The 57671-nt window shown below is 64.5% G+C and carries 35 protein-coding genes, 3 tRNA genes and 1 pseudogene (1 of these 39 running past the window's edge); 20 read left to right on the top strand and 19 right to left on the bottom strand.

Going from position 1 to position 57671, the window contains the following annotated elements:
• The 4 genes from ACUN9Y_RS04665 to guaA all read left to right on the top strand — a co-directional run.
• A protein-coding gene (locus ACUN9Y_RS04665; protein ID WP_445459523.1) for an ABC transporter substrate-binding protein crosses the window boundary here: on the top strand, positions 1-1103 show its 3' portion. The gene continues 31 nt to the left of window position 1, outside the view; the window shows 1103 of its 1134 coding nt (coding positions 32-1134); its start codon lies off the left edge, out of view; its stop codon occupies positions 1101-1103.
• A 314-nt stretch (positions 1104-1417) separates the two neighbouring features.
• On the top strand, positions 1418-2428 hold the full coding sequence (locus tag ACUN9Y_RS04660; RefSeq protein WP_445459522.1) for a fimbrial protein: 1011 nt from the start codon (positions 1418-1420) through the stop codon (positions 2426-2428).
• A gap of 245 nt (positions 2429-2673) precedes the next feature.
• Complete coding sequence (gene guaB, locus ACUN9Y_RS04655) at positions 2674-4143, top strand: IMP dehydrogenase (RefSeq protein ID WP_445459521.1); 1470 nt, start codon at positions 2674-2676, stop codon at positions 4141-4143.
• A 144-nt stretch (positions 4144-4287) separates the two neighbouring features.
• Complete coding sequence (gene guaA / locus ACUN9Y_RS04650; protein ID WP_445459520.1) at positions 4288-5865, top strand: glutamine-hydrolyzing GMP synthase; 1578 nt, start codon at positions 4288-4290, stop codon at positions 5863-5865.
• Positions 5866-6103: 238 nt separating this feature from the next.
• On the opposite strand, the gene ACUN9Y_RS04645 is transcribed toward guaA, so the two are convergent.
• Entirely contained in the window at positions 6104-6409 is a 306-nt protein-coding gene (locus tag ACUN9Y_RS04645) for a hypothetical protein (protein ID WP_445459519.1), read from the bottom strand.
• 342 nt (positions 6410-6751) lie between these two features.
• Between ACUN9Y_RS04645 and ACUN9Y_RS04640 the strand changes: the two genes are divergently transcribed.
• Positions 6752-8449 carry a sensor domain-containing diguanylate cyclase gene (locus ACUN9Y_RS04640; RefSeq protein WP_445459518.1) on the top strand — a complete coding sequence of 566 codons (1698 nt, stop codon included), beginning with the start codon at positions 6752-6754 and terminating at the stop codon, positions 8447-8449.
• 99 nt (positions 8450-8548) lie between these two features.
• Positions 8549-9316: an META domain-containing protein gene (locus tag ACUN9Y_RS04635; protein ID WP_445459517.1), complete on the top strand. Its 768-nt coding sequence runs from the start codon at positions 8549-8551 to the stop codon at positions 9314-9316.
• A 151-nt stretch (positions 9317-9467) separates the two neighbouring features.
• Here the strand turns inward: ACUN9Y_RS04635 and ACUN9Y_RS04630 are convergent, their stop codons facing one another.
• The 3 genes from ACUN9Y_RS04630 to ACUN9Y_RS04620 all read right to left on the bottom strand — a co-directional run bounded on the left by ACUN9Y_RS04630 (position 9468) and on the right by ACUN9Y_RS04620 (position 13126).
• The gene (locus ACUN9Y_RS04630) at positions 9468-10595 is read right to left on the bottom strand and encodes a GGDEF domain-containing protein (RefSeq protein WP_445459516.1); all 1128 of its coding nucleotides are present in this window, start codon (positions 10593-10595) and stop codon (positions 9468-9470) included.
• 488 nt (positions 10596-11083) lie between these two features.
• Complete coding sequence (locus tag ACUN9Y_RS04625; RefSeq protein ID WP_445459515.1) at positions 11084-12187, bottom strand: GGDEF domain-containing protein; 1104 nt, start codon at positions 12185-12187, stop codon at positions 11084-11086.
• 219 nt (positions 12188-12406) lie between these two features.
• A complete protein-coding gene (locus tag ACUN9Y_RS04620) occupies positions 12407-13126 on the bottom strand; it encodes a YebC/PmpR family DNA-binding transcriptional regulator (RefSeq protein ID WP_445459514.1) in 720 nt (239 codons plus the stop codon).
• Between the two features lie 214 nt (positions 13127-13340).
• Here ACUN9Y_RS04620 and ACUN9Y_RS04615 point away from each other — a divergent pair, with 214 nt between their 5' ends.
• The 4 genes from ACUN9Y_RS04615 to ACUN9Y_RS04600 all read left to right on the top strand — a co-directional run bounded on the left by ACUN9Y_RS04615 (position 13341) and on the right by ACUN9Y_RS04600 (position 20333).
• Positions 13341-14552 (top strand): M24 family metallopeptidase, encoded by a 1212-nt coding sequence (locus ACUN9Y_RS04615; protein ID WP_445459513.1) that lies wholly within the window; start codon positions 13341-13343, stop codon positions 14550-14552.
• Positions 14553-15569: 1017 nt separating this feature from the next.
• Positions 15570-18653: a bifunctional diguanylate cyclase/phosphodiesterase gene (locus ACUN9Y_RS04610; protein WP_445459512.1), complete on the top strand. Its 3084-nt coding sequence runs from the start codon at positions 15570-15572 to the stop codon at positions 18651-18653.
• Positions 18654-18822: 169 nt separating this feature from the next.
• Positions 18823-19761, top strand: coding sequence for a zinc transporter ZntB (locus ACUN9Y_RS04605; RefSeq protein WP_445459511.1), 939 nt, complete (start codon positions 18823-18825; stop codon positions 19759-19761).
• A gap of 191 nt (positions 19762-19952) precedes the next feature.
• Positions 19953-20333 (top strand): antibiotic biosynthesis monooxygenase family protein, encoded by a 381-nt coding sequence (locus ACUN9Y_RS04600; RefSeq protein ID WP_445459510.1) that lies wholly within the window; start codon positions 19953-19955, stop codon positions 20331-20333.
• On the opposite strand, the gene ACUN9Y_RS04595 is transcribed toward ACUN9Y_RS04600, so the two are convergent.
• The 9 genes from ACUN9Y_RS04595 to ACUN9Y_RS04555 all read right to left on the bottom strand — a co-directional run bounded on the left by ACUN9Y_RS04595 (position 20330) and on the right by ACUN9Y_RS04555 (position 29517).
• Positions 20330-21565 (bottom strand): MFS transporter, encoded by a 1236-nt coding sequence (locus tag ACUN9Y_RS04595; RefSeq protein ID WP_445459509.1) that lies wholly within the window; start codon positions 21563-21565, stop codon positions 20330-20332. The genes ACUN9Y_RS04600 and ACUN9Y_RS04595 overlap by 4 nt on opposite strands.
• Complete coding sequence (locus tag ACUN9Y_RS04590) at positions 21562-22545, bottom strand: hydroxymethylglutaryl-CoA lyase (RefSeq protein WP_445459508.1); 984 nt, start codon at positions 22543-22545, stop codon at positions 21562-21564. Before ACUN9Y_RS04590 ends, ACUN9Y_RS04595 begins: the two co-directional genes overlap by 4 nt.
• Positions 22546-22808: 263 nt before the next feature.
• Positions 22809-23360, bottom strand: a complete 552-nt coding sequence (locus tag ACUN9Y_RS04585) for a TRAP transporter small permease (RefSeq protein ID WP_445459507.1) — start codon at positions 23358-23360, stop codon at positions 22809-22811.
• Positions 23361-23368: 8 nt separating this feature from the next.
• Positions 23369-24415 carry a TRAP transporter substrate-binding protein gene (locus ACUN9Y_RS04580; protein ID WP_445459506.1) on the bottom strand — a complete coding sequence of 349 codons (1047 nt, stop codon included), beginning with the start codon at positions 24413-24415 and terminating at the stop codon, positions 23369-23371.
• Positions 24416-24568: 153 nt separating this feature from the next.
• Entirely contained in the window at positions 24569-25861 is a 1293-nt protein-coding gene (locus tag ACUN9Y_RS04575; RefSeq protein WP_445459505.1) for a TRAP transporter large permease, read from the bottom strand.
• A 23-nt stretch (positions 25862-25884) separates the two neighbouring features.
• Positions 25885-27093, bottom strand: coding sequence for a CaiB/BaiF CoA transferase family protein (locus ACUN9Y_RS04570; protein ID WP_445459504.1), 1209 nt, complete (start codon positions 27091-27093; stop codon positions 25885-25887).
• Between the two features lie 162 nt (positions 27094-27255).
• On the bottom strand, positions 27256-27957 hold the full coding sequence (locus ACUN9Y_RS04565; protein WP_445459503.1) for a GntR family transcriptional regulator: 702 nt from the start codon (positions 27955-27957) through the stop codon (positions 27256-27258).
• Between the two features lie 520 nt (positions 27958-28477).
• Positions 28478-28553: transfer RNA gene (locus ACUN9Y_RS04560), tRNA-Thr, on the bottom strand.
• Between the two features lie 142 nt (positions 28554-28695).
• Positions 28696-29517, bottom strand: a complete 822-nt coding sequence (locus ACUN9Y_RS04555) for an acyl-CoA thioesterase (protein ID WP_445459502.1) — start codon at positions 29515-29517, stop codon at positions 28696-28698.
• 97 nt (positions 29518-29614) lie between these two features.
• Between ACUN9Y_RS04555 and tadA the strand changes: the two genes are divergently transcribed.
• Positions 29615-30088: a tRNA adenosine(34) deaminase TadA gene (tadA, locus tag ACUN9Y_RS04550; protein ID WP_445459501.1), complete on the top strand. Its 474-nt coding sequence runs from the start codon at positions 29615-29617 to the stop codon at positions 30086-30088.
• Here the strand turns inward: tadA and ACUN9Y_RS04545 are convergent.
• The 3 genes from ACUN9Y_RS04545 to mltF form a co-directional block, all read right to left on the bottom strand.
• On the bottom strand, positions 30065-32119 hold the full coding sequence (locus ACUN9Y_RS04545; protein ID WP_445459500.1) for a diguanylate cyclase: 2055 nt from the start codon (positions 32117-32119) through the stop codon (positions 30065-30067). The genes tadA and ACUN9Y_RS04545 overlap by 24 nt on opposite strands.
• Positions 32120-32403: 284 nt before the next feature.
• A complete protein-coding gene (locus ACUN9Y_RS04540; RefSeq protein ID WP_445459499.1) occupies positions 32404-34368 on the bottom strand; it encodes a diguanylate cyclase in 1965 nt (654 codons plus the stop codon).
• A 13-nt stretch (positions 34369-34381) separates the two neighbouring features.
• Entirely contained in the window at positions 34382-35839 is a 1458-nt protein-coding gene (gene mltF / locus ACUN9Y_RS04535) for a membrane-bound lytic murein transglycosylase MltF (RefSeq protein ID WP_445459498.1), read from the bottom strand.
• 158 nt (positions 35840-35997) lie between these two features.
• Between mltF and purL the strand changes: the two genes are divergently transcribed.
• Together purL and ACUN9Y_RS04525 are read left to right on the top strand one after the other, a co-directional pair.
• Positions 35998-39915 (top strand): phosphoribosylformylglycinamidine synthase, encoded by a 3918-nt coding sequence (gene purL, locus ACUN9Y_RS04530; RefSeq protein WP_445459497.1) that lies wholly within the window; start codon positions 35998-36000, stop codon positions 39913-39915.
• 366 nt (positions 39916-40281) lie between these two features.
• The gene (locus ACUN9Y_RS04525) at positions 40282-41091 is read left to right on the top strand and encodes a crotonase/enoyl-CoA hydratase family protein (protein WP_445459496.1); all 810 of its coding nucleotides are present in this window, start codon (positions 40282-40284) and stop codon (positions 41089-41091) included.
• A 247-nt stretch (positions 41092-41338) separates the two neighbouring features.
• Here ACUN9Y_RS04525 and ACUN9Y_RS04520 read toward each other — a convergent pair whose 3' ends face one another.
• Both ACUN9Y_RS04520 and ACUN9Y_RS04515 read right to left on the bottom strand, forming a co-directional pair.
• The gene (locus tag ACUN9Y_RS04520; protein ID WP_445459495.1) at positions 41339-44413 is read right to left on the bottom strand and encodes an efflux RND transporter permease subunit; all 3075 of its coding nucleotides are present in this window, start codon (positions 44411-44413) and stop codon (positions 41339-41341) included.
• Positions 44414-44416: 3 nt separating this feature from the next.
• A complete protein-coding gene (locus tag ACUN9Y_RS04515) occupies positions 44417-45538 on the bottom strand; it encodes an efflux RND transporter periplasmic adaptor subunit (protein WP_445459494.1) in 1122 nt (373 codons plus the stop codon).
• Positions 45539-45810: 272 nt separating this feature from the next.
• On the opposite strand from ACUN9Y_RS04515, the gene ACUN9Y_RS04510 reads away from it, so the two are divergent.
• From ACUN9Y_RS04510 to nadA, 7 genes and pseudogenes are all read left to right on the top strand, one after another.
• Positions 45811-47661, top strand: coding sequence for a DEAD/DEAH box helicase (locus tag ACUN9Y_RS04510; RefSeq protein ID WP_445459493.1), 1851 nt, complete (start codon positions 45811-45813; stop codon positions 47659-47661).
• Positions 47662-48261: 600 nt separating this feature from the next.
• Positions 48262-49119 (top strand): annotated as a pseudogene (locus ACUN9Y_RS04505) (segregation and condensation protein A); the annotation flags it as partial.
• 293 nt (positions 49120-49412) lie between these two features.
• Complete coding sequence (gene scpB, locus ACUN9Y_RS04500; protein ID WP_445459492.1) at positions 49413-50414, top strand: SMC-Scp complex subunit ScpB; 1002 nt, start codon at positions 49413-49415, stop codon at positions 50412-50414.
• Positions 50411-51265: a 23S rRNA pseudouridine(2605) synthase RluB gene (rluB, locus tag ACUN9Y_RS04495; RefSeq protein WP_445459491.1), complete on the top strand. Its 855-nt coding sequence runs from the start codon at positions 50411-50413 to the stop codon at positions 51263-51265. The genes scpB and rluB overlap by 4 nt, the downstream gene beginning before the upstream one ends.
• Positions 51266-51506: 241 nt before the next feature.
• Positions 51507-51582, top strand: a tRNA-Lys gene (locus ACUN9Y_RS04490).
• A 48-nt stretch (positions 51583-51630) separates the two neighbouring features.
• Positions 51631-51706, top strand: a tRNA-Lys gene (locus ACUN9Y_RS04485).
• Positions 51707-52351: 645 nt separating this feature from the next.
• A complete protein-coding gene (gene nadA / locus ACUN9Y_RS04480) occupies positions 52352-53380 on the top strand; it encodes a quinolinate synthase NadA (RefSeq protein WP_445459490.1) in 1029 nt (342 codons plus the stop codon).
• Positions 53381-53778: 398 nt separating this feature from the next.
• On the opposite strand, the gene ACUN9Y_RS04475 is transcribed toward nadA, so the two are convergent.
• Positions 53779-57671 (bottom strand): Ig-like domain-containing protein (locus tag ACUN9Y_RS04475; RefSeq protein WP_445459489.1); only part of this gene is annotated, 3893 nt, incomplete at its 5' end.

Here is a 57671-nt window from a genome sequence, read left to right as displayed (position 1 = left end):
GCTTTGGCGTCGCCCTAGCCCTGGAGCTGGCCCTGGCCGCCTGCCTGATCGTGGCGACGATGGGGGCGGGCGTCATGGCCCTCCTGGGCAGCGCCGCCTGGGCAGGCGCAGCGTCCAACGCGCCGGAGGCGGCCGGCGAGAACCACGTGGTGGTGTCGGCGGCGCTGGATGAGGAGGTCGTAGCCCCGCTATTGGCGGCCTTTCGTGCGGCCTACCCGGAGATCGCGCTGGACTTCGAGGATCGCTCGACCCTGGACGTCGATCGCAGCGTCGTGGCGGACGACCCGCCGCCGGATGTCGTCATCAGTTCGGCGATGCCCTGGCAGATGGCGCGGGTCAATCAGGGCCTGGCGCGGCGGCTCGACAGCCCCGAGGCAAGAACCTGGCCCGAGTGGGCCAAGTGGCGCGATGAGGTCTTCGGCTTCACCTTCGAGCCGATCGTCATGGCCTACCGGCTCGACCTGTCGCGCTACATGCTGCCGCCTCAGACCCACGCCGACCTGCACCAGTTGCTGGCCACGCAAGGTGAACGCCTCAACGGGCGAGTGACCACCTACTCGCCGCTGACCAGTGGTATCGGCTATACCCTGCTGCAGCAGGATGCGCGGTATTCGTCGCGCTTCTGGGAGCTGGTCGCGGCCATGGGCGCCGTCGGGACTCACCTGGAGGGCAGCACCAGGGCGATGCTGGAAGGGCTGAGCGCAGGACGCTACTGGCTCGGCTACAACCTGCTGGGGTCCTACGCCATGGTCTATGCACAAGACCACCCGGAAGTGATCGTCCAGGTGCCCACCGACTATTCACTGGTGATGATGCGCATGGCCTTCATCCACCGCGATGCCCCGCATCCACGGGCCGCCGCAACCTTCGTCAACTTTCTGCTGAGCCACGCAGGACAGCGCGTGCTGGCCGGACAGACGCCCCTATTCAGCGTGCGACCCGGGGTGGTCGGCCCCTACACCGCGGCGCGCCTGCGCGATCAGGTCGGCGAGCGCCTGTATCCGATTCCCCTGAATGCCTCGCTGCTGGCGTTCGTCGATTCGGCGCGTCGGGCGGCCTTTATGGCGCGGTGGCGTGATCAGTTTGCCAAGGCGGCTCGCTGAGCGCATCGATGCCAGTCCCTGCCCGGGCTCACCCCATCGCCAGGTTGCTTGATACGGGTCAGGCGACTTGTGTGGCGATTGCGAGATGCTTGGCGGTTGCCGTGAATGATGAACCAGACCAGCGCCTGAGCGCTTCTGCTGCTTGGGCCTGTCACGACGTGCGGGTGCCGTCGGCGGCGCCTTATTGTCGTTCGTCTGCGGAGGGCGCTCACATTCAAGCCGCGTTCGAGGCCACACCCTTGGTTGGTAGATCGATGCGCCGAGACCGGCCCCGCGTCGGGGTCGCCTGCCCCATAGCATAAGGATATCCCGATATGGCAGCCAGGCGTCGAAGCGCCGCGATCGTCTGCGCCGTCATGGTGATGGCTCTCGGCTTCGCGTCGAGCGCAAGAGTCATGGGCGCTGGCAGCCATTGCACATCGTCGCCGGGGGCGGTTCAGGTGACCCTGAGCAGCGCCAATATCGGGGCCGATGCCGTGGGCACCGAGTTTGGCGGCCATTACGGCGCGTCGCACGCCTTCGATTGTTACGTTCCGGCCAATCGCGCGGGGCAGGTGGTGATCAAAGTCGGGACAGCGTTGAGCGGGGCGACCCACTCGGGGACCCATTACGACTTTGCCACCAACCTTGCCGGCATCAGCCTGCGCCTCAGGATCACCAGCATCGGGGCCAACACGGGCTTCTACAGCAATGGGTTTGAAGTCCGTCCCAAGGCGGGTAACACCAAGGTGGTCTGGAGCTACGACTGGACACTGGTGAAGAGCGCCGAGACGGCCCAGGGCGGAAGGCTCGATGCACGCACGCTCATCGCGAGTATCGGCTGGGTGGACCTTGGCGCCACCGGCTTCAGTGTGTTCCACAACGCCTCGCTCAGCTATGGCGGCGGTGACCGGGTTACCCTGAATAGCTGCAGCCTCGAAACGCCGGCCCTGGCGGTGGACATGGGGGAAATATCGATCGGTGATCTCTCGGGCGTCGGTTCGACGGGGCAGGGCAGCCTGACGACGATCACCATGAACTGCCCATCGGGCACCGCGATGCCCATCGGCTTTTCCATCGACGCCGCCAATAGTGCCGAGGCGATCGATCGGTCTCAGGGTATCGTCGGCCTCAGTCAGGGGGCCACGGCGTCGGGCATCGGCTACCAGGTCAGCGATCCGCTCACCGATCAGCCGATCGTCTTTGGCCACGAGGTGGTGCGCACCAAGGCCAGCGCGGCAATGTCCTTCGGCATTCCCCTGCGCATCAGACCCTATCAGACCCAGGCCGCCATCACGGCGGGCAGCGCCGATGCCTCGCTGGTATTCACGATCAGCTATCGATGAACGGTGATCACAGACTGTCGATGCCTCCCGGAGCGGGGACCAGCCGATTGGCGATAGGGCTACCCAGCTATTTCGACTCTCCAGCTATTTCAACTATTCAGCGGGTCGAGCCCCGGGATACTCCGACGGTTCGCGGTGGCGATCCTCGTCGGGAGGCTCGGTAGCATTGCCCGAAGGTGTGCCGGGTCGTTATAATGGGCGATTAACTTCTTCCCTCCCTCACCAGCCAGTGGGTGTTGTCGCTTATGCTACGTATGGCCCAAGAAGCACTTACGTTCGATGACGTATTGCTTGTTCCCGGGTACTCCGAGGTCCTGCCCAAGGACGTCAGCCTCCGGACGCGCCTGACCCGCGATCTGTTTCTGAACATCCCGCTCGCCTCTGCTGCCATGGATACCGTCACCGAAGCCCGCCTGGCCATCGCCATGGCGCAGGAAGGGGGGATCGGCGTCATCCACAAGAGCATGGGCATTGCTCAGCAGGCCGCCGAGGTCCGCAAGGTCAAGAAACACGAGAGCGTCATCGTCAAGGACCCGGTCACGGTGAGCCCGAAGGCGAAGCTGGCCGACCTTTTGGCGATGGCCGAAGAGAACGGTTTCTCCGGCTTCCCGGTGGTGGAAGGCGAGGCGCTGGTTGGCCTGGTCACCGAGCGTGACATGCGCTTCCAGCCCAATCATGGCGATAGCGTGGCCGATATCATGACGCCCCGCGAGCGCCTGGTCACCGTGGCCGAGGGAACGCCGCTGGACGTGATCAAGGGCAAGATGCAGGAGCATCGCGTCGAGAAGATGCTGGTGGTCAACGACGCCTTTCACCTGCGCGGCCTGGTCACCTTCAAGGACATCGAAAAGGCGCGCACCTTCCCCAGTGCCGCCAAGGATGCCGATGGCCGGTTGCTCGTCGCCGCCGCCGTGGGCACCGGCCCTGAGACGCCCGATCGGGTGGCCGCCCTTGCCGAAGCGGGCGTCGATGCCATCATCGTCGATACCGCCCACGGCCACTCCCGCGGTGTGATCGACCGTGTGCGCTGGGTCAAGGAACACTACCCGCAGATCCAGGTGGTGGGCGGTAACATCGCCACCGCGGAAGCCGCCAAGGCGCTGGCCGAGGCCGGTGCGGATGCGGTCAAGGTCGGCATCGGCCCCGGCTCCATTTGCACCACCCGCATCGTCGCCGGCGTCGGCGTGCCGCAGATCACCGCGGTGTCCAACGTCGCCGAGGCGCTCAAGCCCTACGATATTCCGCTGATCGCCGATGGTGGCGTGCGCTTCTCCGGTGATCTGTCCAAGGCCATCGCGGCTGGTGCCAGCTGCATCATGGTCGGTGGCCTGCTGGCCGGCACCGAGGAAGCACCGGGCGAAGTCGAACTGTTCCAGGGTCGCACCTACAAGGCCTATCGCGGCATGGGGTCGATGGGGGCCATGTCCCAGACCCAGGGCTCCAGCGATCGCTACTTCCAGAACAAGGACGATGGCGTCGAGAAGCTCGTGCCGGAAGGCATCGAAGGCCGTGTTCCTTACAAGGGCGTGATGAGCGCCATCGTCCATCAGATGATGGGCGGGCTGCGTGCCTCGATGGGCTACACCGGCTGCGCCAACATCGACGAGATGCGCACCAAGCCGGAGTTCGTCAAGATCACCGGTGCCGGCTTCAACGAGTCCCACGTTCACGACGTTCAGATCACCAAGGAAGCGCCGAACTATCGCGTCGGCTGATCCGGCCGCGGTGTTTCGATGTAAGGCCGGCCTGATCCCCGCGCCGACATGACGCAAGGCGAGCTGGAAGTGGCCATGGGCCGCTTCCAGCTTTTCGCTTCCGACCTTCTATTGCTGGTAAGCGCCTCTCAAAGGTAATGCCCGATGACAGATATTCACGCCCACAAGATCCTGATCCTCGATTTCGGTTCGCAGTACACCCAGTTGATCGCCCGCCGGGTGCGCGAGATCGGGGTTTACTCCGAGGTACGCGCCTTCGATATCAGCGAAGACGAGATTCGCGAGTATCGTCCCAACGGCATCATTCTCGCCGGTGGTCCGGAATCGGTGACGGAGCTCGGCTCTCCCAGGGCTCCGGCGTGCGTGTTCGAGATGGGGCTTCCGGTGTTCGGCATCTGTTATGGCATGCAGACCATGGCCGAACAGCTCGGGGGCAAGGTCGAAGGCTCCAACAAGCGTGAGTTCGGCTACGCTCAGATTCGCATCGACGCCGAGACGGCGCTGTTCAAGGACATCAAGGATCACGTCGACGCCGACAGCGGTCGCGGCCTTCTGGACGTGTGGATGAGCCACGGCGACAAGGTCGCCAAGGCGCCCGAGACCTTTCGCGTGACGGCCTCCACGCCGAGCTGCCCGGTCGCCGCCATGGCCTGGGAGGAGAAGCGTTTCTACGGCGTGCAGTTCCACCCGGAAGTGACCCACACACAGCAGGGCCAGCGGATTCTCGAGCACTTCGTGCTCGATATCTGCGCCTCCGAGCGTAACTGGACGCCGGCCAAGATCATCGAAGACCAGATCGCTCGCGTACGCGAGCAGGTCGGCGATCGGCATGTCCTGCTGGGGTTGTCTGGTGGCGTTGATTCCTCGGTGGTCGCGGCGCTGCTGCACAAGGCCATCGGCGATCAGCTGACCTGCGTCTTCGTCGACAACGGCCTGCTGCGCAAGAACGAGGGCGACCAGGTCATGGAGACCTTCGGTCAGCACATGGGCGTGCGGGTGATTCGTGTCGACGCCGAGGACCTGTTTCTCGGCAAGCTCGCCGGCGAAGCCGATCCCGAGGCCAAGCGCAAGATCATCGGCAACACCTTCATCGAGGTATTCGACGAAGAGGCGACCAAGATCGAGGGCGTCGACTTTCTGGCCCAGGGCACCATCTACCCGGATGTCATCGAGTCGGCGGCGGCGAAGACCGGCAAGGCCCACGTGATCAAGTCCCACCACAACGTTGGCGGCCTGCCCGAGACCATGAAGCTGAAGCTGGTCGAGCCGCTGCGCGAGCTGTTCAAGGACGAGGTGCGCAAGCTCGGCCTGGAGCTCGGTCTGCCCTATGACATGGTCTACCGCCACCCCTTCCCGGGGCCGGGGCTCGGCGTGCGCATCCTCGGCGAGGTCAAGAAGGACTACGCCGACATCCTGCGCGAGGCCGATGCGGTCTTTATCGAGGAGCTGCACGCCAGTGGCTGGTACCACAAGACCAGTCAGGCCTTCGCCGTGTTTCTGCCGGTCAAGTCCGTGGGCGTGGTCGGCGACGGTCGCCGCTACGAGTGGGTGATCGCCCTGCGCGCCGTGGAAACCATCGACTTCATGACCGCACGCTGGGCGCACCTGCCTTACGAGCTGCTGGAGAAGGTCTCCAACCGCATCATCAATGAGCTCGAGGGCGTGTCGCGGGTGACCTACGACGTCTCGTCCAAGCCGCCGGCGACCATCGAGTGGGAGTGAGTCCTCGCTAGCACCAGGGCCCGCGCCGTTTTCAGCGTGCGATCATGACAACGACGACACCCGCCACAAGGCGGGTGTCGTCGTTTCGGTCATGGGCTCGTGTGTCGTGCTGCGGCGCATCGTTCAAGGCACGTTGCTGGCCGGCGCCAGGTGATCGCCGGTGTGAGCCTATCCCGCCCCTGACATCGCCCGTGGGCCCAGGTCGGCTGTCGCGCAACGCAACCCGGATCGTCCTTCTTCAACCACTCTCGTCGTAGAGGTCTGCCTTGGCATCTCGCATGACATCTTCGCAGGCGGCCTGCTGAGCGAGCTGTGTCATCAGGCTTTGCGACACGGCGAAGCCTTTGCCGAGGCAGGTGTTGACGTCCTCGTGGCCAATGGCTGGGGTGACACTAAGGTCCAGCGTTAGGGTTCTACTGCTCCCGTCGAGGCGGCCGGCCAAGTCACGCAACTGCCAGGCCAATCGCTCTTTCCAGCTAGCGGATCGTTCTGCTCCTTCGGTCACGCTGAGGGTGCACTGCCATTCCGGTTTATAGACCTTCATGCGAACCTCCTTGCTGGCTTAGCGGGTGAGGTTGTCGTCGAGCACGGACTCCTGTCGTTTCATGGTACTTGCTCCAGCATACTCGCCTGAGCCGAGGTTGCTAGTCCCCCGGCGGAGGGACGAGTGACCCGCGGGGCGTTACCGGGCAATGGCTTACGGCATACCTCGGTTCACCGGTGAGTGAGCACTTGCCGGGGCGCCTTGCCGCAGGAGTCGTCGTTGGCGACACGAGATTCCTGACAGCGTTGTCGCAGCGTCGCCTTGCGGGCGTCCTTCGATGGCGTGAGGCGGTCTACACTTGCTGAGGTCGACAGGGGAGACGGCAATGGCGAGAAAACGCTCATGACCCGTCATGGAGCGGGGGTAGCAGCAGTCTGGGGCCTGCTGGCGTTGGTGCTGGCCATCGGGCTTGGCCCGGTGGCGGAGTCTCTCGACCGGCGAGGCGACCGCTTCGCCCTTCTCGATTATCAGGGCGATGCGGTGCCAACACGAAAGCCGGCTAGTAAGCGCCTACTCTCCGAACAGGGCGAGGTGAGCCTGGGATTGTCTTCCCGGCCGGTGTGGATCGCCATTGAGCTGGCCAGGCGCGGCGAGCCTCATCTGATGTACCTGTCCAATCCGCTGTTACGCAGCGCCAGCCTGTATCGCCGCGACACAGAAGACGGTCAGTCATGGCGCCTTGAGGCGCCTGTCCAGGAGGCCGTTTACCGAGGTGACATGGCGACGGCGCGGCCGCTATTCGAGGTCGAAACGCCGGGGCGCTATCTGCTGAAGCTGAACACTGCCCAGGCATTGCGCTTCACCATCCGCGTCGTCACAGAGGAGGAAATGCACCGCAACTGGCGCGATTTTTTGCTGGGCCAGGGGCTGTACTTTGGCCTGGTCATGGGGCTGGCGTTGTACAACGGACTCCTACTGCTCGGGCTGCGTGATACCAGCTACCTGTGGTATGTGTGCTTTCTGATCGGGTCCGCCGGTTATTTTTTATGCCAGAATGGCCTTCTCTACCGTGCCTTCCCGGAGATGTCCACGGCCACCAATGAAGCCCTGCTATTGACCTCATTGGCCTGGATCTCGGTCAGCGGGCTGCAGTTCTGTCGCCGTTTTCTGCTGCTCGGTCATGAGGACCCGGTCGTGGACCGTGGCATGCTGGCGATGTGGCCATTGGCAGGCGTGGGGGCAGGCTTGGCCTGGTGGTTCCCCGGGTATGTCACGGTGATGTACTTCTCGTTGATCGGTCTGTTGGTCCTGTGCGGCATTCTCGGATCTTCGGTGCGGGCCCTGCTGCGCGGCTTTCGTTCGGCGCGCTGGTTGCTGTTGGCCTGGTCTGCACTGGTGGCCGGCGCCGCCAGTCTGTTGCTCTCCACCTACGGGCTGCTGCCCCACGGATTCTGGAGTTACCATGGCTTCCAGGTGGGATCGGCGCTGGAGTCGGTCCTGCTGTCCCTGGCCTTGGCGGACCGGATCAGCCTGTTGCAGCGCGAACGCCAGGCGCTGCTATCAGAGCAGGCTCGGCTGCATGGCATGAGCTATATCGATGGGCTCACCGGGGTTCATAATCGGCGCTACCTGGATGAGGCCTTGCCGGTGGCGGTGCAGGCTGCCGAGTCCAGCGGTCGGCCGCTGTCGCTGATCATGCTCGACCTGGATAACTTCAAGCGATTCAATGATGGCTGGGGACACGCCGAGGGAGACCGTGCCTTGCAGCATCTGACGGCGGTCATCGATGAAGTGATTCGCGACGTCGACCCGGTGTGTCGTTATGGGGGCGAGGAGTTCGTCATTCCCCTCAAGGAGCGCGATGCGCGCCAAGCCATGGAGATCGCCGAGCGCATTCGCAAGGAGTTGGCGGCATCACCACTGTCACTGCAAGAGGGCGGCGCTGCCTTGTTGACCTGTACCTTGGGCGTCGCCACCAGGCAGCCGGGAGAAACGGCAGCGGCACTGCTGCGGCGCGCAGATCAGGCGCTGTATCGCGGTAAATATGCCGGCCGTGATCGTGCCGTATTGCATTCCCCCGTAGGCTCTGAAGCGCCTTGAGGGGGCCAGCGGTCGCGCTCGCAGTCCGGTTGGGGACCCCAGGTGGTCCGCGCCGTCCAATCTCTTCGACCTTTCTTTGTTATTGCCTAAGGATGGACCATGAAAACGATGCTTCGACTCGCGGTATTGACCACGCTTGCCATGCTGATCGCCGGCTGTGCGCGGCAGTCAGGGGCTCAGGGCGCGGCAGCGCTAGGGGACTTGCCGGCGAGTTACCGCGGGCAATTGGCCTGCGCCGATTGCAAGGGCATTCGCCATGAACTCGCGCTCTTCGATGACGGCGTCTATACCCTGAAACGCGTCTACCTAGGACCCGGGGAAGGGCGGCGCTTTCATGAGCGAGGACACTGGCGCCTCGATGGCGGTAGCACCCTGGTCCTCGACGGTGGTGAGCGCGAACCGAGCCGTTGGCAGGTGAGGCACGCTGCGCTCGTTCGCCTGGATCGCCGTGGTGAGCCCGTCGAAGCGGCGGCTGGGGCAGAGCTTGAGCGCTTGCCCGAGTATCTCGGCGAGCGCCTCGAAGGCACCTATTGGAAGCTGATCGGGCTGAACGGTGAGGATGTGCCGGTCACGTCCGGCGCGGGCAGGGAAGCGCACCTCGTGCTGCACGCGCCTGAAGGGCGCATCGCGGGCGCCACCGGGTGCAATCGTCTGATGGGGAGCTATCGTCTCGATACCGACCGGGTGGCCTTTTCGGGGCTGGCCACGACGCGAATGGCCTGCGCCGGTGCGGCGGCTGATCTCGAGCGACGCTTCGTGGCGGCTCTCGCATCCGCCACCGAGTTCCGCGTGCTGGCCGATCGGCTCGAGTTGTACGATACCGAGGGCGCCGTCGTGGCACGTTTCGAGGTGGTTCACCTGACCTGACGAGGTGGTTCACCTGACCTGGCCTGACCGCCACGCTTTTGGGGCACGCCAGGCACCTGTCTGGTGGCCCAGGGTGGGCACCGGGTCATGAACGGCCACCGGGTCATGAACGGCGCAGCGGCGTCAACGGAGACGGGCGCGCGGTCGACGCTCATGCGCCGGCGTGGCGGCGTGGTATTCGCTCCTCGCCTACAGCGAGGCCGCAGTCGTCACAGGCCGGCTCGCTGAAGACGCGATCGCGGCCGGCGGCCTTGGCGCGGTAGAGCAGGTGGTCGGCCCGATTGATGGCCGTATCGAAGTCTTCGCCAGGAACGAGGGCGGTGACACCGGCACTCAAGGTAACGGGGATACGCAGGGTGCCGTGCACAACCGGATGCTGGTGCAGCCGCTGTCGATAGACATTGATTGCCGGCACAATTTGTTGCACCGAAGCATCGGGGAAGACCAGCACGAACTCTTCTCCTCCCCAGCGACAGACGATATCCGAGGTGCGGAAGTGACCGGTAAGCGTTCGCGCCAGTTCGACGAGGCAGGTATCCCCCGCATCGTGGCCATAGTGGTCATTGATGGTCTTGAAGTGATCGATATCGATGATAGCCAGGCAGCAGGAAAACGACGAGCGTTTCTGGCGTTCGGCCAGCTGCTGCAGGTAGTCGCTGGTAAAGCGGCGGTTGTACAAGCCGGTCAGGGTATCCCGCGTGGCCATCCAGGTGAGGTCTCTCTCCTGTGCTTCGTACATCGATCGAATGATGATGGCGAAGCCAGCCATGGTAGCGACGGAGATGCCCATGTTGACGATCGCTACCGCTTCGGGAATTCGAGACGTCGTAGCGAACCACCCATGAGACGGCGGAGCACTGAGGGAAAGAAAGAGTGCCATGCCGATGAACCCCAGCAAGCCGGCTTTCCAGCGATCGATGTCCGGACAGATGAGGACCAGACAAGAAAGTGGAATCAGGTAGAACTGGAAGGCGCTTTCTTGCCCGGTGATTATCGTCGCCAGTGTGGCATGCAGTGACGCTTCGATAGCGATAAGGTTGACGGCGAAGTTGCGTCTTTTCTGGTGGCTAAGCTTCCAGGAAACGATCCAGGCGGTGGCGCTTGCGATGTTTAGGATGGCCAGAATAGGATATCCGTACCACCAGAAAAGGGGGATGAATGCGGTATGGGCGAAGGCGCCCATCAAGCCCCCCCAATACAACACAAAGTCTTTTCGAAGGCCTTCGGATGGCGTCGCTTTTAGGCGGTATATTAGGCTTTCTTTTTCAGATTCTGACATGAAAAATATCGCTCCCAGTCAGGAGATTGCTTTTCTTCGAAATGCGGATTGCCTTCTGGATTGCAAGTGTGGTTAGCCGGGGGCGCAATGGGAGTATAAGCGCTGGGTTGGGGGATTGCCTATCTGGCGAGGGGGCGATGAGAGTGTGGTCGGGAGCAATAATCGTGTAGCAAGCCGCGTGAGCTGGGCATCTTGTGGGTGACACGAAGAATTCTCTCGAACAAGAGGTGCTCGACGCGGATTAGATTCGACGACAAGTATTCGCCGCGGATGCGGCGAGGTTCCGCCATTGTTCTGCGTGTAAAGTTAAAAGAACGTCGAGGTGAACGTATCGTACGCTCGCAGATCCGTCGTTATCGGTGGGTGGGGAAAGCTACTATGACGGCGGGATAGGAAGGTGGTGTGATCGAGGAAGGCTCGAGGCTAAAGCCCAGGGGCGCTCTTGGTACGGGATTCGTGGTTGAGGAGTCGAGGTCGCGCCTGGGGCATCACTGCTCAATATTGGATGATTCGTGCGGTGAACTTGCGTCGGTCACGATGCGATCACGCCCCTCTGCTTTGGCCCGATAAAGGAGGCGGTCGGCGCGGTTTATCGGCACGTCTACGGTTTCATGAGGAGCAATTTCGGTCACGCCGATACTTAGTGTCAGTTGGAACTCTCCCTTGTCATGCTCGATGCAAAGGTGGGTCAGTTGGCTGCGAAGTTGTTCGATGACCGGGTGAATATCTTCCAGCGAAGTGTTTGGAAAAATGACCAGAAACTCTTCACCGCCCCAGCGGCAGAGAATATCCGAGCGCCGAAAATGTGCCTGCAGCAGGCTGGAAATGCTGACCAGAGACAGGTCCCCCACATCATGTCCATAGCTGTCATTGATGCGTTTGAAATGGTCGATGTCCAACAGCGCTATGCAGCAGGGCGCTGGCTCGCGCTGGCGCTGAGCCGCGAGCTGATGCAGATAGTCGCTAGCGAAGCGCCGGTTGAAAAGGCCTGTCAGGGCGTCGCGGGTGGCCATATGGGTCAGACGGCTTTCCTGCATCTCGAAGACGAGCCGAACACTGATGGCGAAGCCGACCAGGATGAACAGCGCCGAGGCCACCAGAACGTGGTAGAGCGGGCCGGGCAACGTCGGCAACGGGCCGGCGATGTCGCCCATCAGGTCCTCGTCGAGCAGGATGAACAGTGTCATCAGGCACAGTCCCAGTATGGCGGACTTCCACCGCGCCAGATTGGGGCTGATGGTCACCAGGCAGGCGATGGGCACAAGGAAGAAGTGAAAGCCCGAGGCGGCGCCGAGCAAGAGGGTGGCGAGGGTGGCATGCAGGGCCGTTTCACCGGCGATCAGATAGATGGCGCGGTTATAGTGCGCCGCGCGATTGGCCAGCCACGCGGCCAGCCAGATCGCTACGCTGACGACGTTGAACACCGCCAGCAGGCTCTGGTCCAGGCGCAGGAATACGAGGATGAAACCGACGTGTGTCAGTGCACCGAGCAGGCTCGCCAGGTGGATCAGAATGTACTTGCGGAAGTCTCGCCCGTGTACCAGCGCTGGCTTGCTGCTCGGGAGATGAGCGGTGAAAGACGACTGGGGCATGGGGAGGCACTCCTTGGGGGATCTTGGCACCGCGCTCCATCGCGATGACCGTGAGTCGCGTCACGGTCATCGCGATGGAGAGGGGAATGCCCGGAGCGTTGTGGCGGGTCTGACACCTGGAAGGCGTCCCCTGAATAGACATTAGCAGATTTGCAGGATAGGACAGGCAGGGCACCGACGCCGGACGGGCGCCGGTAAACGCAGCGTGAACGCTGTCGGTCAGGCGAGCTCGGCGCTGTGGTAGACGTTCTGCACGTCGTCAAGCTCGTTGAGCATGTCCAGCAGTTTCTCGAATAGCGCCAGGTCATCGCCTTCGAGTGCGGTGGTCGCCTGGGGCAGAAACTGAATTTCGTCGAGATCGAACTCGACTTCGCCGAACGCCTGCTGGAGCGCCTGGCGTGTCTTGGCGTAGTCCGTTGGCGGTGCGTAGACGGTGATCTGGCCGTTTTCGCTCTCGATGTCGGTGACATCGACGTCGGCTTCCATCAGCGCTTCGAGGGCCGCTTCTTCGTCCTCGCCTGGGTAGGCGAAGATGGCCAGATGATCGAACATGTGGCTGACGCTGCCCGGCGTGCCGATCTTGCTCTTGGTCTTGGTGAAGCAGGCACGGACGTCGCCGAAGGTGCGGTTGGGGTTGTCGGTCAGACACTCGACGATGACCATCGCATTGCCCGGCCCGAAGCCCTCATAGCGGGCTGGGGAATAGTCTTCGCCGCCGACACCGGAGGCCTTGTCCAGGGCCTTGTCGATCACGTGTCCGGGCACCTGATCCTTCTTGGCGCGATCGATAAGGCCGCGCAGGGCGAGGTTGCCGTTGGGGTCGACTCCGCCTGACTTGGCGCAGACGTAGATCTCGCGTCCGTACTTGCTGTAGACCTTGGTCTTGGCGGCGGCCGTCTTGGCCATGGATTCCTTGCGGTTCTGGAAGGCCCTACCCATTGCGTTGTCCTGTTGCTTGATGTCGTTGCGAAACGGCAGTGAGGTGAAAAGATGAATGACCAGATGTGGCTCGATTCTACGAAACCGTGGGCGCAGCGAACAGTTTTTCTTCGGCTGACGCTGACCCAATGCCGAACTTCCTGAGGCGGTGCAAGGCTCGGTGATCCGCCATCACGTCTACACTGTGGGAATTCTCGGGTCGGAGACATGGCGAATGGATCATCAGGCGTATTATCAGGCGCTCGCGGCGTCGTTACAGGGCAGCGAGTTGGCATTCCCCGTTGACGAGTTCGAAGGGCGTCTCGTCCGCGCTCGAGATGCGATGCACAGAGAGGGGGTCGATGCGTTGCTGCTGACGTCGCCGGCGGACATCTTCTACCTGTGCGGCTATCACACCTTCGAAGTGTCGGTCCATGCCGCTCTGGTCGTGACTGCCCATCGTACCTTGCTGCAGGTGGCGTCCATCGAGACGGGGCCCGCGGTGGTCACGGCAAGGGTGGACGAGGTCGTCGGCTATCGCTGGGAAATGCTCGACGAGGTCATCGCGCCCCTGGCCGATGCTCTGAGCGACTGTCGCTCGGTCGCCATCGATGGGGTCTCGTCGGGGTTGCGACACGGTGTGATGCGTCCTCTGCAGTCGCGACTCGGAGGGGAGCGCTTCCACGATCGAGCGTCGGCGTTAATGGCGGGCCTGCGCCTGGTCAAGAGCGACCGGGAACTCGACTGCCTGGCCCATAGCGCCCGACTCTCCGCGCTTGGCCTTGCCGCAGCCATCGACGTGATTCGTCCGGGGATCAGTGACAACGAAGTGGCGGCGGAGGGCGCCAGGGCCATGCTGGCGGCCGGCAGTGAATTCTTCAGTCTGGCGCCGATCGTGACGGCCGGCGCTCGTAGCGGCGTGATCCATGTCAATCACAAGCGTCACGAGATCAAGCAGGGAGAATCCGTGTTTCTCGAATTTGGTGCGGTGTGGCAGCGCTATACGGCACCTATCATGCGCACCGTCTCCCTTGGCCCCCCGAGTCGAGAGATGCAAGCGGCCGCTGATCTTTGTCAGCGTCTGGAGCAGACATTGTGTGATGCGATGCGCCCCGGTGTGGCGTTCGAAGAGGTCGCTGAGCTAGCGCAGCGGGAGTTCGACGCCCAAGGCAATGAGCTGTTTCACTCCGGCGTCTTCGGTTACTCGGTCGGTGCGCAGTTTCCACCGAGTTGGGTAGAGGGCACCGGCTACATCGCCCGCGGGCAGAAGCGCCGGTTGGCCGACAACATGGTCTTTCACCTGCCGCTGTGCCTTCGCTTGCCGGGACGTTGGGGGGTTGGCTTGAGCAATACCGTCAAAATCACCGCGCGCGGCGCCGTGCCGATCACTGAACATGACGGGCGCCTGCTGGTGTTGCGGCAAGAGGCGGGCCCGAGTGTCGAGTGAGCGTCGAGTGAGCGTCGAGTGAGTGTCGAGCTGAGGCGGCGCGAGGGGGAAGCTGAGTGTCGAGCTGAGGCGGCGCGAGGGGGAAGCTGAGTGTCGAGTGAGTGTCGAGCTGAGGCGGCGTGAGGGGGGAGGCTGAGTGTCGAGTGAGCGTCGAGTGAGTGTCGAGCTGAGGCGGCGCGAGGGGGAAGCTGAGTGTCGAGTGAGTGTCGAGTGAGTGTCGAGCTGAGGCGGCGCGAGGGGGGAAGCTGAGTGTCGAGTGAGTGTCGAGTGAGCGTCGAGCTGAGGCGGCGTGAGGGGGGAGGCTGAGCGTCGAGTGAGCCGGGACCCCATGCGGCCGTGCATGGGTCTGTGTGGCCGCTCTGCCACCGACAACGTTGCCCGCCGGGTCGTATTCTCCATCATAGTCGTCGAGTGGGCTGGGCGGGCGTGGCCGTGCGGTACCCTGCCCGTGAGGTGGTACTTATCGCGTCCCATCGCGGTGGGGCTAGCAGGACCATGGCCATCCTCCGGGCTTCCCGGAGAACGCTATCATCGTTCTCGCAGCGGCCGTCATGCCTCGTTATTGCGTGGTGTCGTACATCGTTTTTTTGCGCGGGGGTAGCCTTCGAAACGCGTCGTTGGTAACCCTGTATTGATACATGATGTCTGCGCTTTTATCGCAGAGATTCATCACTATTTCATGTCTGGTATGCGCCTTTCTCTGGCGATGTTTATGTGTTGTACTTGGGATGATTTGGCGCTAAATATGGACCCCGTGTACTTGGGCTTAAGATCCGTTCACGTGGTTGGATGGCCGATGATTCTGAACGGAAATTCACTAGTTTGACGGTTCGAACGTTCGACGGGCCATCGGTGGCATATAACATAGTGGCAAGCAGAGCAGGGGCAATGGTCCAGGCTGTGGTGCTACGCGGTCGTGGGAGCGGACGCGGCGCGGCGCGGGGCGAGGTGCCGGTGTCAGCGAAGGCGTTGACGATTGCTGACGTTCGAGTGAAGGCGTCGGAACCAGGAGAGGTCATGACAGCGCGGCAGGCACACGGACGCGATCCTTCGACACGAGCTCGGCGTGGCGCCTGGCTCCCGGTTGTGCTGTACCTGGTGGCGCTGGTGGCACTCGTGGCGGGCATCATCTGGGTGGCCATGACGCAGTATCACAGCGACCTCGCCAGGTCCGAGGAGCGCCTCACGTCCAAGGGGGAACTAGCGGCAGAATGGATGCTGAGCATGTTCGCTGCCAGTGAGCAGACCCTGGTGGGGTTGTCTCAATTGTTCGATGCGCCCGATCAGTCCCGGGTGCTGGAGCAGTCGGTGGAGGTCAGTGCTTTTTTGCATAGACGCAGCGACAGTCTCGACTTCGTCGATGAACTGCTGCTGGCTTCGCCCGACGGTCATGTCAGCCATGCCTCCAGCCCCGACGTGGATCCATCACTTAGCGTGGCGGATACCGATGTCTATCGCTTTCTTATCGAACACCCCCGTCAGGACGGTGTCCTGTCCACCCTTTACTGGTCGGATCGTGCCGTCGGCTACCGTATTCTGCACCTGCTACGAATACGTGATAGCAGCGGTGCCTTCACCGGGTTGGCAATCGGCAGGATCGATCCCGAGGTGCTGGCTCAGCGGTTGATGGAGCTTGATCTTGTCGAGGGTGAGAGTATCGCCTTGGTGGATGCCAACGGCGACCTGATCGCCAGGCGGCCGGCGATCTCCTTGCGGGTCGGGGAGCCGATTCCTTCTGACGACGAGCATCCCAGGCTAGCGCTGAAGGATGAGCGCACCGCGTACGAGAAGGTGTCGAATCTGGATGGCGAGCGTCGGCTGTTCGTCGCTAGCCGGGTCGGGAGCCGGCCCTTCTGGGTCGTCGTGGGACAGAGCAAGCGCGCAATCCTGGCCGGTTGGACTCAGCGCTTCTGGGCGCTGGTGGTGACCGGAATGCTGGTCGCCCTGCTCGGGTGGTTGTTGTTGCGCTACTTCGTCGCTCAACGTGCCATCGGCGACCGGCTGCGACAGGAGGTGCACGAACGTCGTCTTGCCCAGCAGGATACGCAGTCCCGGGAAGCGCGCCTGCAAGCCCTGATCGGATCCATGCAGGACCTGGTCTTCGTGATCGACGGCGATGGACGATTCACCTACGTCCATGCCAGCGATGAGAGCCAACTGCTGGCACCGCCAAAGCAGTTGATGGGACGCCATTTTCGCAGCGTCCTGCCGGATGACGTCGGCGAGCGGGCCGATGCCGTTCTCGATCGTCTGGGGAAGACTCGACAGCCCCAGCGGTTCGATTATCGGCTCGAGCTAGGCGATGAACTGCGCTATTTTTCGGCATTGTTCAGTCCCTTGGCGGACCAGGACAACGGTCTGGATGGCGTTCTGGCGGTGGTCAGAGACGTGACCGAAGAACGTCAGCAGCAAGCCCAGCTGAGTATCTCGGCGATGGCCTTCGAGACCCATCTCGGCATGATGATCACCGATGAACAGGGCGCGATCCTCAGGGTTAACAAGACCTTTACCCAGATCACCGGCTACAGCGAGAGCGAGATCCGGGGGCGCAATCCCCGTGTGTTGAGTTCGGGTCGTCATGATGCCAGCTTCTATCGCCGTCTATGGACGTCGGTGGTCGAAACCGGTTCCTGGCAGGGAGAGGTCTGGAATCGACGCAAGAATGGTGAAGTCTATCCGCAGTGGCTGACCATCAGTGGCGTCCTGGATGATCATGGGCGGCGCACGCACCTGGTCGCCACCTTGAGTGATATGACAGAGAGCAAGGCCGCCGAACGTGAGATCCATCAGCTCGCCTTCTACGACCCGTTGACCGGGCTGCCCAATCGCCGCCTGATGCTGGAGCGTCTCAATGACGCACTGGTCGCGAGCCAGCGCAACGGTCGTTTCGGGGCGATGTTGTTTATCGATCTGGATAACTTCAAGCGGGTCAACGATACCCTGGGCCACTATTGCGGCGACAAGCTACTGCAAACCGTGGCCAATCGCTTCCAAGCCGTGTTGCGGGACAGAGATACGCTGGCTCGCCTGGGCGGCGATGAGTTTGTGGTGCTGGTGCGCGACCTGGGCACCCACGCAGACGATGTCGTCGAGGTGGCCGAGACGATTGCTCGCAAGTTGCTCGATACCCTGGAAAGGAGTTGTGAGCTGGGTGAGGCTTCGGTCAGCGTGACGGCCAGCGTTGGTATCACACTATTTCGGGATGGCGTGACGACGCTGGATGAACTGCTGCAGCAGGCGGATATGGCGCTGTTCCAGGCCAAGTCGCTGGGCCGTAATGTGGCGTCGTTCTTCGACCCCGAGCTCCAGGCCAGGCTCAAGGCACGAACCCGGCTTGAGGCAGACTTACGCCAGGCTCTGGAACGCGGTGAACTGTTTCTGGTCTATCAGCGCCAGGTCGATGACGCGGGGCGGTTGACCGGTGCCGAGGCGCTCCTGCGCTGGCGTCATCCTGAGCTCGGCCTGGTGCCTCCGCCGGAATTCATTGCCCTGGCCGAGGAGTCGCGACTGATTTCCCGGATTGGCTTGTGGGTCCTGGAGCAGGCTTGCCAACGCCTGGTCGAATGGGGAAAGGATCCCGCGCGGGCATTGCTTTCGCTGTCGGTGAACGTCAGCCCCAAGCAATTCCGAGAGCCGGGCTTCGTCGCGGAGGTCGAGGCGATACTCAAGCGGACCAAGGCGCCGCCTGCACGACTAAAGCTCGAGGTGACGGAGACGCTGTTCGTGGAAGATCGAGACGATATCCGCGTCACGATGCTCAGGCTCAAGGCCCTGGGTGTCACTTTCGCGCTGGACGATTTCGGGACCGGATACTCGTCGCTGTCCTATTTGAAGCGCCTGCCCCTGGACCAGATCAAGATCGATCAGTCCTTTGTGCGTGATGTGCTCGACAACACCACAAGCTCAGCGATAGTCGCCAGTACCATCACCTTGGCCCATAGCTTGAATCTCGAGGCCATCGCCGAAGGCGTCGAGACCGAGGCCCAGCGGGCCTGGTTGATCGAACACGGCTGCACGGCTTTCCAGGGCTACCTGTTCGGCCGGCCTGACGTCGATGGCGTCGACAGCTTTTTTCGCGATCAGGACCCTGGCATAGTCTGACCACGCGGCGGTGGTTGGCGCCCAGGGCGGTGCCAGGCCGCCGCCACGGCCGGACCCCACACGGTACCGTCGCGTGCAACTAATCCCCACCTCGTCCTGAGTGTCGGTCGCTGGATCATGGAGCAACCCAGGTAGCGGCAGGCGCGATGGCTCGGCCGACGGAGAGGTCATGACCCCCTCTTTTTTTATCGACGCCTGGTCCTTTGTAGATGGCGTCACTCAGCTAGCCGAGCCGGAACCCGGTCCGCTAGTGCCCGGTGCCTGGTATCACTTTCAACGTGATCTGGAGGAAACCGAGCATCGATTGGCGCAGGCGGGAATCCCTGCGTCTGCCATCGACAGCGTGCTGGCCGACGATACGCGGCCGCGTTTCGAGTCCCTGGGCAATGGCAACTTCCTGCTGATCCTGCGTGGGGTGAATCTCAACCAGGGGGAGCAGCCCGACGATATGCTCAGCATCCGCATGCTGTTCTATGGCGGGGTGCTGATTTCGACACGCAAGCTGCCTTCCCGCGCCATTGCCGATATTCGCCGAGAGCTTGTCGAAGGCAAGGGGCCCGATGATCTCGGCGCCGTGGTGGTCGAGATCATCGAAAAGCTGCATGAGCGTATCGAAGACTTCGTCGAGCCCTTCGATGCCATCATCGCGGCTCAGGAAGAGGAACCCGATGCCGACAACAGCGTGCTGATGTCGCTCAACAAGCGTCTGATCAAGCTCAGACGCTTCCTCAAGCCCCAGCGCTATGCGCTGGATGCCCTGATCGAGTCGCTTCCGCCGCTACTCAGTGACGATCGCTTCGACCTGGCCAATGCCAGCGATACGGTCCGCCGGATCAACGAATCGGTCGATTTTTACCTTGAGCATATCGGCATGGTTCAGCAATATCAGGCGCATCGGCACACCGAGAAGGTCAATCGCAACACCTACCTGTTGTCGATCATTTCTGGCGTTTTCCTGCCGATCAGCTTTCTGACCGGTCTTCTGGGCGTCAATATCGGCGGTATGCCCGGCGTCGATAGCCCGATGGCGTTTGCCGCGTTCTGCGGCATTATGGTGGTACTGGTGACGGTCGAAATGTGGCTGCTCAAGCGCTGGCGATTCATCTAGGCGCCGGGCTTGCGCCGTGTCGTAGGTTCAGGCCAAGGCGTTGAAGGCGATCGTCCGATGCGACACCCTGATTTGGCCTGATGCGCTGATCCGGTGAGCGTAAACGATCAGGTGTGGTGGAGTAAGGCAGGACGTCCGCTCGACCGCAATATCTCTGTGCTAATCCTTGTTGGCTCAATCAGGAGGGCTGCATGCCCGGCAGTGAAATGGTACCTGGCGGCGGTACGCAAGCGTCGGGGCTGGCGGCGACGCCCGCGCCCCCTTACTACGCGGTGATCTTCACGTCCTTGTTGACGCCCGACCAGCACGCAGACGCTGCCAGCGATACGCCGAGCTACGCGGCGATGGCCGAGCGCATGGTCGCGCTGGCAAGTGCGCAGCCCGGATTTCTCGGCGTCGAGTCGGCCCGCGACGGGCTCGGCATCACCGTATCTTATTGGCAGAGCCTCGAGGCCATCAGCGCCTGGAAGGCCAACTTTGAGCATCGCGAAGCCCAGCGGCTCGGGCACGAGCGCTGGTACGCGAGCTTTCGCACCCGCATCTGTCGGGTCGAGCGAGACTACGGTAGCTAGCCGGACGGATCGCCGAGCTCTTCGCGGGCGGCACGTCGGGCCAGGATGACCCAGCCCAGGCTCGCCAGCGCCACGCCGCCGAGCAGGGCGAACAGGCCGGTGTAGCTGCCGATGGCGCCATGCACAGCGCCCAGCAGCGGCAAGCCCAACAGCACGCCGCTGTAGGTCAGCACCAGGCAGCCGCCGGCGGCATCGGCGACTCGATCGATGGGGGCGAGTCGGGTGATCTCGGCCATGAACACCCCGTTCCAACCCAGCGCCGAAAAGCTCATCACGCAGAGCACGGCAATCACCAGCCACAGCGGCCAGGCCGGCGTCATCAGGGCAATGGTGGCGCCAGTCCCCGCGCTCAAGCAGGCCAGTATCGCCAAGGCCAGCAGGCGGTCGTCGAGCGCATCGCCGACCAGGCCCCAGGCGATGCGCCCGACGATCCCGCACACCTGAATCGCCGCCATCACCAGCCCCGCGGTGACCAGCCCCACCCCGAGATCCTCTACCAGCAGCGCCACGCTGAAGGCCGAGACCGCCAGCTGAATGGCCGAGAAACACAGGCTAAGCAGCGCCACGTAGCGCAGCGAGCGTTGGCGCCATACCACCCGCAGTCCGGCAAGGGGCGTCGTCAGCCAAGGCGTGCGAGGATCACGCGCGAAATCCCACCGACGCCGTCTGGGCTGCAGCATGACGATGCCGGCTAGCGCCGCCAGTGTCAGGCAGCCCATCGCCGCCTGCCAGCCGAGCGCCAGCGCCAGTGGCGGTGCGCACACGCCGGCTAACACTCCGCCGAGAGGTACCCCGGTCTGCTTGAGCGAAAAGACCATGCCGCGGCGCCGGATGGGTGTGACGCGAACCAGCAGCAGCGAGGCCGACGGGTTGGTCAGACCGTAGCCCAGCCCGGCGATCAACGAGGCGATGGCGAAACTCGCCACGCTGGGGACACTCAGTAGCGCCGCGCCGCCGCCGAGCAGGCCGAGCGCGATTTGGCTCACCCGGCAAGGCCCGAAGCGACGGGTCAAGGGACCGCCAACCAGGGATGTCAGCATGGCGCCGGCGAAGATCAGGCTGATCTGGATGCCGACCGTGGCGGTGGAAACGCCGAGCGTTGCCGCGAGCTGCGGCGCAATGGCCGCGGGAAACAGCGCCACCAACGACGAGAAGGCCAGCACCAGGGTGGTGGCGAGCAGGGCAATGCCGGTCTCGCGGCCCCCTCGCTCCTCGCCAGGGGCGTCAATCATGCACGGGGTGCCTCGTCGGCCGCCGCTGCGGCGCTTGGCCCGGGGAGGCGCTGTCGGGGAACGCGGCGCAAGTGACTCTCGGTCTTGGCACCGGGCAGGGTGGCGATGCGGTCTGCGGCCTGCAGCAGTCGAGGCAGGTCGATGCCGGTCGCGACGTTGCCGCCGTCGAGGGCATAGATGAGGTCCTCACTGGCGGTATTGCCGGTGGCGCCGGGGGCGAAGGGGCAACCGCCAAGGCCAGCCGCCGCGGCGTCGAGCGTCGTGGCCCCATGTTGGACGGCGAATAAGGCGTTGGCCACGCCCATGCCGAAAGTGTCATGGCCGTGAAAGGCCCAGCTTAAGGTGTCGGCGGCGTGGCGCTGGCGCAGTTGGGTGAAGTGCTCGGCGACTCGATAGGGCGTGGCTCGCCCGGTGGTATCGCACAGCGCGACTTCCAGGGGTAGATCCGCGGTGATGACCAGGGCGCGCGACAGCACGTCGTCGACCTGCTGCCAGGCGATGGTGCCGTCAAATGGGCAATCGAATGAGGTGGCTAGGTCCAGACGCAGCGCTGTTCCGCCCTGGTCGCGCAGCGCCGCGACCACGCGGGACAACTCGTTCAGCGATTCGGCGACGCTCTGGCGCACGTTGCTCTGGTTGTGAGACTCCGACACCGAGACGACGAAGACCAGCTCGCTGACACCGTGCTCAAGGGCCAGTTGTGCCCCCTTGAGGTTGGGCACCAGGGCCGAAAAGCGTACGTCCTTGCGGTGGGCGAAGGCGCGCACCAGCTCACCGGTGTCGGCCATCTGGGGAATAGCCTTCGGGCTGACGAAGGAGCCGATTTCCATGCGTGTGATGCCTGAGTCCAGCAGCGCCTGGATACAGGCCTTCTTGTCCTTGGTGGGCAGCGGATCACGGATCGATTGGAAGCCATCGCGAGGAGCGACTTCGACGAGTTCGACGCGGGCGGGAGGCGACAGCGGGGATGAGAGGGACATGCATGGCTCCTGATCGTGGAAGGTTTGGCGACTGCTGGCCAGGCGGTGGTCGGGTGCCTGTCGACAGGAGCGGCGCCTTGGCTTGTAACGTTGTGCCGGCACCGCGCGAGGCCGGTGTTTGGTGTTCATCTGGCTAGCGTTTGGCTGTCTGGCGTTTGGCTGTCCAGCACTCAACGGCCTAGCACTCGGTTGTCTGGCGCTCAACGGTCTGGCGTTCAACTGTCTGGCGTTCAACTGTCTAGCGCTCGGCTGTCTAGCGTTTACTACAGCGGGGCATCCTCGTGGGTCTCGGCCGCGTCTGGCGGCGCCAGCGGGGCGCCCCGCGTGACACTGGCGAGGGTGTCGATCAGAAACTGCAGGCCGAGGGCGGCGAAGCCGATGGGCATCAACGCATAGGGAATCACCATTGGCGTGCCAAGGGCGCTGGAGACTCGCTCGCCGTACTCGTAGGCCTGGGCGGCCATCAGTGCGCCGCGCCACGTCAGAATGGCGCAGAACAGCACGCCGGCCAGGCCGGTGGCGACTTCCAGCGCGCGCTTGAGTCCAGCGGGCAGCTTGTCCTTGAAGAAGGTGATGCGAATATGGGCGTCGAAGCGCTGGGCCTCGGCGGCCCCCATCACCGCCAGGTACACCAGCAGGAAGGAGTTGATCTCCAGGCTCCAGTGGGTCGGGGCGGCGAAGGCATAGCGCATGATGGTGTCGTAGCAGATCGACACCATCATGAACACCAGCACCGCCATGGCGGTCAGGCGCAGGACGGCGAGGACGCCGTCCCAGCCTTTCAGCGCGATGCAAGCCGTGGTGTGAGCGCTCATGATCGTGCTCACGCCTTGCCAAGGGCCAGGGCGATGGCTCGCTCGCCGACGTCCGCGCCGACCTCGCCCTTCCATTCTTCCCAGATCCGGTGGGTGGCCTCATTGAACGCCGCCAGGTCTTCGTCGCTTGGGTCGACCACCTCGACGTTCTCGGCGCGCACCTGGGGCCAGTACTCGTTGGGGTAGATGTCGTCGTTGCAGTGACTGATGAAGTTCGTGTCGTACCACTGGGCGGCTTGGGTCAATATCTCGCGACTGGCGTCGTCGAGGCCGTCCCAGCGATCGCGCAGCATGAAGGGCGCGACCGAGAAGCCGGTGATCGGTAGCTGATAGCAGACGCTGACCTGCTCTTGCAGGCTGCGCCCGATGATGGTCGAGATATTGAAGACCCCGGCATCGACGGTGCCGCGCTGCAGCGCCATGTAAGTCTCCGACGAGGGGATGCGCACCGCGCCGATATCGTAGGCCTCCAGCGCCGAGGTGGCTTCGAAGCTGACCACGCGAACCTTCTTGCCGCGTAGCTGCTCGAGTGAGCGCACGGGACTCGCCGCGGTACTCCAGATGTATTCGGGCTCGAGGATGCCGCCGCCGGAGGTCAGCATGTAGAGGTTTTCCTTGGCCAGCTCCTCGTTGATCAGCGTGAACAGCGGGCTACCGAGTGCCAGCCGCTCGGGGTTGCGATACAGCTCTCCGACCACCCCGGGCAGCCCGGTGATGCCGAGTATCGGCAAGGAACGGGTAATGTAGGAGGTGGTGTGAAACATGAAGTCGATGTTGCGTGAGCGCAGCGCGGGAAGCTGCTCATCGACCTTGAGCAGTTGGCCCGAGTCGTAGAAGTCGACCTCCAGGGCATCCCCGCCGTTGTCGCGCAGAAAATCGACGAAACCGGCGGAACCGTAGGTCAACGCCTTGTAGGACGGCGGCAGGTAGGTGACCCCGGTAAAGGTCTGGGCAGCCTGGGCCGGTCGCGATAGCAGCGAGCCGGTGCCGAACAGGGTGGCGCCGGCGCAGGCGCCGGCGGCGGTCTTGAGGACATGGCGACGGGTTAAGGTCATGGCAGGGTTCTCCGTTTGTTGTCGTTGTCGTTTCCAGTCTTGTCGCTTGGGGTATGGCCGGCGCTAGCGCCGTGGTTATGCTGTTTCGGTGGCCAGGTGGTGCTGGCGCCGGCCTTTTCACGGTCGGCGACGGGCGGCCATCGGCCAGGCAGCTCAGTGCATCAGGCCCGGCAGCCAGAGGCTGATCGCCGGGAACAGCACGAACAGCATCAGTACCGCAAACTGCACCGCCACGAAGGGCAGGGCACTCTTGATGATCTCCTCCACCGAAAGCTCCGGGCACACTCCGCGCAGCGCGTAGAGGTTCAGCCCCACCGGCGGGGTGATCACCGCGATCTCCAGGTTCAGCACCAGTACGATGCCGAACCACAGCGGGTCGTAGCCCATGCTGATGATCAGCGGCAGCAGCACCGGGGTAGTGACCACGATCAGCGATACCGCATCGACGATCATGCCGAGCAGGATCAGCAGCCCCATCACCGCCAGCAAGATGGCCCAGTCGGGTAGGCCCGAGGCGGTCAGGGTCTCGGTCAGAAGCTGCGGCACCCGCACCATGTTGAGATAGTCACCGAAGATCTTGGCGCAGCCGATGATCAAGAGGATGGCGCCGCTGATGCGAGCGGTGCTGATCAGGAGTCGGCCGAAGCTCGCCAGGGTCAGGCTGTTGAAGATCAGCGCAGCGATCACGAAGGCGCCGAAGGCGCCGATGCCGGCGGCCTCGCTTGGCGTGGCGAGGCCGGAATAGATCGAGCCGAGCACGACCACCACCAGCAGTGCCGCGTGCCAGATATTGGCCAGGCTCGCGAAGCGTTCACGCCAGCTGAAGCGTTGCTCCGTCCTGGGGGCATCGGCAGGGCGCAGGCTGACGCGAACGAAGATGAATAGCGACAGGGCGAGCGCCAGGACCACGCCGGGGACGATGCCACCGATGAACAGGTCCGCCACCGAGACGCTGGCCACGGCACCGTAGATGATGAACGGCACGCTCGGCGGAATCAGCATGGCCAATGCCCCGGCGCTGACCACCGACCCCGCCGCCAAGGATCGACTGTAGCCGCGCTCGAGCATCTGCGGTACGGCAATCGACCCCACCGCGGCGACGCCGGCGAGACTCACGCCAGAGACCGCGCCGAACATCGCCGAGGCCCCCACAGACGAGATCGCCAGGCTCCCCCTGAGCCAGTTGAGCCACTTCACCGCGGCCTGAAACAGATTGCTGCCGACCGGCGTCGCGCCAAGCAGGTTGCCCATCAGGATAAACAGCGGCAGGGCGATCAACTCGAAGGCGTTCAACTGGCCGAACAGCGACGAGGGCGCGAAGAAGAACGCCATCGAGCCCCGCGCCATGTACAGACCGAGCAGTCCCGACAGGCCCAGCGCCAGGAAGATCGGCAGGCCAGCGACGATCAGCAGCACCAGGGCGCCGAGGACGAGAAGAGGTTCCATGCGCAGGCTCCGTCAGGGGGGCGTCAAAGGATGGCGCTCAGGCGCAGCGCCGCGATGCTGGCGTCGTCCATGGCCAACCAGTCCTTGAGCACGCTGTCGGTGTGCTCCCCGAGTGCCGGGCCGACGTGGCGAACGCGCCCGGGTGTCGCGGATAGCCGCGGGAAGACGTTCTGCATCGGCAGCGGCGCACCGCGTCGGTCGGTGACCTCGACGATGGCCTCGCGGGCCTTGATGTGCGGGTCGTCGAGCATGTCCTTGGCGGTGTAGACCAGCCCCGCGGGGACGCCCGCGTCCGCCAGCAGATCGACGATCTGCTGGGCGTCGTGATGGGCGGTCCAGGCCGCTACCAGGTCGTCGATGGCGGCCTGGTTGTCGCCTCGGGCACGGTGGCTGGCGTAGTCCGGATGATCGGCCAGGGTCGGTTGCCCCATGGCCTCGCACAGGCGCCGGAACACGCTGTCCTGGTTGGCCCCGATGATGACCTCGCGGCCGTCCCTGGCCGGGTAGGCATTGGAGGGGGCGATGCGTGGCAGGAAGCTGCCGCTGCGCTCGCGGATCTTGCCGGCCCGGGCGTAGTCGGGAATCAGACTCTCCATCATCGCCATCACCGACTCGAAGATGGCGCTGTCGACCACCTGGCCGCGGCCGGTGCGTTCTCGTTGGTGCAAGGCGATCAGTGCGCCCATGGCGCCGTGGACCCCGGCCAGGGTGTCACCGAGCGAGATGCCGACTCGTACCGGGGGGCGGTCGGGGTAGCCGCTGACATAGCGCAGGCCGCCCATCGCCTCGCACACCGAGGCGAACCCTGCGCGCGAGGCGTAAGGACCATCCTGGCCGAAGCCGGTGACTCGCACCATGATCAGGCCCGGGTTGTCGGCACTCAGGGTGGCGTAGTCGAGCCCCCAACGTTCCATGGTGCCGGGGCGGAAGTTCTCGATTACCACGTCGGCTTCGGCGGCCAGGCGGCGCAGCAGCGCCTGGCCGTCGGGCTGGCGCAGGTCGAGGGTCAGCGAGCGCTTGTTGCGCCCCAGCACGTTCCACCACAGCGGGTCGCCGTCGGCGTCGGTCTGGCCCCACTGGCGCATGGCATCGCCCTTTCCGGGGGGCTCGATCTTGACCACCTGGGCGCCGAAGTCGGCCAGTACCTGACCGCAGTAGGGACCGGCGATCAACTGGCCGAGTTCCAGTACCTTGAGGTCATCGAGGGGAAGATCGGCGAAGAGTTCGTTCATGGCAGTGTCCGAGAAAGTGGGGTCAAGGGTGATGGGGCGAGGCCGACGGTTGCACGGCACAGAGCGGCGCCGACCGGCGCTGGCCGAAGAGACGCTTGCGCATTGACGGTATCGGCGCGAGGCACCGCGACGAGGTGGATCGTTGCCAGGGTAGGGCGCGGCTCATACGGAGACCTGCGTGCCGTCATCGGCGCTACCGGACACGCTGAGATGAAGCTCTCGCGATGCCAGCAGATGCGCGCGCATCACGCTTTCGGCCCAGGCGCCGTTGCCGGCTTCGATGGCGCAGAGCATCTCGCGGTGGTGGCGCATGCTGCGGATAAGCGCCTCGCGGTCGTAGGACGAGAAGTTGCGCCGGATCACCGAAGTGCGCACCACGCCCTCGAGGATCTGCGCCAGGCGCTGGTTGCCACCGGCCTGGATCAGCATGCGATGGAACTGGTGGTTCAATGAGGCCAGCTCGCTATGGGCGATGGCGGGCATCTCCCGGCACGAGGTCAAGGCTTCCATGCGATCGGCCAGAGAATGCAGGTCGGCCAGGGTCCCGGCGTCGATCTGACGGCAGGCCATGTGCACGGCCATGGGCTCCAGCACCAGGCGCAGTTCGAAGACCTCCTGGGCGTCCTTCTCGGTCCAGGCGCAGACGCGGGCCCCCTGGTGGGGCATCGCTTCGAGCCAGCCTTCCGAGACCAGTTCGCGCAGGGCTTCACGCACCGGCGTGCGGCTGACATCCAACTCGGCGGCAACCGCCGCTTCGCGAATGAACTCGTGGGGCCGGTAGCGGCCTTCCAGGATGCGCTGCTTGATCGCCTCATGGACCTGGGCGGTGGCCGTGCGGCTCGGTGTTGTCGATGTCGCAGTCAACGTAAGAGAATCTCGGCTATTGCATACAATACTCAGCGTAGATCCCGTTTGTTCGGTTGAAACTTAGACTTTATGTCGAGATCGTATGCAATTTGTGCCCTGTGGGGGTGGGCGAATCGGCTGGCCGCACTCGATGGCCACCGAGACAAGCCGGTTCGGTGGCGTCGGCGAGGGACGCGGCAGGTCGCGGCAGGTCGCGGCAGCCCCAGGTGATTGGCGGCGTGTGCGGGGCAGATGAAGAGGGCGAGGGCTGGATGACCAGGACTGACCAGGGCTAGCGGGGCTTGTCACGGTTTACCAGGACTAGCGGGGCTCGTCAGGGCTTGAACGGATCACCAGGGCGAGTGCGGACACGGTGGCTCGAGGCGGTCTGCGATGACTCGACGGGAATGGGACGGCCCCCGCCGAGGGCCTCGCCGTCCAGCGACCCGGGGGCTTCCCCGCAGGATCGCGTCGCTGGCGTATCATCGCCAGTGGCGCCGATAAGACCGCGAGGCGATAGCGAGGCGAGTTTGAGAGGTGGTGCCGATGAGCGGAGTCGAACCGCTGACCTGCGCATTACGAGTGCGCTGCTCTGCCAACTGAGCTACATCGGCGGCCAGGTGATGATAGCGAGGTGCCCCGGGCAGCGCCAAGGCGGCGCGGTACTGCTACCCGGAGGTGCATAGTCGTCCCCGGCGTTGCTGGACGCATGTTGTCTGGGCGTAGGCCGCCTGACCCTAGGTAGCGGCGTGGGCGCTAGGTCTTGGCCGCGTCGCGTAGTCGCGTCAGGCCTTCCTGGGCGCTGGAGGCAACGAGTCGGCCGGCGCGGTTGTAGATGCTGCCGCGGGCGAGGCCGCGGGCGCCACCGGCCCAGGGGCTATCCATGTCGTACAGTAGCCAGTCGTTGACCCGGACGTCCTCGTGAAACCACAGCGAATGATCGAGGCTGGCGATCTGCAGGCCGGGGTCGCCGAAGCGGATGCCGTGGGGAACCAGCGACGTCGTCAACAGGTTGAAGTCGGAGCTGTAGGCGAGCAGATAGCGATGCAAGGCGGCGTCGTCCGGAAGCTCCCCCTTGAGCCGGAACCACAGCCGCTTGCGCGCCGGCTGGCCGGGCTCGGCGCTGTCCTCGAGGTGGCGAAACTCGATCGGATGACCGGGAAAGCGCATGATCTCGGCGTCGTCATCCAGGGCATCGGCGCCGGGCAGCGACGGCATGGCGACCTGATGGTCGAAGCCTGGCTCCTCGCCGTGGAAAGAGGCGCTGCAAAAGAAGATCGGGCGCCCCTTCTGGATGGCGGTGATGCGTCGGGTGGTGAAGCTGCCGCCGTCGCGCACCCTGTCGACCTGATAGACCACCGGCAGGGTGGCGTCGCCGGGACGCAGGAAGTAGCCGTGTAGCGAGTGCACTTGACGTTCGGCATCGACGGTCTGTGTGGCGGCGGACAGCGCCTGCCCGAGCACTTGGCCGCCGAACAGCTGCGGCAGGCCCAGGTCCTGGCTGCGTCCGCGGAACAGGTTCTCTTCCAGCATTTCCAGGCCAAGCAGGTCAACGAGGCCATTCAAGGCGTCGGACATGGGCGGTATCCTCCTTCACACTGAGCCCCATGGCACGGGGCATGGGGCCATCGGGTATCATACGAACGTTTAACGCATTCTACGGGAGTCGGCGCGCATGCGCAGTGATGAATTCTACATGCATCGAGCGTTGGAATTGGCGCAGCAGGCGGCGAAGGCCGGTGAAGTGCCGGTGGGCGCGGTGGTGATCGATGGCGATGGCGAGATCGTCGGGCGTGGGTTCAATGCCCCGGTGTCGCGTCACGACCCCTGTGCCCACGCCGAGGTTGAAGCATTGCGTGACGCCGGCGAGCGGCTCGGCAACTATCGCCTCGAGGGCTGCACGCTCTACGTCACGCTGGAGCCCTGTCTGATGTGCACCGGCGCGATCATCCATGCCCGCATCAAGCGGCTGGTCTATGGCGCCGCCGAGCCACGCAGCGGCATGGTCGAGTCGAAGGCCAACCTGTTCGCCCAGCCCTGGTACTTTCATCGCGTCGAGGTCAACGGTGGCGTTTTGGCCGGACGCGCGGCGACCCTCTTGAAGGTGTTTTTCGCCGAACGCCGCTCACACGGTGATGCCTCCCGCTAGTCCGCCATCATCATCGCTGGCGGGACGCCCAGGCGCGACGCAGACACGGTTGCGGCCATCACGCTTGGCCGCGTAGAGCGCGACGTCGGCGCGTTGGGTGAGGGCGTCCATCCGCGGTCTGCCAGCGATCTGAAGGGCAACGCCGATGCTGACCGTCAGTGGGGTGCCATCGGCATGGGCCAAGCCCGCGTGGCGTATCGCCAGGCGGATCTTCTCCGCCATCGCCAGGGCGCTTGCGTCGCTGCTGTCGGCCAGCAGGGCCACGAACTCTTCACCACCCAGGCGCCCGAAGATGCCGGCCGAGCCTACCGCTGCGCGGCCCACCGCGGCGATCCGAGCCAGGACGCGATCCCCCTCGGCGTGGCCCAACTGGTCATTGACGAGCTTGAAGTGATCGATGTCCACCAACAGCAGGCCGATCGGCAGCCGTTGCCCGAGGGTCGCGGCGTAGGCGTGCAACTGGCGTCGGTTCGGTAGCTGCGTGAGGTCGTCATGGTCGGCAAGCCACGTCAGGCGGCGCTGAAGCCGGCTGCTGCGGCGAACCTCTCGGCGTAGTTCGACGTTGGCGTGACGAATGGAGCGATGCTGCAAGCGCATCTGATGGCGATTGAACAAGACCAGGTACAGCAGGTAAGCGAGAACGAGCCCCGCGCACAGGGTGATGGGCCCGAGGCGGCTGCGTAACCCCAACAGCAACTCGGTCGAGGGGCGCAGGGTCAGCGTCAGCGGTTCGCCGAAGAGGTCGATGGGGCTGTCGATGTCCCAGGGGCCAGGGTGGCCATCCAGGGGCCAGGTCTTGAGGGCTTTTCCCTCACGCAGCAGGCTAACCTGCAACGGGTTCTCGCCATGCTCAGGGGACAGGTAAAGGGCGTCGAGAACGGGCGGCAGGGCGACGACCATGCCGACGACGCCGATGACCTTGTCCTGTGGGCCGATGATCGGCAGGTACTCGAGAAAGCCTGGCATCCCTTGTACCAGCGTGAGCAGAGACGAATGCCGTTCTTCGCCGCTGGCGATGGCAGCGTTCAGCAACGTGTTCAGCTCGAGCGACGGGTGTAGTTCTTGGATCGATGTGCCGACCAGGGAGGCCTGCGCAGGCGCATCCGGGTAGACCCTGACGATCTGGCCGTCGGGGGTCAGGAACTCGAGGTTCAGCAGATAGTGAAAGTCACGATGATAGAGCCGCGCCATTTGTCGCCAGTGGCGGCGAGACGGCGTCTGGGCGTACAGGCCCCAGATCGCGGCGAACCGGCGCATGGCCTCCTGATGGGAGGCGAGCTCCAGCGACAGGCCACGGGCCATGGCGGCGGCCTCTTTGGTGCCCTTGGCCACAAGTGCTCGGTCGGCCTGGGATTCCTGGATCTGCCACAGCCATAGCGTGGCCATGACAAGGCACAGCGATGGCCACAGGCCGCGGGTGATGCTCGTGGCCGTATGTTGCCAGCCCTTGACCACGCCAATGAACTGCGCGATCACCAATAGCGCAAGCACCAGGGAGAGCGGAATATCGTGGCTATTGAGCAGGGGAGACGACGGTATCCAGCGACTCAGGGTCATCTGGTCGAGAACGAGCAGTAGGGCCGACAGGGCCTGGAGCAAGGGCACCCCGAGGCTCGACCGCGTTCGCGCCAGCAGGCCCAGGGACAGGGTCAGCATCACCAGCAGCTCGAGCAGTGCCGGGCGCCAGTCGAGAAGGTCGCTCCCCGCATTCAGCCGCTCCACGATGGTGTAAAGATGCGCCATGGGAAGCCATGCCTCGGGAATCAGATAGGTCGCCAGAGCGCCGAGCAAGGTCAGGGTCACCGGCCACAGGATAAGCGCGCTTGTGAGCACACCGTGGCGGTACCAGGTCAGCTGGGCACAACCGATCACAATGGCCAGGCCGAGGGACGGGGTGCGGCCCAGGTGGTCGGCAGCCGGGACGGTTGGCAGCAACAGGGCCGCCAGTGCCAGGACGGTGGCAATAGCGCTTAACCACTGATGGAGGGGCGGGTGAAGCCCCTTCGGCAGACGCCTCGAGACGGCTTGCATGATGGCCTCATGACTCGTGCGCGGCAGAAATGCCGATGGCGAGCGCGGTGATGGGAACGATGTGACCACCATACGATTCGTGCCGAGAAGGCGCGCACGAGCGCTTGGCCGAGCCGCTATTCGAGTGCGGAAGGTTGACGGAGGTCAGTCTTGGGGGGTGTGAAGGCGGCTGCTCGCTCGGCGCCGAGGGCTTCTGCTGTCGGCGCTGAGGGCTTCTGCTGTCGGCGCTGAGGGCTCTTGTTGTCGGCGCCGCAGGCGCCCGCGGTCGAGCCAGGGGCTGGGCGCTAGCCTTCGAGGGCGACGATGACCCGATTGCGCCCGGCGCGCTTGGCCTGATACAGCGCCGCGTCGGCGCGCTTGAGCAGATCCTCCTGCACCAGGACGCCGGCGTCATGGGTCGCGACGCCGATACTGACGGACAGCGGGGAGCCATCGGCGTGCTCGATGCCGGAGGCGAGTGCGGTTTGACGCAGCGTCGTGGCGATTTCGGCGGCGCTTGCGGACGCCCGGTTGGGGAGCAAGACGATGAACTCTTCGCCGCCATAGCGGGCGAACATGGCGTCCGGCGGCATCGCGTCGCGCCCCAACTCGGCAAAACGCGCCAAGGCGTGGTCGCCATACTGGTGGCCGAGGCGGTCGTTGATGCTCTTGAAATGATCGATGTCGCATAGCAGTACGCTGAGCGGAAGCGTCGCGGCCTGCTCTCTCAGGGTGGCCAGGAACAGGCGGCGATTGGGCAGGCCGGTGAGTTCGTCGTGGCCGGCCAGCCACTCGACCTCGCGCTGCAGGTGGGTACGGGTGCGAACCTCGCGGCGCAGCTCCTCGTTGGAACGGCGGACAGAGCTGTGCTGTTGGGCCAGTCGGTGGTTGCCGAACAGCACCAGATACAGCAGGTAAGCCAGGGTCAGACCCACGGCGAGACTGACCGGGGCTTGACGCGAGCGCTGCATCAGCAGGTACTCGCGGTTGGGGCGGGACACCAGCTGCAAGGTCTGCTTGCCAATGGTGATGTCGCTGCGGATCTCCCAGGGCCCCGGTCGCCCCTGGACGCGCCACTCGCGAATCACCTGATCGCCATCACGCAGGCCGATGGAGAGACGTTGACGATCGAGCTGGCTCTGTTGATAGAGCGTTTCCGCCAGCATCGGCAGGCTGACGACCATGGCCGAGACGCCGATCAGCTCGTCGCCGTCGCCGATCATCGGCAGATAATGAATGATCCCCGGGACGCCCTGCAGTAGGGGCACCACCCCCGTCTGTCCTTCCTGCTTGGCGTGTATTGCTTCGGCCACCGCGGCGACGTAGGGGCGGTCGATGGTGAGCACGTTGGTGCCGACGGTGCTCCGGTTCGCTCGATCATGGGGGTAGACGTAGCGAATGCGTCCGCGGGCATCGATGAAGGCGATGTTGAGAAAATACCGAAAATCCTGGTAGTACAGCTCGGCCTGGCGGCGCCATTCGGCAGGACGGGGCGCACGTCCGAGCAGCCCCCAGAAGGACGCGAACCGGCGCATGGCACTCAGGTGCGCGGCGACCTCCGACGACAGGCGCCCGGCGACGCGCTGATACTCGAGGCGGGTCTCGGCGTAAAGTTGATGGTCGGTCTGAAGACGCAGATAGTTCCAGAACAGGCTGGCGATGATCGCCAGGGCAAGGGCCGGAACCAGGCTACGGACCAAGCTGGCACGCGAGTGCCTCCAACCGGCCATAACGCCAAGAAACTGGGCTGCCAGCAGCAGCGCGAGGATGGTCAAGGTTGCCGGGTTGCCGGCCAGGTTCTGGGGCGAGACGAGGGTGTCAGTGGCGAGCATCGCGGCGTCACTGATCAGCATCATCAGTGCAAGAGCCTGGAGCAGGGGCGCACCGAGGCTGGCACGAGTCCGCACCAGCAGGCTAGCGGTCAAGGCCATCAGCGCGAACAGCTCCGTCAGCGGCGGGCGCAAATCGTTGATGTCGGCCCCCGCGACCCAAGACGCGGCCTTGGCGTCGAGCGTGGCGTAGCCGATCAGGTTCTCCGGCGCGACATAGGTGACCGAGACCAGCGCCAGCAGCAACGCCAGGGGCAGCAGGAACAGCAGCGATGCCCGCACGCCGCGCCAGTACCACACGCACTGGCCAAGTGCCAGCAACACACCGAAGGCCAGGGTAGCGCGATAGCCCTCGCTCACCAGCGTGGGGACTTCGATGGCCTGACCAAGCAGTGCCAAGGCGGCAGCGGTCAGCGTCATGGCGACGGCGGTTCGACTCATTCCCGGTCGGGTCCTATGGCTTGGGGGGGACGATCTGGAAGATCTCGCCGTCATCAGGGGTCGGCAGGCGAGCATTCAATTGATGAAACTGTTGCTGGCTGCGATCGACGTAGTCCAGGATCTCGAGGTATCTACGTATATTACGCACATAGATGACAGGTTCGCCTCCGCGAGCGTACCCATGGCGCGTCTTGCTGTTCCATTCACTTTCCTGCAGCAGCGGCAGGGCCTCGCGGACATCGGCCCAACGGTTCGGGTCGCCACCGCGCATCGTGGCGATATCGCGGGCGTCGTAGAGGTGCCCCAGGCCGACATTGTAGGCCGCCAAGGCCATGTAAAGTCGGTCCTTGCCGACAATGCTTGCCGGCAGGCGACTTTCGATACTGCGCAGATAGCGAGCCCCGCCGCGGATGCTCTCGGCGGGGTCGAGGCGATTGGCCACGCCGACCTCGTCGGCGGTGGCATTGGTCAGCATCATCAAGCCACGAACCCCAGTGGGGGATGTGGCCTCGGGGTCCCAGTGGGATTCCTGATAGCCGACCGCCGCCAGCAGCTTCCAGTCGAAGTGTTCTTCCCTTGCCGCTTCGCGGAACAAGGTGTCAAAGCGTGGCAAGCGCCCCTCGACGTGTTCGATGAAGACACGCGCGCCGACGTATTCGAGGTAGTCGTCGTGGCCGAAATAGCGCGCGATCAGGATGTCGAGTTCGCCGTTGGCCCTGAGCGCGTCGAAGAAGGCGTTGGCCGACTCGATCAGCCCGATGCCGCTGCCGCCGGGAAAGGCCCAGGCCATGGAGATCGGCTCGCCCACGGCGAAGCCATCTTCCACCTGGGGAAAGAACAGGCGATTGAGGCGAAATTGGTGCTCGAAGACCACCGCGGCATCGAGACTGCCGTTCTCGACGCGCCGGAGCAGCGCCGCCACTTCCAGGTCCTGCGCTTCCTTCCAGCTCAGCGACGGCTGGGTATTCTGCAGTTCGTGCATCAGCCGGCTGACGCCGCTGCCCTTGAGCACGCCGATCTGCCAGTCGCTGAGATCGTCGAGGGTTTCGGGGGGATTGAGGTCGCGGCGATAGACCACGATGGGCTGCATCGACATGATCGGGCGGGTGAATACGATCCCGGGTTCAAGCGGCGTCAGCGGCAGGGCCGCGGCACCCATGTCGCCCTGGGTGCGGACCGCGTCGAGTACGTTGGGAACATAGTGATCGGCATTGAGCGTCAGACTGACGCCCAGATAGTCGGCGAAGCGCCGCATCAGTTCGTACTCGAACCCGGTGGGGCCCTGGCGTCCTTCGTAGTAGGTCAGCGGCGTATTGCGAGTATGGATACTGATGAAATCCCGCGCGCGGACGTCCAGCAAGGCGTCTCCCGGGGGGGGAGGCGGCACGGCGGGCCACAGTGCGAGGACTGCGCTTAGGCTCGACAGTAGCGTGAGGCGCAGGCGTCGAGGGTGACCAGAAACGTCGATCATGATAGCCAGGCTACGGGCGGCGAAGCGCTCACCTTAACCAGAGCGTGGGCGACTGTCATCTGCGGCGATTTCTCGCACCCGTCGGTTTCCAGTATCATATGGCGTCTCGCCCGCTGCGGCTCCCATCTTTCATCGCTGATTTTCAGAGGCTCCAGGATATGCTCGAACTGCGTGGTGCGCCCGCCCTATCTGCCTTCCGTCATGCCAAGTTGCTGGCCACCCTGCGTGCATCCGTTCCCGAGATCGATGTCATGCACGCCGAGTACGTGCACTTCGTCGATGTCGAGGGCGAGCTGGACGCCAACGAGTCTGCCCTGCTCGAGCAGTTGCTCGATTACGGCAGTGCCCGGGAAGAGGCCCAGGCCGACGGCCTGCAGCTGTTGGTGGTGCCGCGTATCGGCACCCAGTCGCCGTGGTCCTCCAAGGCCACCGATATTGCCCATAACTGTGGTCTGGCGAAGGTGCTGCGTATCGAGCGCGGCATCGCCTATCGGATCGGCGTGCGCGGCACCCTCAAGGAGGCGCACTTCGCGGCCATCGTGGCCGGCATTCATGACCGCATGACCGAGACCGTGCTGCAGGATGCCTCCGATGCGGCGACCCTGTTTGCCCACCATGCCCCGGCGCCTCTCGGGCGTATCGATGTGCTCGAAGGCGGCAGACAAGCGCTGGCGACGGCCAACGTCGCGCTGGGTCTGGCGCTGGCCGAGGACGAGATTGACTATCTGGTCGCGGCCTTCGTCGAGCTGGGGCGCAACCCCACCGACGTCGAACTGATGATGTTTGCCCAGGCCAACTCCGAGCACTGCCGACACAAGATCTTCAACGCCGACTGGGTGGTGGACGGCGAGCCCCAGAGCCATTCGTTGTTCAAGATGATCAAGAATACCTTCGAGGCGTCGCCTGAAGGCATTCTCTCGGCCTACAGCGACAACGCCGCCGTGATCAAGGGCAGCGAGGCGAGGCGCTTCTTCGCCGCGCCGCTGACCGGCAAGGACGGCGAGCGCGCGACCTACGGCGGAGAGGTGGAGCCGATCCACATCCTGACCAAGGTCGAGACCCATAATCACCCGACGGCCATCGCCCCCCATCCCGGTGCGGCCACCGGCGCCGGCGGCGAGATTCGCGATGAGGGCGCCACCGGGGTCGGCGGCAAGCCCAAGGCCGGGCTGACCGCCTTCACCGTGTCCAACCTGCGCATCCCCGAATTCGTACAGCCCTGGGAAGCCTTCGACTACGGCAAGCCCGAGCGCATCGTCAACGCCCTTAACATCATGCTCGAGGGGCCGATCGGCGGCGCCGCCTTCAACAACGAGTTCGGGCGACCCAATCTGACCGGGTACCTGCGGACCTACGAGCAGGATGCCCTCGGCGCCAATGGCATCGAGCGTCGCGGGTATCACAAGCCGATCATGATCGCCGGTGGCTATGGCAACATCCGCGACGGCCACGTGGCCAAGGGCATCATCCCGGTGGGCGGCAAGTTGATCGTGATGGGCGGGCCGGCGATGCTGATCGGCCTCGGTGGCGGCGCCGCGTCGAGCATGGCCTCGGGCTCGTCCAGCGCCGATCTCGACTTCGCCTCGGTGCAGCGCGACAACCCCGAGATCGAACGTCGGGCCCAGGAAGTCATCGACCGCTGCTGGTCGCTGGGCGATGACAACCCGATCTGCTTTATCCATGACGTCGGCGCCGGTGGCCTGTCCAATGCCCTGCCGGAGCTGGTCAAGGATGGGGAGCGTGGTGGGCGTTTCAACCTGCGTGAAGTGCCCAACGCCGAGCCCGGCATGAGCCCGCTGGAGATCTGGTGCAACGAGGCCCAGGAGCGCTATGTGCTGGCGGTGGCGCCGGACGATCTCGCCACCTTCGATGCCCTGTGCAAGCGCGAGCGCTGCCCCTATGCGGTGGTCGGTGAAGCCCAGGAGGAACACCACCTGGCGGTGGTCGACGGCCACTTCGACACCCAGCCCGTCGATCTGCCGATGAGCGTGCTGTTCGGCAAGCCGCCGAAGATGCTGCGCGAATTTTCGCGCCAGGCGCTCTCGCTGCCCGGCGTGATGCTCGACAACCTCGACCTGCGCGAGGCCATGGATCGCGTGCTGCGCCTGCCCACGGTGGCCTCCAAGAGCTTCTTGATCACCATCGGCGATCGTTCCATCACCGGTCAGGTGGCCCGCGATCAGATGGTCGGGCCCTGGCAGGTCCCGGTGGCCGACGTGGCGGTGACCACGGCAAGCTTCGATACCCACCAGGGCGAGGCGATGGCGATGGGCGAGCGTAGCCCCGTGGCGCTGATCGACCCCGCCGCCAGCGCCCGTCTGGCGGTGGCCGAGGCGATCACCAACCTTGCGGCGGCGCCGATCGCGGCCCTTGGCGACATCAAGATGTCGGCCAACTGGATGAGCGCGGCGGATCACCCGGGCGAGAATCAGGCGCTGTATGACGCCGTGCACGCGGTTGGCATGACGCTGTGTCCAGCGCTGGGCATCGCCGTGCCGGTGGGCAAGGACTCGATGTCCATGCGCACCGCCTGGCAGGAAGACGGCGAAGACAAGAGCGTGACCTCGCCGCTGACGCTGTCGATTACCGGCTTTGCACCGGTCACCGACGCCATGAAGACGCTGACCCCGCAGATCGCCCTCGACCAGGACGAGAGCGACCTGTTGCTGATCGACCTGGGCGCCGGCAAGAACCGCCTCGGTGGCTCGGCCCTGGCCCAGGTCTACGGACAGGTCGGCAACGACTGTCCGGACCTGGATGACGCCGAGGACCTGAAGGCCTTCTTCAGCGTGATTCAGGGGCTCAACGCCGACGGCAAGCTGCTGGCCTACCATGACCGCAGCGACGGCGGTCTGCTGGTCACCCTGCTCGAGATGGCCTTCGCCTCTCGCGCCGGGCTCGAGATCAAGCTCGACTGGCTGATCGATGAGGCCGCCGAGGCGGTCGACGCGCTGTTTGCCGAGGAGCTCGGCGCCGTGATCCAGGTCAATCGTGAGGACACCGAGGCGGTACTCGCCCAGTTCGCCGCCGCCGGCATCGAGACCTGTGGTGTCATCGCCCGGCCGCGCTATGACGACCAGATTCGCGTGACCCTGTTCGAGGAGCCGCTGCTCGAGACGACCCGCCAGCTGACCCAACGTACCTGGGCCGAGACCAGCTATCGCATGCAGGCGCTGCGCGACAACCCCGAGTGCGCCAAGAACGAGTTCGACAACCTGCTCGACAGCCGCGACCCGGGGCTCTCGGCGACGCCGAGCTTCGACGTGGATGACGACATCACCGCGCCCTTCGTCAACCTGGCGCGGCCGCGTGCGGCGATCCTGCGTGAGCAGGGCGTCAACGGCCACCTGGAAATGGCCTGGGCCTTCGACAAGGCCGGCTTCGAGGCCATCGACGTGCACATGAGCGACATCCTCACGGGACGGGTGTCGCTCGACGAGTTCAAGGGCCTGGCAGCCTGTGGCGGCTTCTCTTACGGCGATGTGCTCGGTGCCGGCGGTGGCTGGGCCAAGTCGGTACTGTTCAATCCTCGTGCCCGCGAGCAGTTCTCCGCCTTCTTCGAGCGCGATGACAGCTTCTCGCTCGGCGTGTGCAACGGCTGCCAGATGCTGTCGCAGCTGAAGACGCTGATTCCGGGCGCCGAGAACTGGCCAAGCTTCCTGCGCAACGAGTCCGAGCAGTTCGAGGCGCGCGTGGCCATGGTGCAGGTCGAGAAGACCCCGTCGGTGCTGCTGGCCGGCATGGAAGGCTCGCGCCTGCCTATCGCCGTGGCCCACGGTGAGGGGCGCGCCGTGTTCCGTGACAGCGCCCACCTGCGCAAGATGCAGGGCTCGGGTCAGATCGCCCTGCGCTACACCGATAACCATGGCCAGTGCACCACCCGCTACCCGGCCAACCCCAATGGCTCGGCGTCGGGCATCACCGGCCTGACCACCCCGGATGGCCGCGTGACCATCATGATGCCGCACCCGGAACGGGTCGTGCGTGCCGTGACCAACTCCTGGCGCCCGACGGAGTGGACCCAGGACGGTGCCTGGCTGAGACTGTTCCGCAATGCGCGGGTGTGGTTGGGCTGATACGCGCTCACGGCCGGAGGCGAGGCGGCTGAACTGAAGCCAAAGCCGAACCGCAAGCCGAAGCCGAACCGCAAGCCAAAGCCGAACCGCAAGCCAAAGCAAAAAAGGCCGAACCACTGCGCCGCCCATCGGGCGGCGCAGTGGTTGTGCGTCGCGATGGGCGGCGCCTCCTGGCGGATCACACCAGAGGTTCGGTGCCCCGTGTCCGGCTCCGGGCTACCCGCTTGAACACCTTCGTCATCGGGACGCTGGCGATAGCCCGGGGTTTTCGTATAGCTTACAGCGTACCGCTTTACTTCAAGGCGTAGCGCTTTGCTTCAAGGCGTAGCGCTATTGTCACCCTGGTGTCCAGCGAAGGAGTCATTCATGACCGCAGCGCCCGCGATGAGCAAGACGTTCCACGATCGCCTCGAGGTGACCCTGGCTCAGCATGTCGCCGAAGTTCGCCTGATGCGTGGTGATCGTCACAACGCCATGGACCCGGCGATGATCGATGCATTGCTCGAGGTTCAGGGGTGGCTTGGCGAGCGCGTGGGCCTGCGCGCGGTGGTGCTGACCGGCGATGGCGACAGTTTTTGCTCGGGGCTCGATGTGGCGGCGGTGCTGTCGACTCCCGAACGGGTCGGATGGCTGCTCAAGGCCGACGGCACCGGGGCCAATCCCGCCCAGCGTCTGGCGCTGGGCTGGCGTGATCTAAGCGCACCGGTGATTGCGGCGCTGCACGGCCATGTCTATGGCGCCGGACTGCAGATGGCGCTGGGGGCAGATATTCGTATCGTTCACCCCGACGCCCTCCTGGCGCTGCCAGAGGTCGAGTGGGGGCTGATGTCGGATATGGGCATCACCGTCACCGCCAGCGACCTGCGTCTGGACGTGATCCGCGATCTGATGCTGACCGGTCGCCATCTGGTCGGTGAAGAGGCGGTAGTGCTGGGGCTCGCCACCCGCATCGACGATGACCCCCGCGAGGCCGCACGGGACCTGGCCCAGGAAATCGCCTGCCGTTCGCCCAGGGCCGTAGCCGCGGCGCGGCGCCTGCTGCGCGATGCGCCGCAGCTCGACGAGCGAGCACGGCTGGTGCGCGAGGCCGAGCTGCAGTTCACGCTGCTCGGTGGACCCGAGCAGCGTGAGGCCTCCCGGGCTCGGCTCGAGGGTCGTCCACCACGCTTTGGTTGATTCAGGAACGCGCAGCGCAGCGCTACGCCGCGCCAGACACGAAGCCCCGGAAACAAGCGCCGTACGCTAGCAAGGCCGCTTGCGGCCATGACCGGCCCCTGACAAGAGCCCCCTGACAAGAGCCCCCTGACAAGAGCCCCCTGACAAGAGCCCCCTGACAAGAGCCCCCTGACAAGAGCCCCTGCAGGGAACACCTGCAGGGGCACTGTCGTGTGGGCGAGGGCCCAGCCTCGGCCATCTTGCTGGCTTAGGCGGTGGTCGTTTTAGCGTGCTTGGACTCGGGGTAGATGCCGAACAAGGTGGCGTAGATCACCGGCAGGATGACCAGTGTCAGCAGCGTCGCCACCCCTAGCCCGAACACGATGACCACCGCCATGCTGGCAAAGAAGGCATCGCCGAACAGCGGGATCATGCCGAGCATGGTGGTGATGGCGGCCATTGCCACCGGGCGCACACGGCTGACCGCGGACGTCATCACCGCATCGAAAGGCGTCTGGTCCAGCGCGGATTGAATCTTGATCTCCTCCACCAGCACGATGGCGTTTTTCAACACCATGCCGATCAGGGCGAGGGTGCCGAGCAGGGCCATGAAGGTGAACGGCGCATTGAAGGTCAACAGGCCGCCGATGATACCGATGACGGTCAGCGGCAGAATCGCCCAGATGGCGAGCGACTGGCGCAGATTGCCAAACAGCAGCATGGTCAGGATAAACATACCGATCACGCCTAGCGGCAGCAGCTTGAACAGCGCCTCCTTGGCATCCCGAGAGGTCTCGTCCTCACCGCCCCAGCCGAGGTGATAGCCCTCGGGCAGCTCGATGGCCTCGATCTTCGGCTTGAGTCTTGCGAGCACGTTGGCCGCGGTCTCGCCGGAGAGCGGCATGGGTTCGGCGTAGACCGCCAGCATGCGCTGGCGATCGCGGCGCTTGATCAGCGGATCGTGCAGGTCGGTGCTGAGCTCGCCCAGCACGGTGCCGGCGCTGACGTAGGTTTGCTGCTCGACGCTCCAGACGTTGAGGCTGTTGATGTCATTGAGCGAGTAGCGCTCGCCGGGCTCGTCGCGCAGCACGATCGGGATCAGGTCCGAGCCCTCGCGGTAGACTCCTGCCAGTTGGCCATCGTTGTGGATCAACAGGGCCTGGTGCAGGTCCTGGCGGGTCACGCCGACGCGGCGGGCCTGCTGCTCCAGAAACGGCGGGGTCAACTCCTCGACTCGACTGCCCCAGGACAGGCGAATGCTGTCTACCAGGGGTTCCGCCCGGAACACCTCGCTGACCTCGGTGGCGAGCTCCCTGAGCACGTCAGGATCGGGGCCATAGAGGCGCGCCTCGAGGCTGGCCTTGGCCGAGGGGCCGACCTGCAGCGCCTGGACCTTGTACTGGACCTGGGGATAGTCCTTGCGCAGCAAGACGATGATGTCGGCCATGCGCTTGGCCCGGGCATCCAGATCGTCGGTCTCGACGATCAACTGGCTGTAGCTGGCGTAGCGATCCTCCGGCGAGTAGGTCAGGGTGAAGCGCTGGGCGCCGCCCCCGATCACGCTGGTGACGTGTGCGATGCCGTCCATGGCACCGATCTCGGCTTCCAGGCGCGACGCCGTGCGCTCGCTTTCCAGGATGTCGGTGCCCTCCGGCATCCACACGTCGACGAAGAATAGCGGCGTCGTCGAATCGGGGAAGAAGGCGTTCTTGATGTTCGACGACATCGCGAAGGCACCGACCAGCATGCCCACGCAGACAGCGATGGTCAGCCAGCGAAAGCGGATGCCCTTGTCGATCAGCCAGCCGAAGATGCGGAAGATGATGCCCTTGTACGGGTCCTCCTCGGGACTGCCGTCGTCACGCACGGCGGCTTCGCGGAAGAACAGATCGAAGAAGAAGGGCGTCAGGGTCAAGGCCGTCACCCAGCTCAGCAGTAGCGAATAGAACAGCACCCAGAACAGTGACCCGACCAGCTCGCCGGTGGCATCTGGCGAGAGCCCGATGGGGGCGAAGGCGGTGATGGCGATGGCCGTGGCGCCGAGCAGCGGCAACCAGTTCTGCGCGACTACCTCCTTGGCGGCGGTGAGCTTGGTCTTGCCCTTGCCAAGCCCGATCAGCATGCCTTCGGTGACCACGATGGCGTTGTCCACCAGCATGCCGAGGGCGATGATCAGGGCGCCAAGCGACACCTTCTGCAGCTGCAGGCCGTGGGCCGACATCAGCATCAGGGTGCCGAGGATGGTGATGACGAGGATCAGTCCCATCAGCACGCCCGAGCGCACGCCCATGAACACCAGCAGCACCACGATGACGATGCCGACGGACTCCATCAGGTTGATCACGAAGCCCGATACCGCCTCGTCGACGACCTTGGGCTGGTCGTAGACCGCGGTCAGCTGCATGCCCACCGGCAGGCGCGATTCGAGCTCGGCCAGGCGCTCGTTGACCGCCGCACCGACCTCGACCACGTTGACGCCGGTGACGAACGACAGCCCGATCGAGATCGCCGGCTTGCCGTCGGCGCGATACAGCTGCTGGGGGCGGTCGGTGATGTCACGACTGACGGTGGCGATATCGCGCAGGTGGATCGGGTTGTCGCCAGGCCGTCCGACGATCAGGTCTTCGAGCGCCATGATACTGTCGAATTCGCCGCTGGGCCTGAGCGATAGTGTGCGGCCCTGGAGGCGAACGCTGCCGGCATCGGCGATGGCGTTCTGGGCGTTGAGCAAGCCAACCAGGGTGTCCGGCGGAATATTCAGCGCCTGCATGCGCTCGCGGTTGAGCGAGACGGTGACCTGCTCGGGGCGGTCACCGGCGATGACGACCTTCTTGACGCCCTCGACCAGGCGCAGTTCGCGCTGCAGCAGGTCGGCCTGGTTCTTGAGGTCGTACAGGCTATAGTCGGTTCCCGACAGGTTGTAGAGCAGGCCGTAGACGTCGCTGAAGTCGTCGATGACCAGCGATTCACCGGTGCCTGGCGGCAGCGCGGCCTGGGTGTCGCCGATCTTGCGTCGCAGCAGGTCCCAGTACTGAGGCAGTTCGGTGCCCTGAACGTCGGTCTCGAGCTCCACGGTGATCTGTGAAAGCCCGGCGCTGTTCACCGAGCTGACCCGCTTCAGGTTGGGGATCTCCTGGATGGATTTCTCCAGCCGCAGGGTGACCTCTTCTTCGACCTGCTCCGGTGAGGCGCCGGGGTAGGCGGTGCTGACCAGCGCCATGCGGATGGTGAAGTCCGGGAATTCGAGCTGGCCAAGACCGAGAAACGAGACGATACCGCCGATGCTGAGAAGCAGCGTCATCATCCAGCTGATGGTCTTGTTGCGCAGAAAGTACTCGGTCATGGTCTAGAGCCCCTCTTCCTGCTGCCAAGGAGTGACCGACTGACCTTCGATCATGAGGCTGGCGCCGGCGCTGACAAGACGGTCCCCCGGCGCCAGGTCCGCGGCCACGAACACGCCTTCATCGGAGGTGGTGCGGATCTCTACCGGTACCGACTCGACGTGGCCTAGGGCACCTTCGTCGGCGACGAAGCGCCACACCACCGACGATTCCGGTGCGCTTTCCAGTGCCACCACGGTGCCTAACGGCAGGCGCCACAGGTCATCGCTGGTCGTGGTCAGGCGCTCGAGATCCAGCTCGACCACCGCGCTCATGCCGGCGAGGACGTTGACGTCGTCGGGCGTGGCCAGCGTCAGGGTCACGGTGTAGCTCAGCGAGCCACTACGCGCCTGGCTGTCGTGCTCCTTGTAATTGGCCGGGTAGCGTTGGTCGGTGCTGCCGAAGCTGACCCAGGCCACGGTGGCCTGGGTGTCGAGGCTCTCCTGAGTCCGCGCCTGATCGAGGCGGCGGACCTGCTGTTCGGGGAGATCGAAGGTGACGTCGATGTTGCCAGGCTGTTGCAGCACGGCAATGGTCTCTTGAGCCGTCACGACCTGGAAGTTGTCCACCGGGACGCTGGCGATGATGCCGTCGAAGGGCGCCGTGAGTTCGGTATAGCCAAGCTGGTCCTTGGCCTGTTCGAACTGGGCCTGGGCGGAGAGGAAGGCGGCGCGGGATTCATCGAAGGCGGCCCGCGAGATGGCGCCTTTCTCCACCGAGGCCTGCATGCGACGGTAGGTGGCCAGGGCCAGGTCATAGCTCGACTGGGCATTGGCCAGCGCATTACGAGCGTCGCTTTGATCGATGCTTGCAATGCGCTGGCCCGCCTCGACCTTTTGGCCGGCCTGAACATCCAGGGTCGCCAGTTCGCCACCGACACGGAAGGCCAGGTTGGAGCGCTCCGATGCCTCGACCACGCCCGGATAGCGGGCCAGCGTGGCCGTGCGTGAGTCGCTCAGGGTGAGCAGCTTGACCGGGCGCACCAACTGCTTGGTCAACGGGGGCTCGGGATCGCTGCAGCCGGACAGCAGCGCGGTGGATGCCGCCAGCAGCAGCGGAAGAAACGGAGAAAAGCGACGTAGCGACATGGCGAAGTCCTGTGGCGATCGAGGGGCAGAGATGCGACGCCGCCGAGGCGGTCAAGCACGATAAAGCGCAGAAACGGTAAAAACGGCAGAAGCGCGAGGAAAGCGAGAAGCGCCTGCCGACGGTACGGTGAGCTTTCATGCGCTAGCCGCCCAGCGTAGAGTGCGTCGATCCGTGCCGGATCCGGTATGCTACCGGCGCCGGGTCGTCGCCCTCGTGTTCTAGATCAAAAGTTGCTCGATATGGTTAAAATAAGGCGAGATAGTCGACAAAAATGGCGGTAGAACAGAAGAGTTTGCCTGGAGAGACCGGCACGCCAGAAGCGCCGCATCGCCACCCTGTGCTGCGGCCCTATCAGCGCCAGGCGATCGATCGGGTCGTGGCGCACTTTCGTGTCGGCGATGAGCCGGCGGTGGTGGTGCTGCCTACCGGTAGCGGCAAGTCGCTGGTGATCGCCGAACTGGCGCGCCTGGCCCGGGGGCGGGTGCTGGCGTTGGCCCACGTGCGGGAACTGGTCGAACAGAACCATGCCAAGTACCTGGCCTACGGGCTCGAGGCCGATATTTTCAGTGCCGGTCTCGGGCGTAAGGAGAGTGCGCGCCAGGTGGTCTTCGGTTCGGTGCAGTCGGTGGTGCGTCACCTCGATGCCTTCGATGATGAGACCTCGGCGCATGGCCCCTTTACCTTGCTGGTCATCGATGAGTGTCATCGGGTCTCGCTGGAAAAGGACGCGAGCTACCGCCGTGTCATCGACCACCTGCGTCGCGTCAATCCGCGGCTCAAGGTGTTGGGGCTGACCGCCACGCCTTATCGCCTGGGCCAGGGATTCATCTATCACCGTCATCACCACGGCATGGTGCGCGGCGACGAGGACTGCTTCTTTCGCGACTGCGTGTTCGAACAGCCGCTGCGGTTGATGGTGCGCCAGGGCTTTCTGGCCGAGCCGGTCAAGGTCGATGCGGCCGTGGCACGCTACGACTTCTCGGCGCTGGTGCCAGGCACTGGCGGGGCCTTTCGCGAGGACGAGATGAACCGGGTGGTGGCGGCAAGCCGGGCGACACCGGGCATCATCGCCGACGTCGTCGCCCATTGTGCCAAGCGTCAGGGAGCGATGATCTTCGCCGCCAGCGTCGCCCACGCCGAGGAAATCCTGACTTATTTACCGCCGGGGGCAGCGGCGCTGGTGACCGGCGATACCGATGGCGATGAGCGCAGGCGCCTGATCGAGGCGTTCAAGGCGCGCCGGCTCAAGTTTCTGGTCAATGTGTCGGTGCTGACCACCGGCTTCGATGCCCCCCATGTCGACCTGATCGCGATCTTGCGGCCCACCGAATCCGTCGGGCTCTACCAGCAGATCGTCGGTCGCGGCCTGCGCCTGTCGCCGGGCAAGACCGACTGTCTTGTCCTCGACTACGCCGGCAACCCCTGGGACCTGTATGCGCCCGAGGTCGGCAGCCCACGCCCAGACAGCGACAGCCAGCCGGTGCAGGTCGAGTGCCCCGCCTGTGGCCACGCCAACCTGTTCTGGGGCAAGTACGACGGCGAGGTGCTGCTCGAGCACTTCGGGCGTCGCTGCCAGGGCCTGGTGAACGATGCCGGCATCGGCCTTTCGGCTCCCGAACCCGGGTCGCGTCAGTGCGACTTTCGCTTTCGCTTCAAGACCTGTGGCGAGTGCGGGGCCGAGAACGATATCGCCGCGCGACGCTGCCATGGCTGTCGGGTATTGCTGGTGGATGCCGATGACAAGCTGCGCGATGCGCTCAGACTCAAGGATGCCAGGGTGCTCAGGGTGAGTGGCATGCAGCTCGAGCCGAGCCTCAACGGGCGTGGTCAGTCGCGCCTCAAGGTGACCTATCATGATGAGGATGGCGCGACGCTCAATGAATGGTTCGCGCTTCAAACACCGGCCCAGCGGCGGGCCTTCGCCGCGGTCTTTCTGCGCCATCACCTGAGAGCGCCGGGGGTTACCTGGGACCCCGCCACCCCCGAGGAAGTGAGTGCCGGGCGCGAGCGCTTGCGCGCGCCCGACTTCGTGGTCGGGCGCAAGGTCGGCCGGCATTTTCAGGTGCGCGAAAAGCTCTTCGACTATGTCGGCCGTTACCGGCGTGCCGATGGCGCCGATTAACGGGCGACGGCCCAGGGATATCGGTGGCTGGGCTGGTGGGCTTGGCTGGGCTGGGCATTGTCTGAGCGCCCCGTGCGGCGTGGCGTCCAGGCGTGATCGACCTCGTCGGTTTAGCCACGGCGAGCCCAGGTTGGTAAACTGGCCGATTGATGCCATCCGTGCCGCCGGCACCTTCCGGGAGACTAGGCCCGCGTGAGCGATTCGCCGACGACAGACGACGCCCCTCGGGGCGCGAGCGCCCCCCACAGCGAAAGCGACGAGGCCTTGGCCATTGGTGAAGAGCCTTCAGCTAGTGATAAAGAGCCTTCAGCTAGCGATGGAGAGCCTTCAGCTAGTGATAAAGAGCCCTCAGCTAGCGATGGAGAGCCTTCAGCTAGTGATAGAGCGCCGTCAGCTAGCGATGGAGAGGCCTCAGCTAGTGATAAAGAGCCCTCAGCTAGCGATGGAGAGCCTTCCGCTAGTGATAGAGCGCCGTTAGCTTCGGCTAGTGATAAAGCGCCTTCAGCTAGTGATAGCGCGCCCGCGGCCCATGGCGCCGACACCACTGCCGATGGCCATGCTGCCGACAGCGCAGGCGGCGTCGAGGTCGAGCAGGCGGCGATACTCGGGCGGCTGTTCGACGAGCCGATCACCGAACTCCCGGAAGACCTGTATATTCCGCCGGAAGCGCTCAGGATCTTTCTCGAGGCCTTCGAAGGCCCGCTCGATCTGTTGCTGTATCTGATTCGTCGCCAGAACCTCGATATTCTGTCCATCGACGTGGCGGCGATCACCCGTCAGTACATCGAGTACGTCGAGCTGATGGAGGCCATGGAGATCGAACTGGCCGGCGAGTACCTGCTGATGGCCGCCATGCTGGCGGAGATCAAGTCGCGTACCTTGCTGCCGCGGCCGCCCAAGGGTGACGACGATGGCGAAGAGGAAGACCCACGGGCCGAGCTGATCCGTCGCCTGCAGGAGTACGAGCGACTCAAGCAGGCCGCCGAAGCTCTGGCGGCGCTGCCTCGCATTGGCCGCGACTGGTTCCCGGCCCGGGCGGGTCTGCCGCCGCTGGAGTCCCGAGTGATCCATCCCGACGTGGAGCTCGATGAGCTGCTGGGCGCCTTGGCGGGGGTCTTGCGCCGCGTCGAGCTCAACCAGGCGCATCAGATATCTCGTGAAGGACTGTCGACCCGGGAGCGAATGTTGCTGATCATGGAAAAATTGCACCATGAGCGCTACACCCCCTTCGAGGCGCTCTTTACCCTGGAAGAAGGCCGTTCCGGTGTGGTGGTCACCTTCATGGCGATCCTGGAGCTGGCCAAGGAAGCGATGATCGAGATCGTGCAGAATGCCCCGCTGTCGCCTATCCATGTCAGAGCGAGGCTAGCCGACGATAGCGAAGAGGACGCCTTCGAGGGCGAAGGGTTCGGCGACAAGGCGCTGGCCGATGCCTTCGAGGAGGTCGGCGAGAGCCCCTTCGCGGACCTGGACCGCGACGAGCAGGCCGGCGCCGTCGAGGCGCGGCGTGGCGACGACACCGCTGGGCAGGATCAGGGGCGGGGCGACGGCGCTCAGGACGAGGCTTTTCACGGCCATGGTTGTCACGAGCCAGGTCCCCAGGGCGATGGTGGTGATGGTCATGACGCAGAGGATCATGAGTTTCACGACGATGGGTTTCAGCAGGATGGCACCGCCTCGGAGGCGGCCTTCGAAGACGACGTCGACGACCGAGCCCGGGCGCGGCGCAAGCATGACGGAGACGAGCCCGCATGACCGCGATGGAAACGCCGGATGCGCTGGATGACATCATCGAAGCGGCCCTGCTGGCGGCGGGCGAGCCGATTGGGCTCGATCGCCTGGAAGTGCTGTTCGATGATCATGAGCGTCCGCCGCGCCGGGCCCTGCGCGACGCCGTGGAGCGACTGACCGAGCGCCACTCGCGTGGCGCCATGGAGTTGCTCGAGACGGCATCAGGCTATCAGTTGCGCATCCGCCCGCGGCTCGCCAGTTGGGTATCGCGGCTGTGGGACGAGCGCCCCCAACGCTATTCTCGCGCGCTGCTCGAGACCCTGGCGCTGATCGCCTATCGCCAGCCGGTGACTCGGGGTGATATCGAAGAAGTGCGTGGCGTCACCGTCAGTGGCTCGATCATGCGCACGCTGCTCGATCGCGGCTGGGTGAGGGTCGTGGGCCATCGGGACGTGCCGGGGCGCCCGGCGGTGTATGCCACGACGCGTAGTTTTCTGGATGATTTCGGGCTAAAGACCCTGGATGAATTGCCACCGATGCATGAACTCAAGCAGTTCGACGCCCTCGAACTGGAAGACGATGCGCCGCCGCCGCCACCACCTCAGCTGGCCCAGGCCGATGCGCCGCTCGACGACGATGCACCTGGCGGCGAGCCTAGCCAGGAAGACCCGAGCGGGGCAGGAGCCGAGGGCGGGAGTGTCAAGGTCGAACGCGAGGATGACGCCGCCGCCGGCGGAAACGAGGCTGAAATTGACTCGCATCAGCGCCCAGGAGCGCCCGATGGCTCGCAAGGGCAAGACAGGCACCGTGAATCGAGCAATGAAGATGACCCGACTTCCCTCGAGGAAGCGGGTGCGACGGCCGGGACGGCCGACGCTGAACACGCCGGGACGGCGTCCGCACGGACCTCCCTGAGCTTCGCCGATCTGGAAGCCAGGCTGTCCGATCGTGCCCGTGGCCGCGTCGACGATGACGCTGCTTCGGGGACGGAACCCACTCAAGGTGAGAATGACGATCAATGAGTACCCCCACCGAAAAACTGCAGAAGGTTCTGGCGCGTGCCGGGCTAGGCTCCCGTCGCGAGATGGAGGCCGCCATCGGCGCAGGACGCGTCAAGGTCAATGGGAGCGTGGCTACCCTGGGTGACCGTATCGAAACCCGTGACAAGGTCACCTTCGATGATCGCCCGGTCACCCTGCGAGCGGCCGATGACGTGCCCCGCCGCGTCATCATGTACAACAAGCCCGAGGGTGAGCTGTGCACCCGCAAGGACCCGGAAGGTCGACGGACCGTGTTCGATCGCCTGCCGCGGCTCAAGGGGGAGCGCTGGATCGCCATCGGCCGCCTGGATATCAACACCAGCGGGCTCTTGCTGTTCACCACCGATGGCGAGTTGGCCAATCGGTTGATGCATCCGTCCACCGAGGTCGAGCGTGAGTACGCGGTGCGGGTGATGGGCGAGGTCAAGCGCGAGCACGTCGTGGCCATGGTCGAAGGCGTCATGCTCGAGGACGGCCCGGCGAAGTTCTCCGATGTGCAGGAGTTCGGCGGCGAAGGGATCAATACCTGGTTCCACGTGGTGATCCTGGAAGGGCGCAACCGTGAGGTTCGGCGCCTGTGGGAGTCCCAGAGCCTGACCGTCAGCCGCCTCAAGCGAGTGCGCTACGGCAATATCTTCCTCGACAAGCGGGCCAAGGCCGGCGAGTGGGTCGAGTTGTCCCAGGTCGAGGTCGATGACCTGGCCACCCTGGCGGGGCTCGAGTCTCGCAAGGTGCCGGAACTGACGCCGGATGAGAAGAATCGCTGGAGCCGCGACAAGCACAAGCGGCGTCCGGTTCAGACCATGAAGCGCGCTAAGCCTCGCCAGCGCTAAGCCCCGCTAGCGCTGAGGTGGCCTGCCTCGGCACCGGCGCCTTGTCCGGGGCGTGTCGCTGGGCGTCGCAGGCGCCCAGCGGTGGCCCCTGTCGGCGTCAGGGCGTGGTAGGCGCCAAGGCGCGGCTCTCGCCTCATCGGAGGCGAGAGCGACGGCGCTAACCGATGCTGGTGATAAGCATTTTTTCAAAAATCACTTGCGTCAAAGGGGCGTTCTACGTAATATCTGCCCCCGTTCGGAAGGGTCGTTAGCTCAGTTGGTAGAGCAGTTGGCTTTTAACCAATTGGTCGTAGGTTCGAATCCTACACGACCCACCATCCGAACCTGTGCATGCGACACCGCGGCAACGTTGGTGGTCCATGATTGGGTCGTTAGCTCAGTTGGTAGAGCAGTTGGCTTTTAACCAATTGGTCGTAGGTTCGAATCCTACACGACCCACCAGATTTACGGCCTCGCTTCTTCGAAGCGGGGCCGTTTTGCTGTGTGACGTGGGTTATCGCGTTGGTTTTTATCGCGCCCAAGGCTGCCTTTTTTTGCGCCGGGGACGCGCGGTCTGTTTAACGCGCCCGGGGCTGCTTTTTATCGCGCCCGGGGCCGCGCAGGGCGTTCTGACGCCGTCGGGGTGCCTACGATCAGCATACGGGGTTCGGCGAGCTTGGGGCCTGTGCCGGTCGTGGTCGGCCGGTGTTGCTTTTGCTCGGCTCGGCGGTGGATCCGGGCGCCTTTCGCTGGCGTCGCCTGACGCGTTGAGATCAAGGTTTGCTTCGATCTCCGCGGTGGCCCCTTGAAAGCGCATCTGACTGGCGTCATCATCGGGTTATCGGTCTCTGGTAGGGCTCTCGGCGCGTGGCGCGCGGTTGGGCTAAACTGGAGGCCATGGTTGGCCAGCGCGGACGACGCAGCGGTCGACCAAGAGGCGCTGGCGCGCTGCCCCGGAAGGTTGCCTGTGAGTGTGATGGCGGGCTGTCGTTGTTGAACGGGCGACGCGGTTAGATGCTTCGCTGGCGTGTCAGGCTCGACGGAGCGTCGAGGCTGGCATTGGCCCCATCGCAGGGGGATCCCCTGCCGGTCACAGTGGTAGACACGATGACGATCATGACTTCTCGCGAGGCGCTCAGAGAGCACCTCGCCCGCCCGTACTGTCCCACCCGGATTCCCGCCGAGGATGCGGCTCGCGTCGACGAGATCAAACGCTTGTTGGTCCAGCATAATGCCGTTCTGGTGGCGCACTATTATACCGACGACGCTATTCAGCAATTGGCCGAAGATACCGGTGGCTGCGTCGCCGATTCGCTCGAGATGGCGCGCTTCGGTGCCCGTCACGAAGCGTCGACGCTGGTGGTCGCCGGGGTGCGCTTCATGGGCGAGACGGCCAAGATTCTGTCGCCCGAAAAGCGTGTGCTGATGCCGACATTGGAGGCGACCTGTTCGCTGGACGTGGGCTGTCCGCCCGATGAGTTCTCGGCGTTCTGCGATGCCCACCCGGATCGCACCGTGGTGGTGTATGCCAACACCTCTGCGGCGGTGAAGGCGCGCGCCGACTGGGTCGTGACGTCGTCCATCGCCGTCGAGGTGATCGAACACCTCCAGGCCAAGGGAGAGAAGATCCTGTGGGCCCCGGACAAGCACCTCGGCGGCTACATCCAGAAGAAGACCGGCGCCGACATGCTGATGTGGGATGGCGCCTGCATCGTGCACGAGGAGTTCAAGGCCAAGGGCGTGGAGGACTTGAAGTCCCTGTACCCGAACGCCGCCGTGCTGGTGCACCCGGAGTCGCCGGCCTCCGTGGTCGGCCTCGCCGACGTGGCGGGGTCGACCTCACAGCTGATCAAGGCGGCCAAGGAGCTCCCCAATCAGGAGCTCATCGTCGCCACCGACCGCGGTATCTTCTTCAAGATGCAGCAGGCGGTGCCCGGCAAGGCCCTGTTCGAGGCGCCGACCGCCGGTAACGGCGCGACCTGCAAGAGCTGCGCCCATTGCCCGTGGATGGCCATGAATGCGCTGGATAATCTGGCAGGCGCACTGCGCGAAGGCACCGGCGAAGTCCATGTGGGTGACGAGCTGCGCCGGCTGGCGTTGAAGCCGCTGACACGGATGCTGGAGTTCCAGGCCTGACGCAAACGACCACTGCCGGAAAACGGCGGCAGTCGATGCCGCGGTGGCATTCGCCTTTCGAGCACCTGAGCGCCGCCAGGGCCATGCTTGAAAACGACACGACGGCCCGCCATGCACTGCATGGCGGGCCGTCGTCGTATTGGGGAAATGAAGAAAGCCCGGGGGCGCTACCCATCGGAAGATTGCGTCGGGTGATGCGCGCCGGGCGACGCGAGGCTTGCCAACGGTGCCGGGTAGGCGTGCCCAACCTTGGCGTAGTCGGCCGTCGCCATCGGATGGCGACAGTCTCGACGGCACCGCCGGTTTTCCATGGTCAAGCGGCGCCGAGTGAAGGCCTCGGCGCCGCTGAGAGCGTTACTGCCAAACCTGGCGGCTAAACCGGGCTGGTTGGCGTCAGGTTACGCCACGTCGAGTTGACCGTTGTTGATCAGGTTGTTGATGAAGTCCTCGCCGCTGCCGCCAAGATTCACTCCCGTCAGGGTGATGGTCTGGTCGGCATTGCTGCCATCGGCGCTGATATTGCCGCCTGAGTTGACCGCGAGCACCACGTCGCCGCCCTCCTGGCTGGCGGCCAGGTAGTTGGATACCCCGTTTTCGGTGGCGCCATCGAGCAGGTCCGACAGGTCGAGCGTGTCGGCGTTGGCGTCGGCACTGACCCGGCCCAGGGTAAAGTCCCGAATCACGTCGTTGGCGGGTTGATCCGTACTTCCGGCGTCGCCTGACGACCAGGTGAAGGTGTCGCTGCCGAGATTGCCCCACATCAGGTCGTCGCCGGCGCCGCCATCGATCAGGTCCAGCCCACCGCCCGCGATGATGATGTCGTCGCCCTGTCCTCCCCTTAAGGTGTCATCGCCGCCATCTTCGCGGTTGGGTTCCATCAGCGACGCATAGTTCGCGCGGACATAGTCGATGATCTGGTCATCGCTCGGTTCCTGCCCATCACCGTAGCCTGGTGACCACTTGAGGAATTCGAACAACCCTTGGTAGTCCAGCCCGTCGTGAGCGCCAGCGGAGAACGTTTCGTCGCTATCGCCGTTGGTCCAGGTCAGGTCGTCGGAGTTGACCGTGTCGCCGAAGATGATGTCATCGCCGGCCCCGCCGTCGAGTGTATCGTCGCCGAGCATCTTTGGCCCGGCCTGCGCGGGGCCACCGGTGGACAGGGCGATGTCGAGATCTTCGACTTGGTTGACGAGCATTGCGTCCCCCGCGGGAGAGACCCAGACACGGCCATCTTCCAGGAAGACGGTGCGACTGGCAGCAACCACATCGGTGTTATCGAAGATGTCCAGGTAATCCTTGCGCAGCAGATCTTGTGGCAGTTTCGGGTTGGGTAACTGCCGGCCGATGCCAAACGTATGCACATCCGAGTACTGCACGAGCGCTTGATACTTGCCATAAGCCTCGGAGAGCGCTGTGATATTGCCGGGTGTGCCGACGAGGTTCTGTCCCGACGGGGTGGTATGCGTCGTCGGTAGGCCATCGCTGAGAAACATCGTGAGTCCCTCGTAGTCGTTGGCGGTGGCCATCGACTGCTGCCACAACAGCGCGCTGTTCAATGCGGCTTCATAGTTCGTGCCACTGCCCGCCATCGACCGGCTCACGAAGCTTTGTAGCCCGGCGACGTTCGATTCGGTCAAGTCCATCACCGACGACACGCCATTGACGCCTTTACTGAAGCGGGTGATCTGGACGTTGACGACGCCATCGTGGTCGGCGAGGGTCTCCAGATAGTTGTTCAGACTCGCCACCTGGAGCTGGAATCGATTGAGGCTGTCCGTTCCAGAGGCCACTCTCATGCTTGATGACTCATCCATGATGATCGAGATGTTGTAGTTCTCTCCGGGGGTCAGCATTGTTTCGCGTCCCCCGATATCGCCGATCAGCACGTCTCGGCCGGCACCGGTTTCCTTGGTATCGTCGGTGTTTTCTCCGACGTAGAGTTCATCGGGCGCCACTGTGACCCTGACCCTGGCCTGGAGGGGATCGCCATCGGTGTCGACGCCGAAGTAGTCGATGGTGGCGTTTCCTGAAAAGCCGTCGTTGGGGGTGAAGGCCAGATTCTCGTCGCCGGTGACCCTGACTGTGCCAACGGCGCTTCCACCCTGGACCGTGGCCCCGGTGAGACGGCCCCCATCGGCACCGAGACTGTCGTTGGCCAGGACATCGATGATGACCGTGTCGTCGGGCGCCGTCGTGGCGCTATCGTCCCGGGCGGTCGGGGTATCGTCATCGATGACGATGTTGAGGTTGCCGTCGGCGCTATCGCCATCGCTGTCGGTGACCGTATAGCCGACGGCGAAGGCGATATCGTCTTCAATGCCGGCGATCGGATGATCCAGGGGCGCATCCAGGGTGACTCGGTAACTGCCGCTATCCCGATCGGTCAACTCGATGGTGACGACGGGGTTGCCTCGGGTGTCGTAGCCGGTCAGCAGCTGTCCATTGGCGCTTTCCGTGACCCAGTTGATGTCTCTTCCGTCACTGGTCAGGCTCGGTAGTCCGTCGGTGGACCAGCGGAAGGCGCCGGTGGCCGCTGGGCCATCGTCGCCGAAGTCATAGCCGATAGTGCCGGTCACCGTCACCGTTTCACCGGGGACGTCGGCGATGCCACCGGGAATGCCATTCGGCAGGCCATCCTCGTCCAGGGTGGCGGTAGGGGCGTTGGTGGTCGGGTCGCCGTCGGTCTCCGGTGTCGTCGGAATATCGTTATCGTCTTCGACCTTGATCCGCAGGCGGCCAGTGACGGGGTCACCATCGCCGTCGGTGATGGTGTAGCCGATCAGGGCGTTGCCGGTGAAGCTCGGGTTCGGCGTGAAGGTCAGGCTGCTGTCGGGGTTGATGCGGACATTGCCAACGCGATCGCCGCCCTGCACCGTCGCTGCGGTGAGGTCACCGCCATCGGCGCCGAGACGATCATTGTCGAGCACCGCGACGGTGACCGGGGTATCGCTTTCGGTAGACGCCGTGTCCGAGGCCGCGACTGGGGTGTCATCATCGACCCGCACGTTGAGCTTGCCATCGGCGCTGTCACCATCGCTGTCGGTGACCGTGTAGCCGACGCTGAAGCGGATGTCGTCTTCGGTCGTGGGGTCTGAGTGGTCCAGCGGCTGGGACAAGGTCACCCGGTAGGCGCCGCTGGTCTGGTTGGTCAGCTCGACGGAGATGACCTGGTCGAAGTTGCTGTCGAAGCCGATTAGCGTCTTGTCATTGTTGCTCAGGAAGTAACTGATCGGACTGCCATTGGCGGTCAGGTTGGGCAAGCCGGACGCGCTCCAGCGGAAAGCGCCGTTGGTGGCGGGGCCGTCATCGCCGAAGTCATAGCCCAGCGAACCGGTCACGGTGGTGGCCTCGCCGGGCACATCGCCGTCGCCGCCGGCGATGCCGCCGGGCAGGCCGTCTTCGTCCACGGTGGCGGTGGGCGACTTGGTGGTCGGGTCGCCGTCGCTTTCCGGGGTGGTGGGCACATCGCCGCCGTCCTCGACCTTGACCTTGAGCTTGCCGGTGACCGGGTCGCCATCGCCGTCGGTGACGGTGTAGGTGATCACGGCATTGCCCGAGAAGTTCGGGTGGGGGGTGAAGGTCACGGTGCCATTGGGCTGGGTGGTGACCGTACCGACGTTGGATCCGCCCTGGACGTTGGCCGCGGTGAGGTTGCCGCCGTCGGCGCCGAGCTGGTCGTTGTCGAGCACGTCGACGGTGACCGGGGTATCGCTGTCGGTGGTGGCGAAGTCGGAGGCGGCGACCGGGGTGTCATCATCGACCCGCACGTTGAGCTTGCCGTCGGCGCTATCGCCGTCGCTGTCGGTGATGGTGTAGCCGACGCTGAAGCGGATGTCGTCTTCGGTCGTGGGGTCTGAGTGGTCCAGCGGCTGGAACAAGGTCACCCGGTAGGCGCCGCTGGCCTGGTTGGTCAGCTCAACGGAGAACACCGGGGCGAAGCCTTCGTCGAAGGCGGTCAGGGTGTGGTCGTTGTCGCTCAGGAAATAGCGGATCGAATCGCCCTGTGAGGTCAGGTTGGGCAGGCCGGACGTGCTCCAGCGGAAAGCGCCGTTAGTGGCGGCGCCGTCGTCGCCGAAGTCATAGCCCAGCGAACCGGTCACGGTGGTGGCCTCGCCGGGCACATCGCCGTCGCCGCCGGCGATGCCGCCGGGCAGGCCGTCTTCATCCACGGTGGCGGTGGGCGACTTGGTGGTCGGGTCGCCGTCGCTTTCCGGGGTGGTGGGCACATCGCCGCCGTCCTCGACCTTGACCTTGAGCTTGCCGGTGACCGGGTCGCCATCGCCGTCGGTGA

It is taken from the genome of Halomonas sp. V046 (assembly GCF_052645355.1).
This window is presented reverse-complemented; position numbering and strand designations above follow the sequence as displayed.

Coding starts and splice junctions, on each gene's coding strand:
- ACUN9Y_RS04545 (WP_445459500.1), bottom strand. CDS start 32,119: ATGCAAGCCGTCTCGAGGCGTCTGCCGAAGGGGCTTCACCCGCCCCTC.
- ACUN9Y_RS04570 (WP_445459504.1), bottom strand. CDS start 27,093: ATGAACGAACTCTTCGCCGATCTTCCCCTCGATGACCTCAAGGTACTG.
- ACUN9Y_RS04590 (WP_445459508.1), bottom strand. CDS start 22,545: ATGTCCCTCTCATCCCCGCTGTCGCCTCCCGCCCGCGTCGAACTCGTC.
- ACUN9Y_RS04595 (WP_445459509.1), bottom strand. CDS start 21,565: ATGATTGACGCCCCTGGCGAGGAGCGAGGGGGCCGCGAGACCGGCATT.
- ACUN9Y_RS04640 (WP_445459518.1), top strand. CDS start 6,752: ATGACCCGTCATGGAGCGGGGGTAGCAGCAGTCTGGGGCCTGCTGGCG.
- ACUN9Y_RS04635 (WP_445459517.1), top strand. CDS start 8,549: ATGAAAACGATGCTTCGACTCGCGGTATTGACCACGCTTGCCATGCTG.
- mltF (WP_445459498.1), bottom strand. CDS start 35,839: ATGATCGACGTTTCTGGTCACCCTCGACGCCTGCGCCTCACGCTACTG.
- ACUN9Y_RS04615 (WP_445459513.1), top strand. CDS start 13,341: ATGGATCATCAGGCGTATTATCAGGCGCTCGCGGCGTCGTTACAGGGC.
- ACUN9Y_RS04525 (WP_445459496.1), top strand. CDS start 40,282: ATGACCGCAGCGCCCGCGATGAGCAAGACGTTCCACGATCGCCTCGAG.
- guaA (WP_445459520.1), top strand. CDS start 4,288: ATGACAGATATTCACGCCCACAAGATCCTGATCCTCGATTTCGGTTCG.
- ACUN9Y_RS04555 (WP_445459502.1), bottom strand. CDS start 29,517: ATGTCCGACGCCTTGAATGGCCTCGTTGACCTGCTTGGCCTGGAAATG.
- scpB (WP_445459492.1), top strand. CDS start 49,413: ATGACCGCGATGGAAACGCCGGATGCGCTGGATGACATCATCGAAGCG.
- rluB (WP_445459491.1), top strand. CDS start 50,411: ATGAGTACCCCCACCGAAAAACTGCAGAAGGTTCTGGCGCGTGCCGGG.
- ACUN9Y_RS04620 (WP_445459514.1), bottom strand. CDS start 13,126: ATGGGTAGGGCCTTCCAGAACCGCAAGGAATCCATGGCCAAGACGGCC.
- ACUN9Y_RS04580 (WP_445459506.1), bottom strand. CDS start 24,415: ATGACCTTAACCCGTCGCCATGTCCTCAAGACCGCCGCCGGCGCCTGC.
- ACUN9Y_RS04600 (WP_445459510.1), top strand. CDS start 19,953: ATGCCCGGCAGTGAAATGGTACCTGGCGGCGGTACGCAAGCGTCGGGG.
- tadA (WP_445459501.1), top strand. CDS start 29,615: ATGCGCAGTGATGAATTCTACATGCATCGAGCGTTGGAATTGGCGCAG.
- ACUN9Y_RS04605 (WP_445459511.1), top strand. CDS start 18,823: ATGACCCCCTCTTTTTTTATCGACGCCTGGTCCTTTGTAGATGGCGTC.
- guaB (WP_445459521.1), top strand. CDS start 2,674: ATGCTACGTATGGCCCAAGAAGCACTTACGTTCGATGACGTATTGCTT.
- ACUN9Y_RS04645 (WP_445459519.1), bottom strand. CDS start 6,409: ATGAAGGTCTATAAACCGGAATGGCAGTGCACCCTCAGCGTGACCGAA.
- ACUN9Y_RS04585 (WP_445459507.1), bottom strand. CDS start 23,360: ATGAGCGCTCACACCACGGCTTGCATCGCGCTGAAAGGCTGGGACGGC.
- ACUN9Y_RS04610 (WP_445459512.1), top strand. CDS start 15,570: ATGACAGCGCGGCAGGCACACGGACGCGATCCTTCGACACGAGCTCGG.
- ACUN9Y_RS04510 (WP_445459493.1), top strand. CDS start 45,811: ATGGCGGTAGAACAGAAGAGTTTGCCTGGAGAGACCGGCACGCCAGAA.
- ACUN9Y_RS04515 (WP_445459494.1), bottom strand. CDS start 45,538: ATGTCGCTACGTCGCTTTTCTCCGTTTCTTCCGCTGCTGCTGGCGGCA.
- ACUN9Y_RS04630 (WP_445459516.1), bottom strand. CDS start 10,595: ATGTCAGAATCTGAAAAAGAAAGCCTAATATACCGCCTAAAAGCGACG.
- ACUN9Y_RS04540 (WP_445459499.1), bottom strand. CDS start 34,368: ATGAGTCGAACCGCCGTCGCCATGACGCTGACCGCTGCCGCCTTGGCA.
- ACUN9Y_RS04520 (WP_445459495.1), bottom strand. CDS start 44,413: ATGACCGAGTACTTTCTGCGCAACAAGACCATCAGCTGGATGATGACG.
- purL (WP_445459497.1), top strand. CDS start 35,998: ATGCTCGAACTGCGTGGTGCGCCCGCCCTATCTGCCTTCCGTCATGCC.
- nadA (WP_445459490.1), top strand. CDS start 52,352: ATGACGATCATGACTTCTCGCGAGGCGCTCAGAGAGCACCTCGCCCGC.
- ACUN9Y_RS04660 (WP_445459522.1), top strand. CDS start 1,418: ATGGCAGCCAGGCGTCGAAGCGCCGCGATCGTCTGCGCCGTCATGGTG.
- ACUN9Y_RS04625 (WP_445459515.1), bottom strand. CDS start 12,187: ATGCCCCAGTCGTCTTTCACCGCTCATCTCCCGAGCAGCAAGCCAGCG.
- ACUN9Y_RS04575 (WP_445459505.1), bottom strand. CDS start 25,861: ATGGAACCTCTTCTCGTCCTCGGCGCCCTGGTGCTGCTGATCGTCGCT.